55 protein-coding genes (1 of these 55 running past the window's edge) are annotated in these 56,186 nt (G+C 60.4%); 21 read left to right on the forward strand and 34 right to left on the reverse strand.

The genetic code is table 11. From position 1 onward, the window contains the following. Window positions 1-94: 94 nt before the first annotated feature. The 3 genes from ACH107_RS00845 to secA all read right to left on the reverse strand — a co-directional run bounded on the left by ACH107_RS00845 (window position 95) and on the right by secA (window position 5,516). Complete coding sequence (locus ACH107_RS00845; RefSeq protein ID WP_412504226.1) at window positions 95-1,654, reverse strand: substrate-binding domain-containing protein; 1,560 nt, start codon at window positions 1,652-1,654, stop codon at window positions 95-97. Window positions 1,655-1,682: 28 nt separating this feature from the next. After that, window positions 1,683-2,702 (reverse strand): hypothetical protein, encoded by a 1,020-nt coding sequence (locus tag ACH107_RS00850; RefSeq protein WP_412504227.1) that lies wholly within the window; start codon window positions 2,700-2,702, stop codon window positions 1,683-1,685. A 111-nt stretch (window positions 2,703-2,813) separates the two neighbouring features. Continuing rightward, window positions 2,814-5,516 carry a preprotein translocase subunit SecA gene (gene secA / locus ACH107_RS00855; RefSeq protein WP_412504228.1) on the reverse strand — a complete coding sequence of 901 codons (2,703 nt, stop codon included), beginning with the start codon at window positions 5,514-5,516 and terminating at the stop codon, window positions 2,814-2,816. A gap of 188 nt (window positions 5,517-5,704) precedes the next feature. Between secA and ACH107_RS00860 the strand changes: the two genes are divergently transcribed. Genes ACH107_RS00860 through ACH107_RS00870 form a run of 3 tightly spaced genes read left to right on the forward strand, consistent with a single transcriptional unit; the run spans window position 5,705 to window position 8,189 of the window. Then, the gene (locus tag ACH107_RS00860) at window positions 5,705-6,562 is read left to right on the forward strand and encodes a peptidylprolyl isomerase (protein WP_412504229.1); all 858 of its coding nucleotides are present in this window, start codon (window positions 5,705-5,707) and stop codon (window positions 6,560-6,562) included. A gap of 2 nt (window positions 6,563-6,564) precedes the next feature. After that, window positions 6,565-7,794, forward strand: coding sequence for a bifunctional glutamate N-acetyltransferase/amino-acid acetyltransferase ArgJ (gene argJ, locus ACH107_RS00865; RefSeq protein WP_412504230.1), 1,230 nt, complete (start codon window positions 6,565-6,567; stop codon window positions 7,792-7,794). Further along, on the forward strand, window positions 7,791-8,189 hold the full coding sequence (locus ACH107_RS00870) for a (deoxy)nucleoside triphosphate pyrophosphohydrolase (RefSeq protein WP_412504231.1): 399 nt from the start codon (window positions 7,791-7,793) through the stop codon (window positions 8,187-8,189). The genes argJ and ACH107_RS00870 overlap by 4 nt, the downstream gene beginning before the upstream one ends. A gap of 385 nt (window positions 8,190-8,574) precedes the next feature. On the opposite strand, the gene infB is transcribed toward ACH107_RS00870, so the two are convergent. The 5 genes from infB to pip form a co-directional block, all read right to left on the reverse strand. Further along, complete coding sequence (infB, locus tag ACH107_RS00875; RefSeq protein ID WP_412504232.1) at window positions 8,575-11,070, reverse strand: translation initiation factor IF-2; 2,496 nt, start codon at window positions 11,068-11,070, stop codon at window positions 8,575-8,577. Further along, on the reverse strand, window positions 11,067-11,699 hold the full coding sequence (locus ACH107_RS00880; RefSeq protein ID WP_412504233.1) for an RNA-binding protein: 633 nt from the start codon (window positions 11,697-11,699) through the stop codon (window positions 11,067-11,069). The genes infB and ACH107_RS00880 overlap by 4 nt, the downstream gene beginning before the upstream one ends. Window positions 11,700-11,723: 24 nt before the next feature. Further along, complete coding sequence (gene nusA, locus ACH107_RS00885; RefSeq protein ID WP_412504234.1) at window positions 11,724-13,505, reverse strand: transcription termination factor NusA; 1,782 nt, start codon at window positions 13,503-13,505, stop codon at window positions 11,724-11,726. A gap of 3 nt (window positions 13,506-13,508) precedes the next feature. After that, window positions 13,509-14,081 (reverse strand): ribosome maturation factor RimP, encoded by a 573-nt coding sequence (gene rimP / locus ACH107_RS00890; protein ID WP_412504235.1) that lies wholly within the window; start codon window positions 14,079-14,081, stop codon window positions 13,509-13,511. A gap of 266 nt (window positions 14,082-14,347) precedes the next feature. Then, window positions 14,348-15,322, reverse strand: a complete 975-nt coding sequence (gene pip / locus ACH107_RS00895) for a prolyl aminopeptidase (protein WP_412504236.1) — start codon at window positions 15,320-15,322, stop codon at window positions 14,348-14,350. 48 nt (window positions 15,323-15,370) lie between these two features. Here pip and ubiG point away from each other — a divergent pair, with 48 nt between their 5' ends. Further along, window positions 15,371-16,123: a bifunctional 2-polyprenyl-6-hydroxyphenol methylase/3-demethylubiquinol 3-O-methyltransferase UbiG gene (gene ubiG, locus ACH107_RS00900; RefSeq protein WP_412504237.1), complete on the forward strand. Its 753-nt coding sequence runs from the start codon at window positions 15,371-15,373 to the stop codon at window positions 16,121-16,123. Here the strand turns inward: ubiG and ACH107_RS00905 are convergent. The 4 genes from ACH107_RS00905 to ACH107_RS00920 are packed head-to-tail and all read right to left on the reverse strand — an operon-like array spanning window position 16,120 to window position 18,435. Further along, the gene (locus tag ACH107_RS00905; RefSeq protein ID WP_412504238.1) at window positions 16,120-16,566 is read right to left on the reverse strand and encodes a MarR family winged helix-turn-helix transcriptional regulator; all 447 of its coding nucleotides are present in this window, start codon (window positions 16,564-16,566) and stop codon (window positions 16,120-16,122) included. The genes ubiG and ACH107_RS00905 overlap by 4 nt on opposite strands. After that, window positions 16,567-17,397, reverse strand: coding sequence for a carbon-nitrogen hydrolase family protein (locus ACH107_RS00910; RefSeq protein ID WP_412504295.1), 831 nt, complete (start codon window positions 17,395-17,397; stop codon window positions 16,567-16,569). A 5-nt stretch (window positions 17,398-17,402) separates the two neighbouring features. Further along, window positions 17,403-17,660 carry a glutaredoxin 3 gene (gene grxC, locus ACH107_RS00915; protein WP_412504239.1) on the reverse strand — a complete coding sequence of 86 codons (258 nt, stop codon included), beginning with the start codon at window positions 17,658-17,660 and terminating at the stop codon, window positions 17,403-17,405. 31 nt (window positions 17,661-17,691) lie between these two features. Beyond that, complete coding sequence (locus tag ACH107_RS00920; RefSeq protein ID WP_412504296.1) at window positions 17,692-18,435, reverse strand: double zinc ribbon domain-containing protein; 744 nt, start codon at window positions 18,433-18,435, stop codon at window positions 17,692-17,694. Here ACH107_RS00920 and ACH107_RS00925 point away from each other — a divergent pair. Further along, on the forward strand, window positions 18,427-19,254 hold the full coding sequence (locus ACH107_RS00925; protein ID WP_412504240.1) for an SAM-dependent methyltransferase: 828 nt from the start codon (window positions 18,427-18,429) through the stop codon (window positions 19,252-19,254). The genes ACH107_RS00920 and ACH107_RS00925 overlap by 9 nt on opposite strands. A gap of 61 nt (window positions 19,255-19,315) precedes the next feature. After that, on the forward strand, window positions 19,316-20,380 hold the full coding sequence (gene hemH / locus ACH107_RS00930; RefSeq protein WP_412504241.1) for a ferrochelatase: 1,065 nt from the start codon (window positions 19,316-19,318) through the stop codon (window positions 20,378-20,380). Window positions 20,381-20,453: 73 nt separating this feature from the next. On the opposite strand, the gene ACH107_RS00935 is transcribed toward hemH, so the two are convergent. Beyond that, entirely contained in the window at window positions 20,454-21,056 is a 603-nt protein-coding gene (locus ACH107_RS00935) for a L,D-transpeptidase (RefSeq protein ID WP_412504242.1), read from the reverse strand. 159 nt (window positions 21,057-21,215) lie between these two features. Between ACH107_RS00935 and ACH107_RS00940 the strand changes: the two genes are divergently transcribed. Then, window positions 21,216-21,728 carry a CAP domain-containing protein gene (locus ACH107_RS00940; protein WP_412504243.1) on the forward strand — a complete coding sequence of 171 codons (513 nt, stop codon included), beginning with the start codon at window positions 21,216-21,218 and terminating at the stop codon, window positions 21,726-21,728. A 14-nt stretch (window positions 21,729-21,742) separates the two neighbouring features. Here the strand turns inward: ACH107_RS00940 and ACH107_RS00945 are convergent, their stop codons facing one another. The 5 genes from ACH107_RS00945 to ACH107_RS00965 all read right to left on the reverse strand — a co-directional run bounded on the left by ACH107_RS00945 (window position 21,743) and on the right by ACH107_RS00965 (window position 26,274). Further along, complete coding sequence (locus ACH107_RS00945; RefSeq protein ID WP_412504244.1) at window positions 21,743-22,240, reverse strand: L,D-transpeptidase family protein; 498 nt, start codon at window positions 22,238-22,240, stop codon at window positions 21,743-21,745. A gap of 72 nt (window positions 22,241-22,312) precedes the next feature. Then, window positions 22,313-23,539: a class I SAM-dependent RNA methyltransferase gene (locus tag ACH107_RS00950; RefSeq protein ID WP_412504245.1), complete on the reverse strand. Its 1,227-nt coding sequence runs from the start codon at window positions 23,537-23,539 to the stop codon at window positions 22,313-22,315. Beyond that, complete coding sequence (locus ACH107_RS00955; protein WP_412504246.1) at window positions 23,536-24,693, reverse strand: CCA tRNA nucleotidyltransferase; 1,158 nt, start codon at window positions 24,691-24,693, stop codon at window positions 23,536-23,538. Before ACH107_RS00955 ends, ACH107_RS00950 begins: the two co-directional genes overlap by 4 nt. Further along, window positions 24,684-25,280: a CoA pyrophosphatase gene (locus tag ACH107_RS00960; RefSeq protein ID WP_412504247.1), complete on the reverse strand. Its 597-nt coding sequence runs from the start codon at window positions 25,278-25,280 to the stop codon at window positions 24,684-24,686. The genes ACH107_RS00955 and ACH107_RS00960 overlap by 10 nt, the downstream gene beginning before the upstream one ends. Before the next feature lies 1 nt (window position 25,281). Further along, window positions 25,282-26,274, reverse strand: coding sequence for an Hsp33 family molecular chaperone HslO (locus ACH107_RS00965; protein ID WP_412504248.1), 993 nt, complete (start codon window positions 26,272-26,274; stop codon window positions 25,282-25,284). 82 nt (window positions 26,275-26,356) lie between these two features. On the opposite strand from ACH107_RS00965, the gene ACH107_RS00970 reads away from it, so the two are divergent. After that, window positions 26,357-26,800, forward strand: a complete 444-nt coding sequence (locus tag ACH107_RS00970; RefSeq protein ID WP_412504249.1) for an NUDIX domain-containing protein — start codon at window positions 26,357-26,359, stop codon at window positions 26,798-26,800. On the opposite strand, the gene ACH107_RS00975 is transcribed toward ACH107_RS00970, so the two are convergent. Then, the gene (locus ACH107_RS00975) at window positions 26,775-28,055 is read right to left on the reverse strand and encodes a PP2C family protein-serine/threonine phosphatase (RefSeq protein ID WP_412504250.1); all 1,281 of its coding nucleotides are present in this window, start codon (window positions 28,053-28,055) and stop codon (window positions 26,775-26,777) included. The genes ACH107_RS00970 and ACH107_RS00975 overlap by 26 nt on opposite strands. A gap of 146 nt (window positions 28,056-28,201) precedes the next feature. On the opposite strand from ACH107_RS00975, the gene ACH107_RS00980 reads away from it, so the two are divergent. Continuing rightward, entirely contained in the window at window positions 28,202-28,525 is a 324-nt protein-coding gene (locus tag ACH107_RS00980; RefSeq protein WP_412504251.1) for an Hpt domain-containing protein, read from the forward strand. Between the two features lie 8 nt (window positions 28,526-28,533). Here ACH107_RS00980 and ilvA read toward each other — a convergent pair whose 3' ends face one another. Beyond that, on the reverse strand, window positions 28,534-29,772 hold the full coding sequence (gene ilvA, locus ACH107_RS00985) for a threonine ammonia-lyase IlvA (protein WP_412504252.1): 1,239 nt from the start codon (window positions 29,770-29,772) through the stop codon (window positions 28,534-28,536). 124 nt (window positions 29,773-29,896) lie between these two features. Between ilvA and ACH107_RS00990 the strand changes: the two genes are divergently transcribed. After that, window positions 29,897-31,123, forward strand: a complete 1,227-nt coding sequence (locus tag ACH107_RS00990; protein ID WP_412504253.1) for an argininosuccinate synthase — start codon at window positions 29,897-29,899, stop codon at window positions 31,121-31,123. A 56-nt stretch (window positions 31,124-31,179) separates the two neighbouring features. Here ACH107_RS00990 and ACH107_RS00995 read toward each other — a convergent pair whose 3' ends face one another. Then, window positions 31,180-31,893, reverse strand: a complete 714-nt coding sequence (locus ACH107_RS00995) for an HAD family hydrolase (RefSeq protein ID WP_412504254.1) — start codon at window positions 31,891-31,893, stop codon at window positions 31,180-31,182. Window positions 31,894-32,038: 145 nt separating this feature from the next. Here ACH107_RS00995 and tmpT point away from each other — a divergent pair, with 145 nt between their 5' ends. Continuing rightward, window positions 32,039-32,692: a thiopurine S-methyltransferase gene (tmpT, locus tag ACH107_RS01000; protein ID WP_412504255.1), complete on the forward strand. Its 654-nt coding sequence runs from the start codon at window positions 32,039-32,041 to the stop codon at window positions 32,690-32,692. On the opposite strand, the gene ACH107_RS01005 is transcribed toward tmpT, so the two are convergent. After that, window positions 32,674-33,582, reverse strand: a complete 909-nt coding sequence (locus ACH107_RS01005; protein ID WP_412504256.1) for an aminotransferase class IV — start codon at window positions 33,580-33,582, stop codon at window positions 32,674-32,676. The genes tmpT and ACH107_RS01005 overlap by 19 nt on opposite strands. 450 nt (window positions 33,583-34,032) lie before the next feature. Continuing rightward, the gene (locus ACH107_RS01010) at window positions 34,033-36,288 is read right to left on the reverse strand and encodes an NADP-dependent malic enzyme (RefSeq protein WP_412504257.1); all 2,256 of its coding nucleotides are present in this window, start codon (window positions 36,286-36,288) and stop codon (window positions 34,033-34,035) included. Window positions 36,289-36,455: 167 nt separating this feature from the next. Between ACH107_RS01010 and mutS the strand changes: the two genes are divergently transcribed. Continuing rightward, window positions 36,456-39,068, forward strand: a complete 2,613-nt coding sequence (gene mutS / locus ACH107_RS01015; RefSeq protein WP_412504297.1) for a DNA mismatch repair protein MutS — start codon at window positions 36,456-36,458, stop codon at window positions 39,066-39,068. A 17-nt stretch (window positions 39,069-39,085) separates the two neighbouring features. Here mutS and ACH107_RS01020 read toward each other — a convergent pair whose 3' ends face one another. Then, entirely contained in the window at window positions 39,086-39,646 is a 561-nt protein-coding gene (locus tag ACH107_RS01020) for a nucleotide exchange factor GrpE (RefSeq protein WP_412504258.1), read from the reverse strand. A gap of 9 nt (window positions 39,647-39,655) precedes the next feature. After that, entirely contained in the window at window positions 39,656-40,720 is a 1,065-nt protein-coding gene (gene hrcA, locus ACH107_RS01025) for a heat-inducible transcriptional repressor HrcA (protein ID WP_412504259.1), read from the reverse strand. A 119-nt stretch (window positions 40,721-40,839) separates the two neighbouring features. Between hrcA and rph the strand changes: the two genes are divergently transcribed. From rph to hemW, 3 genes are read left to right on the forward strand one after another with little or no spacing between them, the layout of a single operon-like run. Continuing rightward, window positions 40,840-41,556 carry a ribonuclease PH gene (gene rph, locus ACH107_RS01030; RefSeq protein ID WP_412504260.1) on the forward strand — a complete coding sequence of 239 codons (717 nt, stop codon included), beginning with the start codon at window positions 40,840-40,842 and terminating at the stop codon, window positions 41,554-41,556. Further along, window positions 41,549-42,157: an RdgB/HAM1 family non-canonical purine NTP pyrophosphatase gene (gene rdgB / locus ACH107_RS01035; RefSeq protein WP_412504261.1), complete on the forward strand. Its 609-nt coding sequence runs from the start codon at window positions 41,549-41,551 to the stop codon at window positions 42,155-42,157. Before rph ends, rdgB begins: the two co-directional genes overlap by 8 nt. After that, complete coding sequence (hemW, locus tag ACH107_RS01040) at window positions 42,150-43,328, forward strand: radical SAM family heme chaperone HemW (protein WP_412504262.1); 1,179 nt, start codon at window positions 42,150-42,152, stop codon at window positions 43,326-43,328. The genes rdgB and hemW overlap by 8 nt, the downstream gene beginning before the upstream one ends. Before the next feature lie 36 nt (window positions 43,329-43,364). Here hemW and ACH107_RS01045 read toward each other — a convergent pair whose 3' ends face one another. The 7 genes from ACH107_RS01045 to ACH107_RS01075 all read right to left on the reverse strand — a co-directional run bounded on the left by ACH107_RS01045 (window position 43,365) and on the right by ACH107_RS01075 (window position 50,722). Continuing rightward, entirely contained in the window at window positions 43,365-44,267 is a 903-nt protein-coding gene (locus ACH107_RS01045; RefSeq protein WP_412504263.1) for a ParB/RepB/Spo0J family partition protein, read from the reverse strand. Window positions 44,268-44,283: 16 nt separating this feature from the next. Then, window positions 44,284-45,093, reverse strand: a complete 810-nt coding sequence (locus ACH107_RS01050; protein WP_412504264.1) for a ParA family protein — start codon at window positions 45,091-45,093, stop codon at window positions 44,284-44,286. Continuing rightward, complete coding sequence (gene rsmG, locus ACH107_RS01055; RefSeq protein WP_412504265.1) at window positions 45,086-45,697, reverse strand: 16S rRNA (guanine(527)-N(7))-methyltransferase RsmG; 612 nt, start codon at window positions 45,695-45,697, stop codon at window positions 45,086-45,088. Before rsmG ends, ACH107_RS01050 begins: the two co-directional genes overlap by 8 nt. Next, complete coding sequence (gene mnmG / locus ACH107_RS01060) at window positions 45,694-47,565, reverse strand: tRNA uridine-5-carboxymethylaminomethyl(34) synthesis enzyme MnmG (RefSeq protein WP_412504266.1); 1,872 nt, start codon at window positions 47,563-47,565, stop codon at window positions 45,694-45,696. Before mnmG ends, rsmG begins: the two co-directional genes overlap by 4 nt. Window positions 47,566-47,568: 3 nt before the next feature. Then, a complete protein-coding gene (gene mnmE, locus ACH107_RS01065) occupies window positions 47,569-48,855 on the reverse strand; it encodes a tRNA uridine-5-carboxymethylaminomethyl(34) synthesis GTPase MnmE (RefSeq protein ID WP_412504267.1) in 1,287 nt (428 codons plus the stop codon). Between the two features lie 25 nt (window positions 48,856-48,880). Then, window positions 48,881-50,152 carry a transcription termination factor Rho gene (gene rho, locus ACH107_RS01070; RefSeq protein ID WP_412504268.1) on the reverse strand — a complete coding sequence of 424 codons (1,272 nt, stop codon included), beginning with the start codon at window positions 50,150-50,152 and terminating at the stop codon, window positions 48,881-48,883. A 120-nt stretch (window positions 50,153-50,272) separates the two neighbouring features. Continuing rightward, the gene (locus ACH107_RS01075) at window positions 50,273-50,722 is read right to left on the reverse strand and encodes a CopD family protein (RefSeq protein WP_412504269.1); all 450 of its coding nucleotides are present in this window, start codon (window positions 50,720-50,722) and stop codon (window positions 50,273-50,275) included. Window positions 50,723-51,125: 403 nt separating this feature from the next. Here ACH107_RS01075 and ACH107_RS01080 point away from each other — a divergent pair, with 403 nt between their 5' ends. The 4 genes from ACH107_RS01080 to dnaQ are packed head-to-tail and all read left to right on the forward strand — an operon-like array spanning window position 51,126 to window position 53,836. Next, a complete protein-coding gene (locus ACH107_RS01080) occupies window positions 51,126-51,725 on the forward strand; it encodes a Maf family protein (protein WP_412504270.1) in 600 nt (199 codons plus the stop codon). Further along, a complete protein-coding gene (locus ACH107_RS01085) occupies window positions 51,722-52,555 on the forward strand; it encodes a shikimate dehydrogenase (RefSeq protein ID WP_412504271.1) in 834 nt (277 codons plus the stop codon). The genes ACH107_RS01080 and ACH107_RS01085 overlap by 4 nt, the downstream gene beginning before the upstream one ends. Next, window positions 52,552-53,145 (forward strand): dephospho-CoA kinase, encoded by a 594-nt coding sequence (gene coaE / locus ACH107_RS01090; protein ID WP_412504272.1) that lies wholly within the window; start codon window positions 52,552-52,554, stop codon window positions 53,143-53,145. The genes ACH107_RS01085 and coaE overlap by 4 nt, the downstream gene beginning before the upstream one ends. After that, complete coding sequence (gene dnaQ / locus ACH107_RS01095) at window positions 53,138-53,836, forward strand: DNA polymerase III subunit epsilon (RefSeq protein ID WP_412504273.1); 699 nt, start codon at window positions 53,138-53,140, stop codon at window positions 53,834-53,836. The genes coaE and dnaQ overlap by 8 nt, the downstream gene beginning before the upstream one ends. Here the strand turns inward: dnaQ and secB are convergent. Together secB and ACH107_RS01105 are read right to left on the reverse strand one after the other, a co-directional pair. Then, on the reverse strand, window positions 53,829-54,338 hold the full coding sequence (gene secB / locus ACH107_RS01100) for a protein-export chaperone SecB (protein WP_412504274.1): 510 nt from the start codon (window positions 54,336-54,338) through the stop codon (window positions 53,829-53,831). The genes dnaQ and secB overlap by 8 nt on opposite strands. 58 nt (window positions 54,339-54,396) lie before the next feature. Further along, a complete protein-coding gene (locus tag ACH107_RS01105) occupies window positions 54,397-54,909 on the reverse strand; it encodes an FxsA family protein (RefSeq protein WP_412504275.1) in 513 nt (170 codons plus the stop codon). A 109-nt stretch (window positions 54,910-55,018) separates the two neighbouring features. Here ACH107_RS01105 and ACH107_RS01110 point away from each other — a divergent pair, with 109 nt between their 5' ends. Both ACH107_RS01110 and ACH107_RS01115 read left to right on the forward strand, forming a co-directional pair. Next, complete coding sequence (locus tag ACH107_RS01110) at window positions 55,019-55,678, forward strand: Tim44/TimA family putative adaptor protein (protein WP_412504276.1); 660 nt, start codon at window positions 55,019-55,021, stop codon at window positions 55,676-55,678. Further along, on the forward strand, window positions 55,675-56,186 hold the start of the coding sequence (locus ACH107_RS01115) for a murein transglycosylase A (protein WP_412504277.1). The gene runs 526 nt beyond the window's last position; 512 of the gene's 1,038 nt are visible here — the first part of the coding sequence; its start codon is at window positions 55,675-55,677; its stop codon lies beyond the right edge, outside the window. The genes ACH107_RS01110 and ACH107_RS01115 overlap by 4 nt, the downstream gene beginning before the upstream one ends.

Below are 56,186 nucleotides of genomic sequence, written 5' to 3' on the forward strand. Positions count from 1 at the left end.
AGCCATCGGCGAAATCTGTGACCTATACGACCCCGCAGAGTGCTGGAACTACTTCAAGGCTGCCGGATATGTCTCAAACTAATCTCGAAACGCTTTAGCGTACCCACACCTCGACGCGGCGGTTCACCTGACGGCCCCATGCGCTGTCATCGCACGCCATCGGCATCGCCTCGCCAAATGCGGCGATCTCCAGCCCGATGCGCGACAGGTTCGCCGTCCGCGCCGCCCGCGTGACGGCATCACGCACGTTCCGGGCCCGTTTCATCGCGATGTCGCGGTTTGCCGCGGCCGGTCCTTCTCCATCGCTGAAGCCCACGAAAACAAGGCGACGCGTGTCATAGATACCGACTTCCATCGCCCGGGCGAGCTGCAGCACGTTCGACCGCGATTGCGCGTCAAGCCGCGCCGAGCCGGCCTCGAACCGGAAGCTCGTCGTAAGCCGTTTCAATGGCGCCAACCGCGCGACCATGCGCTGCAGCTCGTCAAGGTCCACGTCCGCCCCGGCCCGCGCGATCGCGTTGGCGAACCTGTTGCCCTGCGCGTCTATCGCGATCTCCTCGGGCGCCTGATCCACGAATCCCGCCCGGCGGATCACCAACTGTGCCGACGGGTCCCGCAGATAGGTGAGGAACTCCCGCACCAGCTTGGGAAATCGCCGCGCCGGCATGTACAGAAACAGCGGCTGTGTCAGCGGGTAATCCTCGGTCTTGACGTTGCGACGGGTCGCCCGCAGCCCGAAACCGCACCGCCCGTGCAGCGCCAGTTCCCATGTATCGCCCATTTCCGAACGGGTCGTGACGCCGAAGGCGAACGGGTCAGCGGCCACCGCCTCGGCCAGCGCGGCACCGTCTGCGTGGCGTTCCGCCGCCGGGATCAGCTCCCGTTCCGGCGGGGCCAGCAACCTGTCCCGAATGGCCTGCCCCGGCCCGGTCTGCGCATCCCAAACATGAACGGCAATCGGCGCATCGGGGCCGCCCAAATCCTGCCAGTTGACGATTTCACCCGACAGGATCCGGGCAATCTGCGGCGTGGTGACGGCCTGCACGGGGTTAGAGGGCGCGACGACAGGCACCAGCGCATCCAGCGCCACGACACGACTGCGATTCGTATCGCTCAAGTCGCCCAGCCCCGCCTCGCGGGCCCGGTCGATCTCTGCCGGGCGGACTTCGCGCAGGGTCATCGCGATATCGGCCTCGTCGGCCAGAAGATCGGCCAATCCCTCGTCCGTCCGGCGCATGTGGAACGTGAACTCGCCCGCCGTCTTGCCGCTTTCGCCATCCACCAGCACGTAGCGGATCCGATCCTTGGCAAGGGCCTTGCGCGACAGCGTATAGGATTCGCGGATCGCGAAGGCTTGCACCAGCGCGGGCATCAGGACACGCCCGATGGTCGGCGCACCCGAGAACGTGACCCGGGCCACGTAGTCCTCAAGGTTCGGGCAACCCGGCCCGTCGCAAAGCACGCCGGAACCGTCGACCGTCAACTCCCCGTAGACCGTGTCGACCCTGTAGAATTCACCGTCGAACCCGAGCAAGTCACCCGAAATTTCCACATCGCCATCCCGCGAGGTCAGCGTGACGTCCTGTGCAACCGCGGCGGATACGAGACCAAGAAGAAAAAGTGCGGCGCCCCACGCCGCACGCACCAAAGCCATCGACTGTCCCCCGGGCGATGCGGATTGTTTATTGTCCGGCGATCTTCAGGTCATTGAGCAGGTTTTTCAACACCAGAAAATCACCGGCCGCATCGCATTCCGGCATCGCCAGTTCAAGGTCCTTCACACGGGGCCGCCCGGCGCCGCGAACTTCGATCGTCTGTGCGGCAATGTCTCTTGTGCAATTGTCCTCCGTGACCTCGGCCTCGACACTGACCGCGACGTTCCCGCCACGCCGGGCCGTGCCACTGGGAAAGGTGTAAACCTCGGCAAGCCGCGCCTCGGGCTGGTCAAGCGCGCCAAGCCGCGTGTGGAATCCCCCCTCACCGCGGGCCGCGACACCCATGCTGCGCGCCGCATCGCTCCAGACATGGCCCTCTTCGCCATAGGAGGCACCGAATTCGAGGGCATGAAGCTGCAGGCCAGCCGGCCCCTGCCATTGCAGCACCACCCGGTCGTAATACTCCATCGACGTCACCTCGGCGGTGGCAACGGCGCCCTGCCCCGCGGCGAAGGAAACGATGAAAACGGCCTGCTTGCTCAATGCGGGGACCGTCAACTCGCTCTGGCCGGTCGCGTCGGTGACGCCGGTGATCATCATCCCGTTATGGTGAAGCGTGAAGCGTTCATTGATCATGCATGGCGCGTCGAGCGAAAGCTCGACCATCGCCGCGGCCAAGGTTTCAGCCGTCAGGGTGGTCTCGCATTCAAAGGCCGGTACAGGGGCTTCCTCTGGCAATTCGGCGCGCGTATCGGCATCGAAGGCCGCAGGCTGGATCATGGCCTCGGGCAAGGTCGGCAGCACTGCGGGCTGCGGCACGGGCCCCGGAGGGACGGGAACCGCGGATGTCAAGGTCACGTCCGTAAGGACGACAGCCCCCGACGTATCACCCGCAGCCCCGGATCCGCCCTTTTCGGCGTCTTCGGCCTGTCCGCTCGGCGCGTCCGCGGCGCGGGGCGGCCGCTCCCCGGCTTGCATGAAATAACCGATCCCGAGGGCACAAAGCAGCGTGCCCCCCGCGGTAATGAGACGACGAATTCCGGACATGACATTCTCCCGCACCTGTTACAGGTCTGACGCAGGAGTAGCCCGCGAAGTGGGCTGTCATGTGGCAGCGTTGGGATCTTAATCAGGCCGATCCGTGGCGGGACCGAAGCGTTACGCCACCCGGCCGTGGCAGTGCTTGAACTTCTTGCCCGACCCGCAGGGGCAAGGTGCATTGCGGCCCGGGTTACCCCATGTCTCGGGATCCGATTCAACGAACCCTGACGCGGCGTCCTCGGCAGGCTGGTCCTGCGTGCCGTCCAATGGCTGCGCCGCCGCTTCCATGGCGGCGCGCTGCGCCTCCATTTCCTCCATCATGGCGCTTTGCTCTTCCTCGGTCATGGGCCGGATCTGCGACAGTTTCTGGGTCACGTCCTGCCGCAGGCTTTCGAGCATGGATTCGAACAGTTGGAACGCCTCGGTCTTGTACTCGTTCAGCGGGTCGCGCTGCGCGTAACCGCGGAACCCGACAACACTGCGCAGGTGTTCAAGCGTCAGAAGGTGCTCGCGCCATTTCTGGTCAATGGTCTGAAGCAGGATCTGCTTCTCGATCATGCGCATGTTTTCCGGGCCGAACTGGGCGGCCTTCTGCGCCATCATCTCGTCGGCGGCCTTCTCCAACCGCTCGATGATGTCGTCGTCGTCCACGCCTTCTTCCTCGGCCCAGGCGATGATCGGCAGGTCGAGATTCAGATGCTCGATCACCGCGGCGTAAAGCCCCTCGGTGTTCCACTGGTCCGCGTAGGTCTTGGGCGGCATGTACTGATCGACCAGATCGCCGATCACCTCGGCGCGCATGTCCTTGACGATCTCGCTCAGGTCGTCGGCCTTCATGATGTCGAGACGCTGCTTGAAGATCACCTTGCGCTGCTCGTTCATCACGTCGTCGAACTTCAGCAACTGTTTGCGGATGTCGAAGTTGCGGCCTTCCACCTTGGCCTGCGCGCGCTCAAGGCTCTTGTTGACCCAGGGGTGGATGATCGCCTCGCCTTCCTTCATGCCGAGCGTCGAGAGCACTTTTTCAAGTCGCTCGGAGCCGAAGATGCGCATCAGGTCATCCTCGAGGCTCAGGAAGAAGGCCGACGTGCCGGGATCCCCCTGCCGGCCCGACCGGCCGCGCAGCTGGTTGTCGATGCGACGGCTTTCGTGGCGTTCGGTGGCAAGCACGAACAGCCCCCCGGCATCCTTCACGGCCTGCTCGTCGGCGGCATGTTCCGCCTCGATCCTCTGGCGCACTTCCTCGGGGTCGGCGTCGGGATCGGCAGCGATCGCCTCCATGATCTTGAAATCGACGTTGCCGCCCAGCTTGATGTCCGTTCCCCGCCCGGCCATGTTCGTGGCGATGGTCACCGTGCCCAGCTTGCCGGCATCGGCGACGATCTGCGCCTCCTTCTCGTGCTGGCGCGCGTTGAGGACGTTGTGGGCGATGCCCGCCTCGGTCAGCATCTGGCTCAGCATTTCCGATTTCTCGATCGAGGTCGTCCCCACAAGGATCGGCTGGCCCTTTTCATGCGCACTGCGGATCGCCGCGAGGATGGCGTCGTACTTTTCCTGCACGGTACGATAGACGGCATCGTCCTTGTCTTCGCGGGCGATCGGCATGTTCGTGGGCACCTCGACCACGCCGAGGCCGTAGATTTCCATGAATTCCTCGGCCTCGGTCACCGCGGTACCGGTCATGCCCGACAACTTGTCGTAAAGCCGGAAATAGTTCTGGAACGTCACCTGCGCCAGCGTCACGTTCTCGGGCTGGATGTCGCATCCCTCCTTGGCCTCGATGGCCTGGTGCAGCCCCTCGCTCAGCCGTCGGCCCGCCATCATGCGCCCGGTGAACTCGTCGATCAGCACGACCTGTCCGTCGCGCACGATATAATCCTTGTCCCGCTGGAACAGCTTGTGCGCCCGCAGGCCCTGATTGACGTGATGCACGATGGTCGTGCTTTCCGGATCGTAGAGCGATTGCTCCTCTTCCAGCAGCCCGCGCGCGTGCAGCAATTCCTCGAGGAACTCGTTACCCTCGTCCGTGAAGGTCACGTTGCGGGTTTTCTCGTCAATGCTGTAGTGATCTTCCTGCAGCTCCGGGATCAGGCGGTCGATGCTCACGTACAGGTCGCTGCGGTCCTGCGCGGGGCCCGATATGATGAGCGGGGTGCGCGCCTCGTCGATCAGGATGCTGTCCACCTCGTCCACGATAGCGAAGTTGTGGCCGCGCTGGTTCATCTCTTCGAGAGACGATTTCATGTTGTCCCGCAGGTAATCGAACCCGAGCTCGTTGTTCGTGGCATAGGTGATGTCAGCCGCGTAGGCGGATTTTTTCTCCGCGTCGGGCTGTTGTGGATACACGACACCCGTCGTCAACCCGAGGGCCGCATAAACCTTGCCCATCCACTCGGCGTCCCGCTTTGCCAGGTAATCGTTGACCGTCACGATGTGCACGCCCTCGCCCGTCAGCGCGTTCAGGTAGGCGGGAAAGGTCGCGACGAGCGTCTTGCCCTCGCCCGTCTTCATCTCGGAGATGTTGCCCTGATGCAGAAAAATGCCCCCCATCAGCTGAACGTCGAACGCGCGCAGCCCGAGCGCCCGGCGCGCGGCTTCGCGACAATTCGCAAAGGCATCGGGCAGGATCGCGTCAAGACTTTCGCCACCGGCGATCCGTTCCTTGAACTCGGCGGTTTTCTCGCGCAGGCCCTCGTCGCTCAGCGCCTCGTATTCGGCCTCCAGCGCATTGATCTTGTCGACCAGCGGGCGGGTCGCCTTGATCTTCCGGTCATTCGGTGTCCCGAAGATCTTCTTGGCGACATTTCCGATACCCAGCATGTTCTGTCCGTTCCGGTGTTTGGCTTTCGGGGACGGCAACCGCTTGCCCCCTTTCCATGTCACCCCTACAAGGGGCGCAAGGTGGCAGCATCGCCTTGGTCTCAAGGCGATGTAAGGGGCCTCTGATTGAGTGTCAACGTCGCGTGCCCGCGCGGCAGGATTAACCAGCAGACGTAAAGGAAAACCGAATGTCCGCTTGCTTCAAATCCATTTCCGCGGCGATACTGACGTCGGCCGCGCTTCTGGCCGCGCCGGCCTCGGCGCAGGATGGCCCGTCCGTCGACCGGGTGATCGCCACGGTCAACGGCACCGAGATCACGCTCGGCCACATGCTTGCGCTGCGCTCGGGGCTGCCCGCGCAATACGCGCAGATTCCCGCCGAATCGCTCTTCGACGGATTGCTCGAACAGTTGATCCAGCAGACCCTTCTCATGCAGGATCACGGTGACGAGCTGTCGCAAAGATCGAGGATCTTGCTGGAAAACGAACGCCGCGCGGTCGTGGCGGGTGACGTGATCCAGGACATCTTCGACGAGGCCCTATCGGACGATGCCGTGCAGGCCGCCTACGAGGCGCAATACACGCAGGCCGACGACGAGACGGAATACAACGCGTCGCACATCCTTGTCGAAACCCGCGAAGATGCCGATGCACTCAAGAAGCAATTGGACGACGGCGCGGAATTCGCCGCGCTTGCCAAGGAACATTCCGTCGGGCCGTCGGGGGCCAGCGGCGGCGATCTTGGCTGGTTCGGGCCGGGCGTCATGGTTGAATCCTTTTTCGAATCGGTGGCGGCCCTTGAAATCGGTGAAATCTCCCGGCCCGTGCAGACGCAGTTCGGCTGGCACCTGATCAGGCTCGACGATACCCGCATCAGCGAAGTGCCGCCGCTGGTCGAGGTGCGCGGCGACATCGAGGAATCGCTGCGCCAGCAAGCGCTGGACTCCTACGTGGCCGAGCTTGAGCAGAACGGAACTGTGGACCGCGCCGACACCGGCGATATCGACCCCGCCATCGTAAACCAAACCGAGCTTCTGGAGAACTGACGATGGGCGGCACGCCCCCGCGCTCACCGCTCGCGCCCGCCGGGTTTCCCGACTTGCCGGTTATCGGCGGCGTCACCTTTGGCGCGGTCGAGGCCGGTGTCCACTACCGCGGCCGTGCCGATGTGATGCTGGCCCGCCTCGTGCCCGGGTCAGCGGTGGCCGGCGTGTTCACCCGGTCGGCCACGCGGTCGGCCGCGGTTCTCGATTGCCAGGCCAAACTTGGCGGGAATCAATCCGAGGGCGCGGCGATCATCGTGAATTCGGGCAATGCCAATGCCTTTACCGGCAAGGCCGGGGCGGAATCCGTACACGCCATCACGGGCGCTGTCGCGCGCACGCTCGCGATGCCGCAGTCGCGGGTTTTCTCGTCGTCTACCGGCGTGATCGGTGAAAAGCTGCCGCATGACCGGATCATCAAGACCCTGCCGGACCTTGCCGCGAACCTGCGCCCGGACAGCATTCAGGATGCCGCCCGGGCGATCATGACGACCGACACGTTTCCCAAGGGCGCGGGAACCGAGGTGAAGGTGGGCGGTCAAACGGTGCGCATCGCGGGTATCGCCAAGGGCTCCGGGATGATCGCCCCGGACATGGCCACGATGCTCGTTTACATCTTCACCGACGCCGTGATCGACCAACCCATGCTGCAAAACATGGTGTCCGCGCTCAACCGGTCGACCTTCAACTGCATCACTGTGGACAGCGACACCTCCACCTCCGATACGCTGCTCGCGGCCGCTACCGGCGCCTCGGGCATCCGGGTCACCGAGGACAACGTCGGGTTCATGGAGGCGTTGCGAATGGTGATGACCGACCTGGCGCATCAAGTCGTCCGCGACGGCGAGGGGGCAACGAAATTCGTCGAGGTCTCTGTCACCGGCGCGTCGAGCGACGCCGACGCCCACACCCACGCCATGGCAATCGCGAACTCGCCGCTCGTCAAGACGGCCATCGCGGGCGGAGATCCCAACTGGGGTCGTGTCGTGATGGCCGTGGGCAAATCGGGCGCGCCCGCCGATCGCGATACTCTGTCGATCTGGTTCGGCGACATTCCCGTCGCGAGCAACGGGCAGGTGAGCGCCGAGTATCACGAGACCGACGGCGCGGCCTACATGAAACGGCAGGATATCGTGATTCATGTCGATCTCGGCCTCGGCGGCGGCACTGCCCGCGTGTGGACCTGCGACCTCACGCACGGCTACATATCGATCAACGCGGATTATCGCTCATGAAAACCGTTCTCGTCTCAGCAGTGGCGCTCGTCGATGTGGATGGCCGCGTCTTGTTGGCCCAACGCCCGGAGGGCAAGGCCATGGCCGGCCTCTGGGAATTCCCGGGCGGCAAGGTGGAACCGGGAGAGACGCCGGAAAACGCGCTGATACGCGAACTGAACGAGGAACTGGGAATCGACACGTGGCGCAGTTGCCTCGCGCCCTTGACATTCGCCAGCCACAGTTACCACGACTTCCACCTGCTCATGCCGCTCTTCGCCTGCCGCAAGTGGGAAGGCGTGCCGCGCGCGATGGAAGGGCAGGCGCTCAAATGGGTCTATCCGGCAAAATTGCGGGAAATACCGATGCCGCCGGCCGACCTGCCCCTGGTAGCGATTCTGCGTGACCTGCTGTGACGCTCAACGGCACGATGCTCTATTTTGCGCAGAGTTCTGCAAGGTATTGATAAACCTGAAATAGAAAGCTGTTCGATTTTGCTGACAAAAATTTTTTAATCGCTATTATTGTTTCCACGTTCAGCGCCGGTGCGGCTCTCACCGGCGCGCAACCTGGGGGAAATTTATGCTTCGCACTGTTCAGCTCGGATCGAGCGTCTTGATTCAGGGTGTCTTCGTACGTCTGTTGAAGAACGGCCTCATGCAGGTGCGTGTCGGGAATCGCGTCTATGCGGGCCGGCCTGTACCTCGCAGCGCGTGACCGCACCCGAACGCGCACCCGATAAAAAAGACCCTGCCGATCTGATGACGGCAGGGTCTTTTGTTTTCGATCATCACGACCGTATCAATCCAGCGACCGTTCGACTTCCTCGCGTTCGAAAATCTCGATCACGTCGCCCTGGCGGATATCCTCGTAGTTTTCGAACGCCATCCCGCATTCCTGCCCGGACTGCACTTCGGAAACCTCGTCCTTGAACCGCTTGAGCGTCTTCAACGTGCCCTCGTGGACAACGACGTCGTCACGCAGCAGGCGAACGCCGGCGCTGCGCCGCGCGATACCTTCGGTCACAAGGCAGCCGGCAACCTTGCCGACGCCCGACACCTTGAAGACTTCGCGGATCTCGGCGTAGCCGATGAATTTCTCGCGGATTTCCGCGCCCAACAGGCCGCTTGCGGCGGCTTTGACGTCATCCACAAGGTCATAGATCACACTGTAATAGCGGATCTCGACACCCTTCTGGTTGGCGCTGTTGCGCGCGGGCGCGTTGGCCCGGACGTTGAACCCGAACACGGGCGCCCCGGATGCCTCGGCAAGCCCGATATCCGATTCGGTGATCGCACCGACGCCGGAGTGCAGGATCCGTACCCGAACCTCGTCATTGCCGATCTTCTCCATCGCCTGCACGATCGCTTCGGCCGAGCCCTGAACGTCGGCTTTCACCAATATGGGCAATTCCTTGACGTTCTCGTTCTCCTTGGCCTGCGCCAGCAGCTGTTCCAGCGTAGTGCCCGCTCCCGCTGCCGCCCGTTTCTCCTTGGCCTTTTCCTGACGGTACTCGGCGATCTCGCGCGCCTGCGCCTCGGTTTCGACGACGTTCAGAACGTCGCCGGCCTCGGGCGTCCCGTTGAGGCCGAGCACCTCGACAGGGACTGACGGCCCGGCTGTCTTGACGCGGTCACCACGGTCATTGATCAGCGCCCGCACCTTGCCCCATTGCTCGCCGACAACAAAGATATCACCTTGCTGCAAGGTCCCGCGTTGCACGAGAACGGTCGCGACAGGGCCACGTCCGACGTCAAGCTGGGCCTCGATGACGGCGCCTTCGGCGGCGCGCTTCGGGTTGGCCTTGAGTTCAAGGACCTCGGCCTGGAGCGCGATCGATTCCAGCAGCTCGTCAAGCCCCTGCCCGGTCTGGGCCGAAACCTCGACATCCTGCACGTCACCCGACATGGCCTCGACGACAACCTCGTGCTGCAGAAGGTCCGTGCGCACCTTGTCAGGATTGGCCGCCGGCTTGTCGACCTTGTTGATCGCCACGATCATCGGCACACCCGCCGCCTTGGCGTGGTTGATGGCCTCGATCGTCTGCGGCATCACGGCATCATCCGCGGCCACGACCAGAACGACGATATCCGTCACGTGCGCCCCGCGGGCCCGCATGCTGGTAAAGGCGGCATGGCCCGGCGTGTCGAGGAAGGTCAGCACATCGCCGCCATCCGACGTGACCTGGTAGGCCCCGATATGCTGCGTGATGCCGCCGGCCTCGCCCGATACGACCTTCGCGTTGCGAATCGCGTCCAGCAGGGATGTCTTGCCATGGTCCACGTGGCCCATCACCGTGATGACCGGCGGACGCGCCTGCATGTCCTCGGGCTTGTCATCGACCGTGTCGATCACGTCCTCCACGTCGGCATCGCTGACACGGACGACCTTGTGGCCGAATTCCTCGATGATCAATTCCGCGGTATCGGCGTCGATCGACTGGTTCTGCGTGACCATCATGCCGTTCTGCATCAGCGCCTTGACCACGTCCCCGACACGTTCGGCCATGCGGCCCGCAAGCTCGGAGACGACGATCGTCTCGGGCAGTTGCACCTCACGGACGATCTTTTCACGCTCGTGGCTGCCGCCCATGGCCTTCTGGCGTGCGCGTTCCTGCTTGCGCTTCATCGCGGCAAGCGATTTCTGCCGGCCGCCCTCGCCCCCGGACAGCGCCTGGTTCAATGTCAGCTTGCCGGACCGGCGCCCGCCATCGTCGCGGCCCTTGCCGCGCCCGCCTTTCTGGTCGCGGTCCTTGTCCTGCTTGCGCGGCGGCTGCTTGGCCGGTGCACCGCGGCTCGGCTGCTGCTGAGGCTCGGCAGGCTGCGCGGCCGCCTGTGCTGTCGCCTTGGCGGCATCTTCGGCCTCGCGTTTCTTGCGGTTTTCCTCTTCGGCCTTGGCGCGGGCCTTTTCCTCGGCCTCGCGTTGCTCGCGTTCCTTGGCCTCCGCCTCCTCGCGGCGGCGCTGCCGCTCTTCCTCGCGGGCTTTTTCCTCGGCTTCGCGCTTGGCCTGTTCCTCGGCCTCACGCTCCTTGGCCGCCTGCAACGCCTTCATGCGGCGTTCCATCTCGGCGTCGGAAATCCCGGCCGGGCGCTTGCCGCCCCCTGCCGCCTGCGATGACTTGCCGCCACCCCCGCCGGAGGACGACCCCGCGGAGCCCGGTTTCGGTTTGACGACCCGTTTGCGCTTGGTCTCCACCACGACGTTCTTGGTCCGCCCATGGCTGAAGCTCTGCTTCACGTTCCCCGAGCGGGGACCACCACGCACACCCAAAGTCTTCTTTCCGTCGTTGTCGCTCATCTGGTCTTCTTTCCTTTCCGGCGGATCTGATCGCCGTCCGAAACGCGCAGGCCCTTCAGCCTTGCCGCCTCATGTACAACACGTTGGGCCAAACCGCCAGCACGCAGTGCCGCGTGGATCGAGGTTTGTCGCCCAAAAGCCCGCCCAAGTTCCTGAGCCGTCAACCAACCGATGTACGAGCCGCGATATGGCGTGCTCAACTTCGATTTCCCACGGTCTGACCCATCACTGGCCTGAATCAGCACGCGCGCCTCTTCCTTGGTGAGCCAATCCTTCACCTTTTCATAGCCCGATACGGCATCGCCGCCCTTACGGGCAAGGCTGATCAGGTTTACCACCCGTTGCGCCAGCTGCGCCTCCATCTGGTCGGCCAGTGCATCCGGCACCGCCACCTTCTGGCGCGCGGCACGCGAAAACAGCCCCTTGGCAACCGCCTTGTCGATCGCGGCCCGATCGGCGGTCACCCAGATGCCGCGGCCGGGAAGCTTCCCCGCGATGTCGGGCACCAGCTGCGCATCGGGGCCCGCCACGAACCGGAGAAGCTCCGCTTTCGGCCGCACTTCTCCTGTGACGATGCATTTGCGCTCGGGACCGTTCGAACGATCCTTGGGTTGCCCACCGCGACCCATGAAGCATCCCCGGAGCCTGAAAGATCAGGCCCCGGCCTCCTCTTCTTCGTCGCTGCTGACGGCGGTTTCTTCGTCATCGCCGCTTTCCAACTCCCCGGGATCGACCCATCCCAGCATGACGCGGGCGGTCATGACCATGTTCTGGGCCTCGCCGAGCGACACATCGAAGGGTTCGAGGAGGCCGTCATCCTTGACGCGATTTCCGTCAACGGTCGTCCAGCCGCCTGCAAGCTCCCAATCGGCACAGGTGGCGAAATCCTCCAGCGTCTTGACTCCATCCTCCGCCAGCGCTTTTACCATTTGGGGTGTCAGACCCTCGAAGTCAATGAGACTGTCCTCAACGCCCAGTTCCCGGGCCTTTTCAAGCGCCTCGCGCGCCTGCGCCTCCAGAACATCGCGCGCGCGCGCTTGCAATTCGTTGGCCGTGTCCTCGTCAACGCCGTCGATCACCAGAAGCTCGTCCAGTTCGACATACGCGACCTCGTCGAGATTGGTGAAGCCTTCCGACACCAGAAGCTGGGCGAAGAATTCGTCAAGGTCCAGCGCGTCCATGAACAGCTTGGTCCGCTGCTCGAAATCCTTCTGGCGGCGTTCGCTGTCCTCGGTTTCGGTCATGATGTCGATATCCAGCCCTGTCAGCTGGCTGGCCAGCCGGACGTTCTGGCCCCGCCGGCCGATCGCCAGCGAAAGCTGTTCCTCCGGAACAACGACCTCGATGCGCTCGGCATCCTCGTCAAGGACGACCTTGCTCACCTCGGCGGGCTGAAGCGCGTTCACCAGGAACGTCGGCACATCCTCGTTCCACGGGATGATGTCGATCTTTTCCCCCTGCAGTTCGTTCACGACGGCCTGCACGCGGCTGCCGCGCATCCCCACGCAGGCGCCGACCGGATCGATCGAACCGTCGTATGAAACCACGGCAATCTTCGCCCGGCTGCCCGGGTCGCGGGCGACGGCCTTGATGTCGATGATGCCGTCGTAGATCTCCGGCACTTCCATCTTGAACAATTCCGCCATGAATTCGGGCGCCGTGCGGCTGAGGAAAATCTGCGGGCCGCGCGTTTCACGCCTTACATCCTTGATATAGCAGCGAATACGATCACCGTTGCGATAGCTTTCGCGCCCGATCTTCTCGTTGCGGCGCAGCACGGCCTCGCCACGGCCGACATCGACGATCACGTTGCCATATTCCTCGCGCTTGACGATCCCGTTGATGATCGTGCCGGCGCGATCCTTGAATTCCTCGTACTGGCGTTCGCGCTCGGCCTCGCGCACCTTCTGCAGGATAACCTGCTTGGCGGATTGTGCGGCGATCCGGCCCAGTTCGACGGGCGGCACCTCGTCGGTGATCTCGTCACCCGGTACGGGGGCGGCCTGCTGATCCACACCTTCCATCAGGGCCTTGTCCGCATCGGTGGGCTTGCGAAGGATGAACCGCCGGATGTGGCGCGGCTCGGGCGCTTCACCATCCTCCGTCGGCTCGGGCTGCGAAACCCCCGACAGCACCACGACGTCTGGCCGCGCCTGCGCGATGGCCTGCGCCGCCTGATCGGTCGTGAGTTCGGCCTGGTAGTTTTCCAGCTCGTCATCCTCGGTCACGGTGCGCACCCGCGTGAAGGTGGCCCTGCCGGTTTTCCGGTCGATGCTCACCCGGATATTCATCTCGGCGCCGTACCGGCTCTTGGCGGCCCGGGCGAGGCTTTCCTCCATCGCTTCCACGACGAGACCGGGGTCGATCATCTTCTCGCGGGCCACCGCCTCGGCGGTCTGCAACAGTTCCAGCTGGTTGGCAGAAGTTATCGCCATGTCTCAATCCTCCTCGGACCCGTCGGTCTCGATCTCGTCAAATTCGTCTTGCTTCAGGCTGCCCGATTCCTTGCGCGCCTTGAGCATTTCCTTGATCAACTCGTCGGTCAGAACCAGCTTGGCATCGCTCAGCCAGTCGAATTCCAGCCCCACGGTGCCCGCGTCGATGTTGATCAGCACTTCCGACCCGTCGACACCGGCTAGAACGCCCTTGAACCGCTTGCGCCCGTCGATCAGCTCCGACGTCTCCAGCTTTGCCTCGTAGCCCTCGAAATCCTCGAAGTCCTTGAGCCGCGTCAACGGCCTGTCGATACCGGGCGAGGACACTTCGAGCGTGTAGGCATCCGTGATCGGATCCTCCACGTCCAGCACCGCGCTCACGGCGTTGGAAATCTCGGCACAGTCATTCACCTCGATCCCGCCGTCGGGCTTCTCGGCCATGATCTGCAATGTCGCGGTCTTGCCGCCCATCAGCCGTATTCGCACCAGTTCGAACCCCAGATCCTCGATCACGGGGGTGACGATCTCGGCAAGCCGGCGGTCGATGGCGGTTTTCGCGATCAGGTCGTTGCTCATGATATTTCAAACACAAAAAAACGGGCGCGCGGCCCGTCGCAGTTTCCCGGTGGTGCAAACCGGTGTGGACCCGGCAGCGCCGCTGTTGACGGGGATATACGCCCGATGCGGCGAGTCTGCAAGGGTAAAGGCGAAAGATAAGCGAATCACGCAACGCGCGGTGCCGTCACCTTCTTGACCGCTGTCGCACGGGCGCCCCGGCACGACCGCGATACCGACGCGATGCGTACGCGCCGCCGACCCACGATTTTCGGGAAAACCGGCCGTTAATAGGTCCGCGCGAGTTTTTCCATGACACCCACCAGCTCGGCGCTGATACCGGGCTCCGACAGGGCATGGCCGGCAACCGGTATCATCCGAAGGTCCGCCTTGTCCCAAGCCTGCGCCAGCCGGTACGCCGCGTCCGGCGGACAGATCATGTCATAGCGGCCCTGAACTATCGTTCCCGGAATGCTGTGCAATTTTCCCGCTTTTTCAATGATTTGGCCGTCGGTTTCAAGGAATCCGCGATTGATGAAATAGTGGTTTTCCAGCCTCGCGAATGCCCGCGCGTACTCCGGCGGGCTGTCACCGCCGACCCCGGTCGAATGCACCGTTGCCAATGCGTTTTCCCATGCAGACCACGCTTTCGCGAAACGTATTTCCTCGGTTCGATCCCCTGAAAACAGGCGGCGGTGATAGGCCGCGATCATGTCGTGTCGTTCGTTTTCGGGCACAAGCGACTGAAAACGCTCCCAAGTTTCCGGCCAGAACTTCCCCGCGCCACCGCCGTAGAACCATTCGAGCTCGTTACTGGTCATCGTGAAAACACCACGCAGCACCAGATGTTTGACCGCCGCGGGATGGGTCTGACCATAGACTAATGCCAGCGTCGCGCCCCAGCTGCCCCCGAAGACGAGCCAATCATCAATCGTTAAGGCGTTGCGGATACGTTCGATATCCGCCACCAGATGCCATGTCGTGTTGGCCTCGACACTTGCATGCGGCTTCGATCGACCGCAGCCGCGCTGATCAAACAAGATGATGCGGTATCTGGCCGGGTCGAAATAACGGCGCATCGCGGGGCTGCATCCGCCACCCGGTCCACCGTGCAAAACGATCACGGGCAACCCATTGCGGTTGCCCGACTGTTCCACGTATATCTCGTGGCCGTCGCCAACATCCAGCATGCGCCGGTCAAACGGTTCGACTGGCGGGTAAAGATATTGCACTGCGTTCTTTTGGCCCGAGTATTTGTCCATGACCGTCCTATATCGAGAACTTGAACACATGATCACATGGAGAGCAGAATGCAAGCCGCTCGAGAAACGATCGACCCCGCGGAAATAGCCAAGTTCGAGGCAATGGCCGCCGAATGGTGGGACCCGAACGGCAAGTTCCGGCCCTTGCACATGCTCAACCCCTGCCGCCTCGACTATATCACGACCCAAATCGCCGAGGAATTCGACCGCGACCTTTCGACCGATGCCCCGTTCACGGGGCTGCGCGTGCTCGACATCGGATGCGGCGGCGGACTGCTGAGCGAACCCATGGCGCGACTCGGCGCCGAGGTCGTGGGCGCCGATGCCGCCGAACGCAACATCCCGGTTGCGCAACTTCATGCTGAGCAATCAGGGCTCGACATCGACTACAGGCACACGTCCGCGGAAGCGCTCGCCGCCGCGGGGGAACGGTTCGATGCAGTTCTCAACATGGAGGTTGTCGAACATGTGGCCGATCCGCTGGCATATCTGACAGCCTGCCAGGAGTTGCTGCGCCCGGGGGGGCTGCACATCTGTTCCACGATCAACCGCAATGCCAAGAGTTTTGCGTTGGCCATCGTCGGCGCTGAATACGTGATGCGTTGGCTTCCCAAGGGAACACATGAATGGGGCAAGTTCATCACGCCCGACGAGCTGTATGATCTATTGACCCGAGCCGGTCTCGAGCCGGTGGATCGCAAGGGATTCGTTTTCAATCCGATCAGCTGGAGCTGGTCGATATCCCATCGTGACCTCAGCGTGAACTATGTCACGGCCAGCCGTCAGCCGGACCTGTCCTAGTCCTCCGCCTCGAGCTTCGACCGCAGTTCGCGCAGGACGGGCAGGGCCGACCGAACCTTTTCCTCGCCAAGTTCGCTCACCATTTCGGAAATTATGGGCGTGATTGCCGCCAAAGCGGCCTCTCGCGCCTGCCGGCCCGCCGGGCTTATCGCCACCATCTTCCGGCGTGCGTCATCCCAATCGGGGCGAATGTGAATGTAGCCCGCCCATTCCAGCTTGCTCAGCGTGTTGGTCATTGCCCCGCGCGTGACGTGAAAACTCTTCGCAAGCTGCGCGGGGCTGCGTTCCGACCCGAGGCGCGCAAGATGGTTCAGGACCGAGAAATGCGATATCTCCATGCCACGCGGCAGCACGCGGCTCAGCCTGTTCCGAATAAGCTGTTCGTTTGTCAGTATCTCGCTGAAAAGCGCGACAGCCAGGGAGTTTTTGGTTTTTTCATTCATTCAGGGCCCGGCAAAATCTGAGGTGATTCCGAAAGACGGTATGCGCTCACGCGCATTTTCGGTCGCCGCCATATCCAGATCCACCTCTACTACACCGGCATCGGCTCCGCCATCGGCGAGTATGTCACCCCAGGGCCCGACCGCCAGGCTGTGCCCGTGCGTCTGACGTTGCCGGCCATGACTGGCAGCATGTGTTCCCGTTTGGGCCGGGGCCAGTACGAAGCAGCCCGTTTCGATGGCTCGCGCCCTCAGAAGGCTTTCCCAGTGGGCAGCGCCGGTCACCGGCGAAAAGGCCGACGGAACGGCAAGGATCCGGGCACCCGCCTGCGCAAGAACACGGTAAAGGCCGGGAAACCTGAGATCGTAGCAGATTGTCATGCCGATCGTCGCGAAATCCGTTTCGCCGATGACAGCAAGGGTTCCCGGCCGGTAATTCGCCGACTCGCGGTACGTCTCGGTCTGCGAAACCGCGACATCGAACATGTGGATCTTGTCGTATCGCGCCCTGATCCCGCCATCCGGCGCAATCAGGAAAGACCTGTTGGCAAAACGCCCGTCGTGATCATCGGTGAGCAGGGCCAAGGACCCGATGAGCAGCCAGATACCATGGTCGTATGCGGTTTTCCTGAGGGCGTGCAGGGTCTGGTCGTCTTGCTCATGACGAAGGACGCTTGCCTGCCGTTCCCGGCTGGTTGATACGCAGTTCGTGACTTCGGGCGTGAGCACAAACGTCGAATTCCTGCTAACCGCTTCGGCGATCAGCGCCTTGGTTTCACGCAGGTTGACCGCGGGATCATCGCCGCTGTTAAGTTGTAGCAGCGCCGCCTTGATCACCATCAGGCGGACAACAGCATATCCAGCTTGCCGGCACGGTCAAGCGCGTACAATTCGTCACAACCGCCAACATGTAGTCCACCCACGAAAATCTGGGGTACAGTGTGCCCGCCGTTCGCGCGATCCATCATTTCCGCCTTCCGCGACGGATCACCAAGAATGTTGATCTCGGAAAAAGATACGCCCTTCTTCTTCAGCAATCGCTTGGCCGCATGGCAGAAACCGCACAATGGCGACGAATATATTTCGACGTTTTTCATGTTCTTTGTCCCGTGTTTGCTGCGTCGGCATTTAGGCATCTTTGACGACCCGTGCCAGTGTCAAGACGCATACCTCCCGTGCGCCTGCTCCATAACAAGCCTCAGCGGCGGCCGCGAAAGTGGCGCCGGATGTCATGACATCATCCACAAGAAGAACGCGGCGTTGCGCGACACGCGATGCGCGGCCGGGATGCACCTTGATCGCCTCTTCAAGGGTTCTGAACCTTTCATCGCGCCCCTTGCCGTCCAACGAACTGGTATGACGCACCCGTCGCAGGGCATCGGGACAGCATTCCATCCCCAAGTTTCTAGCGACGGCCTGCGACAAAAGGGCGGACTGGTTGAATCGGCGCCGCAGCAACCGGCGCCAGTGCAAGGGTATGGGAACGATCAGCATGTCCTCGCTCAAAATGGGTCCCGCCGATCGGGCCAGCCACGTGGCGGCCGGCCTGATCACGTCGTGGCGATCCCCATGTTTGAAAGCGAGAACCAACTTGCGCCCGTTTTCCTTGTAAATCATGGCTGCACGACCACGCGACCAAGGGCGCGCAATACGCAAACATTCATCGCAGAGTATCGTCTCGCCCCGATCTTCGCCGGGCAGGGGGGCGCCACAAGCATCACAACACAACCCCGAGATAAAAGGCGTATCCCGCCAGCATGGACCGCACAGACCGAAATCGGACATGACCTGCTGTCCGCAGATTATGCATCTCGGAGGATAGACCAGACGCAATGCGGTTTGTAAGCCTTGTTTCAAAGCACTATGTTTCATTTCATGGCTCATGCTTTGACCGACCCCGATGCGCTGGAACGCAACCGTGAAAAGGCACGGCGATCCGATGCCCTGTTCTTGCATGAATGCGCCGCCGATGACGTTAAGGATCGGCTTCAGTTGGTTAACAAAACCTTTAGCGAAGCTGCCATCGTCAGCGGCTTTCCGGAATTCTGGGGCGGGCGCTTTCCCGACGCGAAAGTCGTCCCGGACGACGCGACGGTTCCGCTTGAACAAGGCCGCCATGACCTTGTCATTCACGCGTTCGGTCTGCATTGGTCTGATGATCCTGTGGGCCAACTGGTTCAATCACGCCTTGCACTCAAGCCGGACGGGCTTTTTCTCGCTGTTTTTCTCGGCGGTCAAACGTTGCACGAATTGCGCGCCAGCCTCGCACAGGCCGAGACAGAGATACGGGGCGGCCTATCCCCGAGAATTGTCCCGATGGGTGAAATACGCGACACTGGCGCATTGCTTCAACGGGCAGGTTTCGCCCTGCCCGTTGCCGACAATCTACCGCTCGAAGTGACCTATCAGTCGACCCTTCACCTGATGCGTGACCTGAGAGCCATGGGTGAAGGAAACGCCCTGGCCGGGCGCAGCCGGAATTTCACCCCGAAATCGGTGATGTTGCGCGCCTGCGAGATATATGAACAGGTCTTCCGGAAATCTGACGGGAGCGTGCCCGCCACGTACGAACTAATATTCCTCACCGGGTGGGCACCGGACGCGAACCAGCCGAAACCGCTGAGGCCCGGATCAGCCAAGGCAAGATTGGCCGACCACCTCGGCACCAGCGAAATAAGTCTGAACGATTGACGATCGGCCCCCATCGGTTATTTCCAGTCACAATCCGAGAAACCAAGGACACCGCCCAGACATGCTCGACGCGACCCAATCGGCCATTCGCCCTCCTCATGCGCCCGACGATCATCCCGCGATCCCGCGGGCCAAGACGGGCGTGCTTATCGCCAATCTCGGAACTCCGGATCATTACAGTTACTGGCCGATGCGGCGGTACCTGAACGAATTCCTCTCGGACCGGCGGGTTATCGATTACAGCCCGTGGAAATGGCAACCCCTGCTGCAGCTCATCATCCTGACGAAGCGGCCCTTCAGCAGCGGAGAGGCCTACAAATCGATCTGGAACGAAGAGAAGGGTGAAAGCCCGTTGATGACCATTACCCGCGAACAAAACCGCAAGCTTTCCGAGCGGATGGCAGAGGTCTACGGCGATCAGGTCATGGTCGACTTCTGCATGAGGTATGGCAATCCATCGACCAAATCCAAGGTTCGCGAGATGGTCAAGGCCGGCTGCACCCGCATCCTGTTCTTTCCCCTTTACCCGCATTACGCAGGTGCCACGTCGGCAACGGCCAATGACCAGTTCTTCCGTGCACTCATGGAGGAGACGTGGCAGCCAACCGCACGGACCGTGGAACCGTATTTCCAGAATTCGCACTACATCGACGCGCTTGCCGCGTCTGTCGAGCGGGCGTATTCCAACCTTGAGAAGCGGCCTGAAATGCTGGTCGTGTCATATCACGGAATGCCGAAGCGGTACCTGATGCAAGGCGACCCGTATCATTGCCAGTGCCAGAAAACGACACGGCTGCTCAAGGAACGGTTGGGCTGGAAAGACACGGAAATCACCACGACGTTCCAGTCTGTTTTCGGACCCGAGGAATGGTTGCGGCCCTACACCGTTGAAGAGGTCGCCAGATTGGCAAAGGAAGACGGGAAAAAGAACATCGCCGTCATAGCGCCGGCATTCTCGTCGGACTGCATAGAAACGCTCGAGGAAATCAACGAGGAGATACGGGAAAGTTTCGAAGAAGCAGGCGGTGAGGAGTTCACCTATATTCCGTGCCTGAACGAGGATGATGAACACATAGATGTTTTCGCGTCCATCCTCCAGGAAAACCTCAAAGGTTGGCTGGACTGAAGCACCGCCAGCTCGGGCGCAAATTAACCCGCTTTGCCGGGTCGACACTCTCGGTCGAGCACGCTCGTATTACTCAGATGAGTAATACTTGCGTGCCAACCTTGGACATCCCGAAAAGCTCGGCAATATGTTCATTGTAAAGGCCTATGCAGCCGTTTGACGACCGTCTTCCTATCTTGCGCGTATCGTGCGTGCCGTGGATCCGGTAGTAGGTCCAGCTCAGGTACAAAGCATGGGTACCAAGGGGGTTTTCCGGCCCCGGCCCGACGTATTTCGGCCAGTCGGGATTTCTTTCAAGCATCGAGGGCGTCGGACGCCAGCTAGGCCCCTCGACCTTGCGAACCACGCGCGTGCGACCACGCCGCGTGAGTTCCTCGGACAGTGGGACACTGGACGGGTACAACTTGTAGACGGTCTCGTCCTCCGACCAGAAGTGCAAGGCTCTCGAATCGATATCGACAAGAATTGCGCCGTTTCGCAGGGTCGAGAAGTACGGTTGCCAGTCGAGGGCTCGGAAACTCGAAATGTTCCGCCTTACTCGTTCCTTGACACTCTTTTCGAATTCAACGGTGTGATCAGCGTCAAGATCCTGGGCGAGCGCCGGCGCTCCGATTGATGCGGCCGTGCCTGCTAGAAAAGACCGCCGGCTCCATGTCATCTTGACGTCTGTAGTCATTCCGCGTCCCCTTACGGGCCCTTTACGTTGAAATATGTTACCGCATTACGTTTGTGCCGTACAACCAGGATGAATGAGCGACGTTGCGCGCATGCGCATTTGAAACATCGGACGACCCCGGATAAAGCATCTGGAATCACTGAGGGAACGGCGAATATCATGACGCGTATCATTGTACTGTTGGTTGGAGTTCTTCTTTCCGTTTCCGCCTGCGCGCCACCGGCTGCAATCCAGGTGGGGCCAGACGGCAAACCATTGCCGCGTGTCTACCGTATCGAGCGCGGCGACAAGGCCGAGATACAATTCCGAATGCTCGATTCGGTCAATTCGCTACGAACCGCGGCAGGCTTGGCCCCGGTGGAGCTCAATGCGCAACTCAACGCCGCCGCCGCGACTCACTCGCGGGACATGTCCATCCAGAATCGCCCTTGGCATTTCGGCTCCGACGGGTCCTCTCCGATCGATCGCGTCAACCGGGTCGGATATGAGGGCGAACTGGTGGGCGAAAACATCTCGGAAACATACGAAACGGAACTGGAAACGCTTGCCGCGTGGATGGATGAACCGAGCACACGCCGCGTGATCCTGTCGCCCAATGCCCAAAAAATGGGGTTTTCATGGCTTCAGGAAAATAACGGCAAGATCTGGTGGACCATGGTGATGGGCACCTGACACTGCCCGATACACTACGGCATCAGCGTGATGGGCGTGCCATTCCGGACCATCGCGTAAATTGTCTCGATCTCACGATTCTTGACCGATATGCACCCCGCCGTCCAGTCAGGACCTTTCCCCCACGCCTCGCGCGATTCGCCGTGGATGAATATGTCGCCTCCGGGGTCGTCTCCTTGCGCTCTGGCGCGCGCGATGTCTGCCGCGTTAGGATAGGATATGCCGAGAGAGAGGTGAAACCTGCTATTCGGGTTCCGCCGATCGATCACGTAATGCCCCTCAGGCGTCCGGCCATCTCCGAATGACTGTTTGTGACCCTCGGGGGCGAAGCCCAGTCCCACACTGTAGGATTTCAGCACCTTGTCATCGGTCAGAAGGTGCAGCCTGCGGTCGCTCTTGTCCACGACAACTCTCGTGACTTCGGGGCCGTCGTAAGATTTGAACTTGGAGCCGCTACAAGCCGTAAGACCGACCAAGGCAGCGCACGCCACCACCAGTTTCAAGATTTTCATGCCCGTGTTTTCCGACTGCTCGATTTTTCGGGCAATTTACTTCAAATTCGGCAGGCTCGGATAGGGCATTTTTCACCGCGTGGAACTGTGTGAAAATCCTGCAACGATTTCTACGTGGGACGACCAACGGAACTGGTCGACGACCCTGACAGCATCCAGAGCATAGCCATTTTGCACAAGGGTATGCGCCTCCCGCGCGAAAGTCGCGGGATCGCAGGACACGTAGGCGATCCTCGGCACACCGGATACCGCCAACTCAGCCACCTGAGCCAAGGCGCCGGCTCGCGGGGGGTCGATCACGACAGCGTCTGCGCATCGCAGTTCGTCCCGCGTCAAAGGGTTCCGAAACAGGTCACGAGTTTCCAAGGTCAGTTTTTTCAAGCCCGGCCTGTGTCGCCAAGCCTTGTCCATCGCTGCAACCATATGCGGATCACACTCGACTGCGTGAACCGGGCCTGAAGCTGCCAGTGGTAACGCGAACGTCCCGCAGCCTGCAAACAGATCAATGATTTTTGAGGCGCTTCCGACAGTGGCCTGAACATCGGCGCGCAGCACTTGCTCACCCTCCTTCGTGGCTTGAAGGAAAGCACCCGGTGGCGGCTCAACCGGGATCGACGCGAAGTCTTGCCATGCCGGTCGTCTTTGCATGATCACTTCCGATTCCAGGCACAGGCGCGCAAGGTCAAAATTCTCCGCCAAGCCAACCAATGCCTCGCGCACCTTTTGGTCCAGCGATTTTCCGCCCTCGACATTCACGTCCAGCCCTTCGGTTGAAGAGGTCACCGTGACGGATATCGGCTGCTTGCGACTCGCCGTCAGTAGCGCCAGTTGCTCTGCCATTGGCAACGCCGCCACAAGCTCGGGGCGAAGCAGCCGGCACTCGGGTATTTCGACGACGGTATCCGACCCCTTGCCGATGAAACCGCTGGTCGCACCTTTTTTCGTGCGGCGCGCCGTCAGCTTCGCGCGCCGCCTCGACATTTCAGGCGAAACATGGGTTTCGAGGAATTCGGCGCCGAGGCCCTTTGCGCGCAGTGCGGATTTCACCACGTCGGTTTTCCAAGCTTTGAGAAAAGGATCAGACGCGTGTTGCAGTTGGCACCCGCCACACCGGCTGAAATGCGGGCAAGCAGGGGCGACCCGATCATCAGAGGGGGTGACGATCCTGATATCCTGCAGACGACCATCCACGTTCGTGCCGGTCACCACGTCACCCGGGAGGGCACCGGGAGCATATACCGGACCGGGCGCAATCCCGTCACCAAGATGGCCGAGCCGCTGCACGTCGTATAAAGTCATGAGACCTGATCCAGAAGTTCCTTACGGGAAAGCGAAAACCCTGAGTCGATCCAAATGTTTTCTAGTTTCCCGAGTTGCGTACCGAGTGCCTGGCCCGCGTATTGAGGCATTAAATCCCTCGCCTCGACAGGAAAGACCGCGGCATCGCCAGCATGCAAGGACTCCTTGAAGTCGGGCAGAGGCGGCACGCCCTGCATCGCGGCCCGGATCAGGATCATGTCACACCCGTCACGGACACCGTAACGATACCCCAGCTCCTCGGGCGTCATCGTGTTCGACGACGCACCAGCAAGCCGTTGAAGGCGGCGTGCCTGTTTTCGACTGAATCGCAAGGCCGTGGACGCCGAATTGCAGCCGAGTACGGCAAGCCTCCGCAACGCGTCCGGGGCAACGCCTGATTCCTGTTCAAGACGGACAAGCGAAGGCAGGGAGCTGTCGGTAGCACCTACAAGAATGGCTGCAAGAACACCAACGGAGCACATCGCGGCGACCGCCTGCGTCGGATCCGGGGCGCCGAGGAGTTTCGTGACCTCATGCCCGATGCGTTCGCGGGACAACCACTCAAGCCCGTCGAGGTTCGAGGCGACGGCAGCCATGCCCGCCGGATCAAGGCCGTCGGCAGGGTCTCCGTACCAAGCGTGGAACCTGAAAAACCGAAGTATCCGCAAGTAGTCCTCGCGGATTCGCCTGCATGGGTCCTCGATGAAGCGGACGTGCCTTTCGCGCAAATCCTCAAGACCGCCGAGAGGGTCGATGACAGACCCATCCGCGCGCGCGTAAAGAGCATTCATCGTGAAATCGCGGCGGCGCGCGTCGTCTTCGATATTGCTTGAAAAGGTGACTGTTGCGTGCCGGCCGTAGGTTTCGACATCGCGCCGGAATGTCGTGACTTCATATGACCTCGAGTCCACGACGATCGTGACCGTGCCATGCTCTATACCCGTGGGCACCGCCTTGAACCCGGGGCGTTCGGCCAGCGACATGACGACTTCGGGCCTCGCGTCCGTCGCGATGTCGACATCGTCAACAGGCTGATGCAGAAGGCTATTACGCACGCATCCGCCGACGAAATACGCCTGAAAGCCGGCCTCGTACAGAAGCCTGCACACGGCTTGCGAACCAGCCGTTTCTATCCAGTCCCCGCTTACTCGCATCGGGTTTCCGATACCTGTGCCATCGAGCGCAGCATACGCGCGGTTGCACCCCAGATGTAGTAGGGTCCGAACGGCACCACGTAATAATGGCGCCATGTACCCCGCCATCTGCGTTTCTGGATACTGTACCGGGCCGAATTCAAAACATGGACCATGGGAATATCGAATACTTCATCCACTTCGCCCGGCTCTGCCATAGGCTGAAAATCGGGGGCGACTGCGGCCAATACCGGCACCACGTGAAACCCGGTAACGGTTTCATGCCTCGGCAACGCGCCGATTATCGTCACATCAGACGGCGCAAGCCCGATTTCCTCCTGCGCCTCACGCATGGCCGTGGCAAACAGGTCCTGGTCACCATCGTCCATCTTCCCCCCCGGAAAAGCGATCTGGCCGGGATGATGCTTGAGCGCGGAGGATCGCTTGGTAAGGATCAACCGGGCCGAGTCTTGCCGGCACTGGACAGGAACAAGGACCGCCGCGGCGCGCAATTCGCGGCCCGGCGCGGGGATAAAATCCGAATTCAGGTCATGGTCCGACGAAGGATCATTCGACCGGTGCACATCATCCAGCAGGGTCTTGAGCACTTCAGGAGTTATCACGGCCCTTCTCTTCCGCCTCGAAGCCGACGCTGGCCGGGTCAAGCCGGTAATGCGCGCCGCAGAACTGGCAATCGGCCGTTACGACCCCCTCGTCGGTTGTCATGTTCTCGATGTCCTTGGCCGAGTAAATCGACAGGCTGTTCCTGACCCGTGCTTCGGAACAAGTGCACCCGAACCTGATCGGTTGCATGTCAAAAACCCTCGGTGCGTCTTCGTGAAAAAGACGGACGAGCAGATCAGCCGGAGAAACCGACGGACCGACAAGTTCTTGGTCCTCGACAGTATCCAACAGCATGTTGGCACGAGTCCAGTTTTCAGCGTCTTCGCCATCCACGATGTCACCCGACGTCAGCAAACCGCCCTCGCCAGAGCCGCCACCTTCCACGGATGGGGATGCTTTGGGCATGTGCTGCAACATGATGCCGCCTGCCCGCCATCCTTTCTTTCCACCCATTTCCCGGGAATTGCCGAAACTCAGAGAAAACCGCGTCGGCAGTTGTTCCGATTGGGCGAAATAGGATTCGGCACAGGAACTCAGGCTTGCGCCGGCAATCGGGGTGATACCCTGGTACGGCTCGGTCCCACGGCCCTGATCTATCATGAACGCGAAGTAGCCATCGCCCAGTTGCCCGAACGGGCTGGCCGTCGTCAAACGTGTTTCATCGAAACTGGCGTAAGCGCGAATATGCGCCGGGTCGCCTTCTTTCTCGGGTGCGAAATAATCGGTCGCGATCATGCGGACAGGGCCGTTCGACTGCACTTGCAGCGACAGCTTCCAGCGAAGCTTGATTGTCTGACCGATCAGCGCGGTAAGCACCGCCATCTCTGCAACGAGGAATTCGACCTGCGGAGGATAGTCTTTTTGGTCGAGAATTCCTTCCAGTACACCGTCCAGCCGGGCAACCCGCCCACGAATGTCCGCGTTGTCCAACTGGAACGGCAGGACGGTATCGTCCCAGGCGATCTTTTTTCCAAGCATAGCGGGGTTTCCTCTCGGGGCAGGGGGTGGCATACCGCGTCAATGTAGTCAGGACAAGCCATAGACCAATGGCACTAAAATCATGATACGACGCTTTGGGCAAAATCCTGTCACCGGGGTCAGGTACCATCATCGCCCCGGTGCCTACGTCATGATACCGCGAAATGGACGGTTGTTGGTGACCTATCAGGAAAACCCGGTGCCGGAGTTGCAGTTACCCGGCGGCGGTATTGATGCGGGCGAGTCCCCGTTGCAGGCCCTGTACCGCGAGGTTCTCGAAGAAACCGGATGGAAGATCGGCCGCCCGCGGCGGGTCGGCGCGTTCCGCAATTTCACGTTCATGCCAGAATACGAAAAATGGGCCGAGAAAGTCTGCTTGATCTACATCGCCGAGCCGGTCCGGCGGCTCGGGGCTCCGGCCGAGAAAGGCCATAGCGCTCACTGGATCAAACAAGCGTCTGCGGCGCGCGACCTAGCAAGCCCCGGTGACCGGTTTTTCGTCAACCGGGTTCTGAGCAAGCTTTGAAATCCAGCAGGATAGCCGATACATCATCTGCCATCTCGTCCGTGCCGGAAAAGCCGACCAGACGTCGGACCAGTTTTTCAAGACAAGCCTCTCCGGTAATGTCTCCGAGGCCCTGCATGATCCCTTCGAGTCCGCTTTCACCCAGCATCTTGCCGGATTGATCAGCACACTCCGAAATGCCATCCGAATAGATCAAAAGCCGATCACCGCTGTGTAACTTCACCTCGAACTGCTCGTAAACCGCGCCGTCTACCAAGCCGACCGGCAACCCCCCGTCACCGACCATACGCAGGCATCCGTCCGCAGTTTGAAGCAGCGGACAAGGGTGCCCAGCCTGTGTCATCGTTACGATCCCGGTTTCAAGATCGACATCCGAGAGAAGCAATGTAAAGTAATGCTCAGTGTCAATTTCCCCGATAATTAGCTCGTTGAGTATTGAAACGGTTTCCGCCGGCGCCCGCGGGACATAACTGCCGTCCGCGGATTTCCTGAGCGCGACATTCTGGTCCGGCGCGGTGGCAGATAGGTAGCCAGCCAGCCGTGCCGTCATCAGGGCCGAGCTCACACCATGACCGGAAACATCAATGGCGTACAGCCCGACCCGGGTTGAGGAAACGGGAAACATGCCGACAAGATCACCACCCACGTGACCACTTGACCGCAAAAGAAAACTCGCCTCCGCGCAACCCAGATCGCGGTAGGTTTCGTTTACAAGAGATTGCTGAAGCTTCTTTGCCTCAAGAAGGTCATTCTCCAAAGCCTGGTAAAGGCCTTGAAGCTCTGTCAACGTGGAGGCCAGCAGGTGGTTCTTTTCTTTCAATGCCCTTTCGCTTCGCAAGATACGGTCGCCGGCTGAGATCCTTGCACGCAGTTCGGCTGCGTTCACGGGCTTGGTGAGAAAATCATCGGCGCCGGAGTCCAGTCCTTTCGCGATATCCTCTTTCTCGCTCTTGGACGTAAGCAAGATGAAGTAGACATAATTTTCACCGCTCATCTTCCGGAATTCCCTGCAAAATTCCGGGCCGGTGACACGCGGCATCATCCAGTCACTCAACACAAGATCAGGAACCCATTCCGCGCACATCGCAAAGGCTGCATCCGCCGACTCGGACTCCCGGACATCGAAACCCCAACCTGTCAACAAAGCGGCCAAGATGCGCCGTTGAGCCGCGCTGTCATCGACCACGAGCACACGGCGCAGACAGCGAATGTCGCCTTCTTTTTCTGCCGAGCAACTGTCCGAAGGTGCACTCAACTGATACTCCGATACCGATCTCGGCTTTTCTAGCCAGCATCATTTTAAGATAGGATGAATCCCGAACAGACCTGAAATCCCGGCTGCCGTTGCCGAAATTTTAAGTATTGCGCGGGAAAATACCCGCAACGCTAGGGGCATGGATCATGTTGATTGACTGGAACAGGGTATCTGAATTGCGGTCGGAAATCGGCGGGAACGATTTTTCGGACGTTGTTGCGCTCTTCATCGAGGAGGTCGAAGACATGCTCGATCAGTTCAATAGCGCGACAGAAGCCAACGATCTCCAGGCTCAGCTTCATTACCTCAAGGGCAGCGCGCTCAACTTGGGTTTCCATGCATTCGCGAACGCATGTCGTTCCGCGGAATCGAAAGTGGCGATCGAAGGCCCTGCCGCGATTGACAAAAAAGAGATCCTCGAAGGTTTTCAACAGTCAAAATCCGAATTCCTGAAATCGGTAGAGATCTGACACTCATGCTAGATCAGGAATTCCGACAGGACCTTGTCGTCTGTGATATCCCGGTAGGCGAAACCGATGGCGTCGAGTTTCACAGACAGGTGTTCGAAATTTTCAGGGGTAGTGGTTTCGATGCCGATCAGCACGGAGCCGAAATTCCGCGCCGACTTCTTGAGGTATTCGAAGCGGGCGATATCGTCGTCCGGGCCAAGGACCCCAAGGAAATCCTTGAGCGCACCCGGTCGCTGAGGCAGGCGGAGAATGAAATACTTCTTCAGACCCGAGAACCGCTGAGCGCGTTCCTTCACCTCGGGCAAACGTTCAAAATCAAAATTTCCGCCGGATGTGACACAGACAACCGTTTTTCCAATGATATCGCCTGCAATGTCTTTGAGCGCATCCACCGAGAGGGCACCTGCCGGCTCCAGAACTATGCCCTCCACGTTCAACATGTCGAGCATGGTTGTGCACAGCCGATCCTCGTCGACCGAGATGACCCTTGACGGCTCCATGCTCCTGAGATGTTCGAATGGTCGATCGCCGATCTGGGCCACCGCAGCCCCATCGGCAAAGTTCTCGACATGCTCCAGCCGAACGGGGTGGCCAGCCCGAAGCGCCGCCGCCAGACACGCCCCGCCTTTCGGCTCAACCAACGTCAAGGGGCACTGGTTTCCGAAATACCGCATCGCCCCCGAGGACAATCCCCCGCCACCGACCGGCATCACCACCGTATCAGGAAGTCCTTCGTGCTGCTGCTCGATTTCGACAGCGACGGATGCCTGACCTTCGACAACGTCCTTGTCATCGAACGGCGACAGGAAATGACCGCCGACCTCCGCGCAATAGGCTTTGGCGGAACCGAGCGTATCATCAAAATAATCCCCGGTCAGCCTGACATGAACCGCGTCCGCGCCGAAGTTCTTGGTCTTGTCAATTTTCTGCCTCGGCGTCGTCACCGGCATGAAGATCGTGCCCTCGACGCCAAGATAGCGGCACATGAACGCAACCCCCTGCGCGTGATTGCCCGCACTTGCACAGACAAAATGCGTCTTTTCAGGTGATTGCGCAAGTACCTTGCGCATCGCGTTGAAGGCGCCACGCAGTTTGTAGGACCGTACCGGTGTCAAATCCTCGCGCTTGAGCAGGATGTTCGCCTTGTATCGTTCCGACAAATGTTCATTGCGTTGAAGCGGGGTGGGTTGGAAAACGGCACGCATCCCGTCTGTGGCGTCCTGGGCGGCTTTGCGAAAATCTGTCATGTAACAGTGCTTGGCCCAACGGGCAGGTCATGACAAGACCCTTTGCCTGATACGCCCTGTACCTTGCCCAGCTGGGCAAAAACCGGTAAGCGCCGCTGCGGCAAAGCTGAAAAGGAAGCAACAGATGTCCGCGCCCAAGAAAGTTGTACTGGCCTATTCCGGTGGGCTCGATACCTCGATCATCCTGAAATGGCTTCAGACGGAATATGGCTGCGAGGTTGTCACCTTCACCGCCGACCTGGGCCAGGGTGAGGAGTTGGAGCCTGCGCGCCAGAAAGCGGAACTACTTGGAATAAAACCGGAAAATATCTTCATCGAGGATATTCGCGAAGAGTTTGTCCGCGACTTTGTCTTTCCGATGTTCCGTGCGAACGCGGTGTACGAGGGGCTTTACCTGTTGGGCACCTCGATCGCGCGCCCGTTGATTTCCAAGCGCTTGGTCGAGATCGCGAAAGCGACCGGGGCGGATGCCGTCGCCCACGGGGCCACCGGTAAAGGCAACGACCAGGTAAGATTTGAACTGGCGGCCTATGCCCTTGACCCGGATATCAAGGTGATCGCGCCGTGGCGGGAATGGGATTTGACGAGCCGGACCAAACTCCTTGATTTTGCAGAGAAAAACCAGATCCCGATCGCCAAGGACAAACGCGGCGAGGCACCTTTCAGCGTAGACGCGAACCTGCTGCACACCTCGAGCGAGGGCAAGGTCCTTGAAGACCCGGCCGAGATGGCGCCCGACTATGTTTACCAACGAACGACCGATCCGGAAAAGGCGCCTGACAAACCCGAGTTCCTGGAAATCGGCTTTGAAAAAGGGGATGCCGTCAGCCTCAACGGTGAGGCCCTGAGCCCTGGCAACCTGTTGACAAAGCTGAATGAATTCGGGGGCAAGCACGGTATCGGCCGGCTTGACCTGGTCGAGGGGCGGTTCGTGGGCATGAAAAGCCGCGGCATTTATGAAACCCCCGGCGGCACGATCCTGCTGGAAGCGCACAGGGGAATCGAGCAGATCACGCTGGACCGCGGCGCCGCGCACCTGAAAGACGAGCTGATGCCGCGCTACGCCGAGATCATCTACAATGGTTTCTGGTACAGCCCGGAACGCGAAATGTTGCAGGCGGCCATTGATCAGTCCCAACATCATGTATCGGGCACCGTCCGGGTGAAACTGTACAAAGGGTCCGTTCACACCGTTGGCCGCTGGTCGGAGAACAGCCTTTATTCCGAGGCGCATGTTACGTTCGAAGACGATGCCGGGGCCTATGACCAGAAGGATGCCGCCGGCTTCATCCAGCTCAACGCGCTGCGGCTGAAACTGCTCGCGGCACGGGATCGGCGGTTGAAAGGCTAGAAACGGGCTTCGGCACCGCGTCGGTATCGCAAGGGTATCGCGTCGGTGCCGGCACGTCAGATCCGGACCTCGGCAAGGCGCTCGTAATGGGGCATCGCCGCCCGTGCCAAGCGGGCCCCACACTCATCCAACCGGGGCAGATCGCCCTCGGCCGGCGCAAAACCCGTGGAGCGATGGACAGCCCCATACCAATGCGCGGCCCAGACACCGTCGGCCGCGTGCCCGCCCGCGGGCCAGGACAGCATCGCCGGGTCCCAATCGAGGCCGAGGGCCTGACACAGACGTTTGAGCATGGTTTCGGGACTGCGCCGGATATCGCCCGAATCGATCACGATCGGATCACCGCCCGCGGCGTTTACCCGATCATAGAGTTCCGCCTGCTGGACAAAGCCGATATCCGACAGCGCCGGGTTGTCGTACTTGGCCGAGAAGCTGGCAGCGACACGGGCGGGATGCCGGATAAGAAAAACGTTCCGCATCTCGGTGATCCAGTCGCGGCGGATGCCGGCGATCATGTGTTGCGACATGTGCTTTTGATAGAAATGCGGTTTGCCGGCCGGAACCGGACCGAGCAATGCGGATATGACCTTTTCCGGGTCCGTGGGTTGCGCGGCAAGAATCATGTCGCGCATCGGATGCCCAAGCCCGGTGCGTGCCAGATAGCTTGCGTAGAACGGTTCATCCACCACCGCGCAATCAGCCCGCGCGCCAAACGAATACATCATCGCTGTAGACAGGTTTCGCGGGCCGGACCACATCGCGATGCGCATGTCACGCCCCCTTCTTGGCGCGGCTGCCATGGTGGTGCGACGCGTCGTCGGCTTGCATTGTACCCGTATCCCTGTTTTGACCGACCCGGTCGGAAGCCGTAGCTGCCCCCGGCGACGGGCGCAATCCTCTTGAAAGGGTCACGAAATGGATGCTGGTTTCTGGCATAGCCGGTGGGAAAACGCACAGATCGGGTTTCACGAAGGGACGGTGAACCGAATGCTGGCGGCGCATGTCGGCAGATTGCCGGTACCCGCCGATGCCCGGGTCTTTCTGCCCCTGTGCGGCAAGACACGCGACATAGCGTGGCTTCTTTCACGCGGCTTCCGGGTTGCCGGGGCGGAGTTGAGCGAAATCGCCGTACGGGACCTCTTTGATGAAATGGGTGTGACCCCCGAGGTCACGAACATGGGAAAGATGAAACGCTACGCGGCGGGGGATGTGGATATTTTCGTCGGCGACATCTTTGACCTAGGCCCCGACGTGCTGGGGCCGGTCGATGCCGTGTTCGACCGTGCGGCACTGGTGGCTTTGCCGGAGGACATGCGCGCACGCTACACCCGCCACTTGGCCGAGATCACCCGGCAGGCACCGCAGATCCTCGTGACTTTCGACTATGATCAGGGCCTGATGGACGGGCCACCATTCGCCGTGCCCGATGGCGAGGTCGAACGGCTCTACGCAGCGCGTTTCGATGCGGTGATCATCGACGATCAAGACGTTGCCGGCGGTCTGAAAGGCCGGTGCCCCGCCCGGGAAAAGGCATGGCTGATCTGGGACCGTCAGGCTGTTTCACGCTGAATGAGAGCCTTGTAGAGCATCTGGATCCGCTTGGTCACGGGGCCGAGCTGCCCGTCACCTATCTGGCGGTGGTCAACGCTGCCCACAGGGGTTTGCGCGCCGAAAGTGCCGGTGAGGAAGGCTTCGTCGGCGCCGTATGTGTCGACGAGTGAATAATTTCGCTCATGAACCGGGATCCCGTTTTCACGGCACAGGTCGATTACCTTCTGACGGGTGATGCCGTTCATGCAGTAATCGCCCGTGCTCGTCCAGATTTCACCCTTGCGGACAATGAAGAAATTGCAGGCGTTGGTGGTATTCACGAAGCCGTGCACATCCAGCATCAACGCCTCGCCGGCGCCGGCCTTTTCGGCGGCAATGCAGGCGAGGATGCAGTTGAGCTTGGAATGTGAATTCAGTTTCGGATCCTGCGACATGGGCAGGCCGCGGATGTGCGGAACGGTTGCAAGACGGATCGGCCGGGCGATTTGCGGTTTCGAATGTTCCATGACGATCGTGATCGTGGGCCCCTGCCGCGACAGGGAGGGGTGCTGGAACGGCCGCGTCTTGGGCCCGCGCGTCACCATGAGCCGGGCATGCGCATCGGTTTCCATGCCGTTGGCCCGTTGCGTGTCTGTTAGTGCCTGAAAGACTTCCTCGCGCGCCATGCCGATGTCGAGGTCGATGGCCTTGGCGGCTTCGAACAGGCGGTCCAGATGCTCTTCTGCGAATGCCCATTTGCCGTTGTAGAGTCGCAATCCCTCCCAGACACCGTCCCCGAGCATGAAACCGCTGTCGAAGACGCTGACCTTGGCATCTTCCTTGGGCACGATATCGCCATTCAGCCAGATCCTGATGTTCTCGTTCCGGACATCCTCGTCGGCTTGGTGCGTGGTCTGATGGTCGGTCATCGCCGTCTCCGTGGTTCCCGCGCCGCCGCGCTGTCCCGGATCCGGCGCGACACCGTAATTGTACCACCCTCAACCGAAAGTCACGAGAGGTTGTCTTGGAGGTGACGACAGGGCGGTGCAGACTGAAGGAACGTAAACAGGAGGAAAATCGACATGATGACGGAGTCACGCTGGTTACGGGCTGTTATGCTTGCCACGCTTGTCGGGTTCGGGGTCTTGATCAAATGGGCGGACGTATTCATGATGGGCATCAACCCTTGAAGGTGTTTGCCGTGTCGATCACCGGAATGGTCTTGGTCACCGCGAGGCGGGCGACCGAACTGGCGAACGCGCCGGCGGCCCGGGGCCGCCGTACGCACGGGCAGCACCGTTAAAGTGATTTCCGTTGGTGGCGCTTGGATAATGTATCATCCCGGGTGGCAGGCCCGTCATCACCGTGCCGATATATGATCAGCCAACCTTGCACGCCGCCAGAACAGCCATATTCAGAATGTCTGTCGCCGTCGAGGTGGACGAACAGATCTGGATGGACTTGTCGACGCCGGACAGGATCGGTCCGATGACCGTGGCGCCCGCCATTTCCTGCATCAGCTTGACCGAGATCGAGGCGGAGTGGCGCGCGGGCACGACAAGGATGTTGGCCGGGCCGCTGAGACGCTGGAAAGGATATGCGTCCTGCGCGGCGGGATTCAGCGCCACGTCCACGGTCATTTCGCCTTCGAACTCGAAATCGACGCCGCGCGCCTCCAACACTTGCGGCGCGCGGTGCATCTTCTCTGCGCGTTCGGAACGCGGATAACCGAAGGTCGAAAAGGAAACGAAGGCGACCCGGGGCTCCAGCCCCAGATGCCGAGCCACGTCAGCCCCGCGCGTGGCGATGTTGGCAAGGTTTTCTTCGTCCGGCCATTCATGCACCAGCGTGTCGGCGATCATCACGATCCGACCCTTGTGCAGCAGCGCCGTGACACCGGCCGCACCATGTTCCGCGTCGGCATCGAACACGTGATTGATCAGCCCCATCACGTGCGCCGATTTCCGTGTCGCGCCGGTCACCAGCCCGTCACCGTGGCCATGCGCCAGCATCAGGGCCGAAAAAACATGCCGGTCCCGCGCGGCAAGGCGATGAATGTCGTGCCTGTCATGGCCGCGGCGCTGAAGGCGGCGATAGAGGAACTCCTTGTAATCCTCCAGCCGATCCGTCCTGGCCGCGTTCGTCACTTCGAGCTCGCGCACGGCGTCCCCGAGGCCGGCGGCTTCGAGTTTCTCGCGCACATCGGTGTCACGGCCGATGACGATCGCCTTGCCGAAGCCCGCCCGCTGGTACTGGACGGCGGCGCGCAGAACGCGGGGATCGTCTCCTTCGGCAAATATCATGCGGGCCTGCGCACGCCGCGCGCGCGCGTTGATCGAACGCATGATGCTGGCCGTCGGATCCATCCGCGCCTTGAGCGAGACCTGATAGGCATCCATATCGACGATCGGCCGCCGCGCCGCGCCTGTATCCATGCAGGCCCGTGCCACCGCGGGCGGGATCGTGTGGATAAGGCGCGGATCGAAGGGCGTGGGAATGATGTAGTCGCGCCCGAAGCTGAGCTTGCGGTTATAGGCCATGGCGACCTCGTCGGGGACATCCGCACGGGCGAGCTTGGCCAATGCCTCGGCGCAGGCGATCTTCATCTCGTCATTGATGGCACGCGCGTGCACGTCGAGCGCCCCCCGGAACAGGTAGGGAAAGCCGAGAACGTTGTTCACCTGGTTGGGGTAGTCCGAGCGACCGGTCGCGACGATGGCGTCGGCACGCACTTCGTGCGCTTCTTCCGGCGTGATTTCCGGATCGGGGTTGGCCATCGCGAAAATCACCGGGTCCTCGGCCATCGAGGCGACCATCTCGGGGGTCACCGCGCCCTTGACAGACACGCCGAGGAAGACGTCAGCGCCCTTCATGGCCTCTTCCAGCGTGCGCAGTTCCGTCTTGATGGCATGGGCGGATTTCCATTGGTTCATGCCATCTGTCCGGCCTTGGTAGATCACGCCCTTCGTATCGCAGGCGATACAGTTCTCGGGCCGGGCTCCCATGGCTTTCAGCAGTTCGATGCAGGCGATCCCGGCCGCCCCCGCGCCGTTGAGGACGATGCGGCAATCCTCGATCTTCTTGCCGGAAATGTGCAGCGCGTTGATCAGGCCGGCGGCACAAATCACCGCCGTACCGTGCTGGTCATCATGGAAGACGGGGATATCCATGATTTCCTTGAGGCGCTGTTCGATGATGAAACATTCGGGCGCCTTGATATCCTCGAGGTTGATCCCGCCGAAGGTCGGCCCCATCAGGCGCACCGCGTCGATGAAGGCGTCCGGATCCTCGGTATCGAGTTCGATGTCGATCGAATTGACGTCGGCAAACCGTTTGAACAGCACGGATTTGCCCTCCATCACCGGCTTGGACCCGAGCGCGCCGAGATTCCCGAGGCCCAGAACGGCCGTGCCGTTGGATATGACCGCCACGAGGTTTCCCTTGTTGGTATAATCATAAGCCAGCCCGGGATTGTTCGCGATCTCCTCGCAGGGGACAGCCACGCCCGGAGAGTACGCAAGGCTGAGGTCGCGCTGCGTGGTCATGGGCACAGTCGCCTGAATCTCGAACTTGCCGGGGCTCGGCTCGTGATGGAAGGCGAGAGCCTCTTCGCGGGTGAACTTGGGTTTGGACATGTCACGGGCCTGATTGGTGTGTCGGTTTCACGACTGCATAGCGGGGGTTCGGCCCGGGCTCAACTGCATCGCGCTTTTGGGTTTCAGACAGGGCCCAGCATTTGTAAGGTCCGGGACGAATGAACGGGGGGCCGGGCGTGACATCCGCGACATCAGCCGCGACGCCGATGATGGCGCAGTATCTGGAAATCAAGGAGCAGTATCCGCAAGCTCTCCTGTTTTACCGGATGGGCGATTTCTACGAGCTTTTCTTCGACGACGCGGTTGCAGCGGCGGAAGCGCTTGATATCGCGCTGACGAAACGCGGCAAGCATATGGGCGAGGATATCGCCATGTGCGGCGTGCCTGTGCACTCGGCCGAGAGCTACCTGCTGACATTGATCCGCAAAGGGTTCCGGGTGGCCGTCTGCGAGCAGATGGAAGACCCGGCCGAAGCCAAGAAGCGCGGGTCAAAGGCGGTGGTCAAGCGCGAGGTCGTGCGGCTGGTCACGCCCGGGACGCTGACCGAGGAAAGCCTGCTCGAAGCGCGTCGCCACAATTTCCTTGCCGCCTATGCCCGCATCCGGGGCGAGGGGGCGCTGGCGTGGGTCGATATTTCGACAGGGGCGTTTCACGTGATGCCGCTGACAGCGGCCCGGCTTGGCCCCGAACTGGCGCGGCTGAGCCCGAGCGAAGTGGTGCTTGCAGAGGGCGACAAATGTGATCTGGGTGATATCGTGACTGACTCGGGCGCCGCGGTTAGTGAACTGGGGCGGGCCGCCTTTGACAGCACCGGGGCGGAAAACCGTCTTTGCGAATTGCTCGGGGTTGGCACGCTGGAGGCGTACGGCCAGTTCACGCGGCCCGAACTGGGCGCCATGGGGGCCATCGTCGAATATCTCGAGCTCACGCAGAAGGGCCAGCTGCCCTTGCTGCTGCCCCCTCAGCGCGAGGCGCGTGCCGGCGGGATGCAGATCGACGCGGCCACGCGGCGGAACCTCGAACTGACCCGATCCATGAACGGCGGGCGCGCGGGATCGCTGCTGGCCGCGATAGACCGGAGCGTGACAGCCGGCGGCGCGCGCCTGTTGGAGCGGCGCCTTTCCAACCCGTCACGGGTGCTGTCAGTGGTGCAGGACAGGCTGGATGCCGTGGAATTCGCCGTGGCCGACGCGACCTTTGCCGAGGATTTGCGCGCGACGCTTCGCAAGGTGCCGGACCTCGACCGGGCCTTGTCGCGCCTTGCGCTCGACCGTGGCGGGCCACGTGACCTCGCGGCGATCCGGAACGGGCTGGCACAGGCCGCCGAGATCGCGGGTATGGCCGCTATGCGCGATATGCCCGGGCTGCTTGCGACGGCGACCGGCGCGCTGTCGGGGCATGACACGCTGCGCGACCTGCTGGATCAGGCGCTCGTGGCCGAACCGCCCCTTCTGGCGCGCGATGGCGGATTCATCGCCCCCGGGCATGACGAGGAACTGGACGAGATGCGCCAGCTGCGTGACGAGGGCCGCAGCGTGATCGCCGGGATGCAGAGCGAGTACCAGCAGCTGACCGGCATCCAGAGCCTGAAGGTCAAGCACAACAATGTTCTGGGATACTTCGTCGAGGTCACGAGCGTTCATGCCGACAAGATGCTGTCGCCGCCCCTGAGCGAGACGTTCAAGCATCGGCAGACGACGGCGAACCAGGTGCGGTTCACGACCGTGTCGCTGAGCGAGATGGAAACGAAGATCCTGAACTCGGGCGGGCGGGCGATCGAAATAGAAAAACGGCTCTATGACATCCTGAAACACGCAATTCTGGAGCGGTCTGCCGAGATTTCACAAGCCGCGCGCGGACTGGCCGAGATGGATATCGCGTTTGGTCTGGCCGACCTTGCCCGCGGCGAGGCATGGTGCCGGCCAAGGGTCGATGAAAGCCGGACTCTGGATATCCGTGGTGGCCGCCACCCCGTGGTCGAGATGTCGTTGCGCAGCTCGGGTGAACCCTTCATCGCGAATGATTGCCAGCTGGGGATCGACAGCGATGTCTGGCTGCTGACCGGGCCGAACATGGCCGGCAAGTCCACGTTCCTGCGGCAGAATGCGCTGATTGCGGTTCTGGCGCAGATGGGCAGCTTCGTGCCGGCGTCGAGCGCACATGTCGGGCTGGTCAGCCAGCTTTTCAGCCGGGTGGGCGCGTCCGATGACCTGGCGCGGGGGCGGTCCACCTTCATGGTGGAAATGGTGGAAACCGCCGCGATCCTCAACCAGGCGGATTCAAGATCACTGGTGATCCTCGACGAGATCGGACGCGGCACGGCGACATATGACGGGCTGTCCATCGCGTGGGCCACGCTGGAGCATCTGCGGGAGGTCAACGGCTGTCGCGGCCTGTTCGCGACGCATTATCACGAGTTGACCACGCTGAGCGAGAAGCTCGACCGGGTCGACAACGCCACCGTGTCGGTCAAGGAACATGAGGGCGAGGTGATCTTCCTCCACGAGGTGCGGCGCGGCGCGGCCGATCGCAGCTACGGGATACAGGTGGCAAAGCTGGCGGGTTTGCCGGACCCCGTCGTCGAGCGCGCCCGGGTGGTGCTGGACGCGCTCGAGAAAGGCGAAAGGGAAGGGGGCAGCGCACAGAAAGCCCTGATCGACGATCTGCCGCTGTTTTCCGCTTCACCCCCCGTCATGACGCCTCCGAAAGCGGATTCCGGCGTGGACAACAGATTGGCCGACATACTGCCGGACGACCTGACACCGCGCGAGGCGCTGGACCTGGTCTATGAACTGAAGGCGATCGCGAAGGGTTCCTAGACAGGCCGCACCCGCGATTATCCTTGATTGGACGAAACGCCCACCTGCGCCGGGCGCAAGATACGGTCATGCAGCATGAATCCTTCGGCGGAGACCTGAATGATCTCGCCGGCGGTCGTGCCGGGCACCGGCGCCTCGAACATCGCCTCGTGCTGTTGGGGGTCGAACTTGTCCCCGACTTCGGGCGAGATCGGCACGATGCCGTGCTTGGAAAACACGCTCAGCAGTTCCCGGAGGGTGAGTTCCACGCCTTCGATGAGCGCGCCGGCGGCTTCCTTCTGCTCGTCGGAGACGGAGCCGAGGGCGCGTGTCATGTTGTCATAGACGGGCAGCATGTCCCGCGCCAGCTTGGATCCGCCGTAATTCTCGGCCTCTGTCCTGTCTTTCTGGGCACGCTTGCGCGCGTTTTCGGCATCGGCGAGGGCACGCATGAACTTATCCTGAAGCGCGTCGCGCTCGGCCCGCAGCGAGTCGAGGTCCGCCTCCTCTTTCGAGATGTGGACTTCGGATTCCGCATTCTCCTCGGCTTCGGCCGCTTCGATATCGTCCAGAAAGTTTTCTTCCTTGGGCTCTGCCATTTGTCACCTCTAGCTTCGGTCCGCGATCAGTTTACCGACCAACTGCGCCGTATAATCGACGATCGGCACGATCCGACCGTAATTCAGGCGGGTAGGGCCGATCACCCCGACCGCGCCAACAATCTTACGATCCGCGTTCATATATGGAGAGACCACCAGAGAGGAACCCGAAAGTGAGAAAAGTTTATTCTCGGAGCCGATAAAAATGCGCACACCCTCGCCTTCGTCTGTCAGTTCAAGAAACTCCGCGATGTCCCGCTTGCGCTCGAGGTCGTCGAACAGGTTCTTTATCCTGTCGAGATCTTCCTGCTCGACTTCCGAATCAATCAGGTTGGCGCGGCCCCTCACGATCAGGCGTTCGTAATTCTCCGCTTCGTCGTCCCATACGGCCAGGCCGCTTTGAACGAGGTCCTGCGCGAGCTTGTCGATTTCCTGCCGCCGATCCTCGATCTGGCGGGCGATGACCGTTTGCAGATCCGATAGGGTCCGGCCCTCGATCAGGGCATTCAGGAAATTCGCCGCCTCGCGCATCGAACTGGGGGTCTGACCCGGTGGCGGCGTGAAAATGCGGTTCTCGACATGACCGTCGCCGAATACCAGCACCACGAGCGCCCGGTCATGGCCCAGTGCCACGAACTCGATATGCTTTATCGGGGCCTCGTGTTTCGGGGCCAGCACCAGCGAGGCGCTGTGTGTGACACCCGACAGCGCGGATCCGACCCTGTCCAGAACGCCGCCAACATCCTGTGAATTGCTGCCCAGTGTCGCGTCGATCATCGCACGGTCGGTATTTTCGAGATCACTGATTTCAAGCAACCCGTCCACGAACATGCGCAGGCCGGTTTCCGTCGGGACGCGCCCCGAACTGACGTGAGGGCTGCCAAGCAGCCCGAGATATTCGAGATCCTGCATGACATTGCGGATGGTGGCCGCGCTGACCTTTTCGGTGAAATCGCGCGTCAACGTCCTCGACCCGACCGGATCACCGGTGGCCAGGTAGGATTCGACCACGCGCCGGAAAACTTCCCGCGAGCGGTCGTTCATTTCGGCGAGTATCCTGCCGGTGTCTTTCATCTCGGGTTTGCCATTGCTCCGTCGAGTCCTAATGACGGCATTACGGGGTGGTCAATCGGGGTTGCTAATCGACTTGTCACGGCTATATGCCGATAGCCGTACAAGAGAGAGGATCAGCCATGCGGCCTTCGGCTAGAGATTTAAGCGAAATGCGGCCGGTTTCAATCGAAACCGATATAACAAAGCACGCCGAAGGGTCCTGCATGATCCGTGTCGGGGATACACACGTGCTTTGCACCGCGACGGCAGAGGACCGGGTGCCGCCCTTCATCAAGGGCTCAGGCCTTGGCTGGGTGACTGCGGAATACGGCATGCTGCCGCGCTCCACCACCAGCCGGATGCGGCGCGAGGCGACAGCCGGCAAACAGGGCGGCCGCACCGTGGAAATCCAGCGGCTGATCGGCCGCTCGCTGAGAGCCGGCGTTGACCGCGTGGCCATGGGCGAACGGCAGATAACCGTGGATTGCGACGTGATCCAGGCCGACGGCGGGACACGCTGCGCCGCGATCACGGGTGGCTGGGTGGCGCTGAAGCTGGCGGTGAACAAGCTGATCAAGGCCGGGGATATCATCACGGACCCGCTGATCGCCCCTGTCGCCGCGGTTTCGTGCGGCATTTATGCCGGGCAGCCCGTTCTTGATCTGGATTATCCGGAGGACAGTGAAGCCGGCGTTGACGGCAACTTCATCATGACGGGCGAAAAACGTCTGATCGAAGTTCAGATGAGTGCCGAGGGCGAAACCTACAGCCGGGACCAGATGAACAAGCTGCTTGATCTTGCCGAACAGGGCGTGGCGGAACTGACCGCTGTCCAGATGGCCGCCGTCGATGCGTAAATTCGAGGGCGATACGCTTCTGGTGGCGACGCACAATGCAGGGAAGCTGGAGGAGATCGACAGCCTTCTCGGACCTTTCGGGGTCACCGTCGTCGGCGCGGCGGAAAAGGGCCTTGGCGAACCCGACGAAACGGAAGCGACTTTCGTCGGCAATGCACGCATCAAGGCGCACGCTGCCGCGCGTGCCACCGGCCTGCCCGCACTGTCCGACGATTCGGGGATCGTGATAGACGCACTGGACGGGGCGCCCGGTGTTTACACGGCGGATTGGGCCGAAACAGAGACTGGTCGCGACTTCGTCATGGCGATGGCCAAGGCGCACGACCAGTTGCTTGAGAGCCGGACACCGAAGCCGTGGACCGCACGGTTCTGCTGTACTCTGGTTCTGGCGTGGCCGGACGGCCATGACGAGGTGTTCCCCGGCACGGTGGAAGGGCAAATCGTATGGCCGATGCGCGGGGCGCAAGGTCATGGATATGACCCGATTTTCCAGCCGGACGGGTACGATGTCACCTTCGGGGAAATGGACCGTTGGCAGAAAAACCGGATAAGTCATCGCGCGGATGCGTTCGCCAGGCTGGTGAAAGGTTGTTTTGACTGAGGATTGGCAAAAAGGCGGTTTCGGTCTCTACGTTCATTGGCCATTCTGCGAAACCAAATGCCCCTATTGTGATTTCAACAGCCATGTCGCGCGCGAGATAGATCATGCGCGATGGCAACACGCCTACTTGGGCGAATTGCGGCGGATCGCGACGCTTGTGCCCGAGCGGACCTTGGGATCGGTTTTCTTTGGCGGGGGTACGCCAAGCCTGATGGACCCGGGCATTGTCGATGCGATCCTGACGGAAGCCCGGCGCTTGTGGCCCACCGCCATCGATCCGGAAATCACGCTGGAGGCCAATCCGGGATCAGTCGAGGCGGGACGATTCAGCGAATTTGCCGCCGCCGGGATAAACCGGGTTTCAATGGGTGTTCAGGCCCTCAACGACACGGACCTGCGCAGGCTGGGGCGGTTGCACAGCGTGGCAGAGGCAAGACAAGCGTTTGTAATCGCCCGAAAATATTTCGATCGTGTGAGTTTCGACATGATCTATTCAAGGCAGGATCAAACCCGCGCGGCATGGCGTGAAGAATTGACAGAAGCACTTGGAATGGCTGTTGATCATCTGTCGGCGTATCAACTCACGATCGAGCCCGGCACCGCGTTCGGGGCGCGCCGTGCCGCCGGCGGTCTACGCGGGCTGCCATCGGATGACAAGGCGGCCGACATGTATATGGATACACAGGAAATCTGTGAAAAGGCCGGGCTGCCCGCTTATGAAATATCCAACCATGCGCGGCCGGGGTCAGAGTCGCGTCATAATATGGTTTACTGGCGGTACGGTGACTATGCCGGGATCGGGCCGGGCGCGCACGGCCGCTTGACCATCTCCGGTGTACGGCATGCGACCGAACAGTGGAGCAACCCGGAACACTGGCTGACGGCGGCCGAGACCGGATCGGCGGATAAAGAGGCCACACCCATCCCTCCAGTGGACCAAGCTAACGAATATCTCATGATGGGCCTTCGGATCCGGGACGGCATTGATCCCACGCGCTATGAAATGCTTGCCGGACACGCGCTGGACACCGAGACGCTTTCATACCTGAGCGACCTCGACATGATTGTTGCGGATGACCGTAACCTCCGTGTGACGGAGCGTGGCCGCCCTCTTTTGAATGCCATCGTTACAGAACTTTTGACAGCGAGTCCTGATACCGAGGCCGTCTAGGCGCTGTCACGGGTCAGCGCCGCATCGCGCCGTGGGTTACGTGGAGGACAGCCTCCGGCACAGCGCATCCAGCTCATCGAAAGAGTCGTAACTGATGGTCACCTGCCCCTTTTCTTGCCCGGGTTTGTGGTTGATCGACACTTTCATGCCCAAATTCGCCGCCAGATCGCCTTCCAACGCCTTGGTATCCGCGTCCTTCTCGACAGCTTGGGGTTTACCGTGACGGTTGGGCTGACCAGTCGTTTCCCCGACTTCAGCTTTGGCAAGTTTTTCCGTTTCACGAACCGTCAGGCCCTGTTTTATGACCTTTCGGGCCAACGCGACCGAATCATCGGCCGTGATCAAGGCGCGGGCATGCCCGGCTGAAAGCTTGTTGTCGGAAAGATAGCCCTTGACCTCGTCGGGAAGGTTCAGAAGACGAACGGCATTCGCTATGTGACTACGGCTCTTGCCGAGAGCTTCCGCCATCTTGTCCTGCGTGTGGCCGAACTTGTCCATCAGTTGTTTGTATCCTGTCGCTTCTTCGACAGGGTTGAGATCGGTGCGCTGGATGTTCTCGATTATCGCGATTTCGAGAACTTCCACGTCGTCGAATTCCCGAATGAGGACCGGGATCTCGTGCAGTTTCGCCATTTGCGCGGCCCGCCAACGACGCTCGCCCGCTACGATCTCGAACTCGGCGCTTGCACCGGGCCGCGGCCTGACGATCAATGGCTGGATGATGCCCTTTTCCATGATCGACGCGGACAGGTCTTCCAGCTGGTCAGCGTCAAACTGGCGCCGGGGCTGTTCGGGATTTGGGAAAATCTTTTCGATCGGGATGATCGTATCGGCGGCTTTCGCGCTTTCTGTGTCAGTCGCTTCGGCGTCGCCCACATCCGCCATCAGGGCAGACAGGCCGCGGCCGAGGCCGCGTTGTTTTGTTGTCTTGTTTGTCATCCTGGACTTTCCGCTGCTACGCGGCGATCTTCACGCCGTTTTCCAGTATTTCCTTGGCCAAGGCCCTGTAGGCCTCGGCACCTTTTGAGCCAGTATCGTAGTTCAGCACGGGCTGAGCGTAGGACGGGGCCTCGCTTACCCGAACATTTCTTGGTATGCGCGTCTTGAAAATCAGGTCACCGAGGTTGTCGCGCGCATCGGCTTCGACCTGGGCCGAGAGGTTGTTGCGGGAATCGAACATGGTCAGCACGATACCTTCGATGCGCAAATCGGGGTTCGCGCTTTGACGGACTTCCCGGATCGTCAGCATGAGTTGCGACAACCCCTCTAGCGCGAAGAATTCGCTTTGCAGCGGTACGAGGACGGAATGGGCGGCGACCATGGCGTTGACTGTCAACAGGTTGAGCGACGGTGGGCAATCTATGAGGATGTAATCCAGCTCGTACTCGTCGATCTTTTTCTGTCGCAACGCGTCATGGAGAAGAAAACTGCGCTTTTCGTTCGAAAACAGTTCGATATCGGCCGAGCTGAGATCGACGGTAGCGGGAATTATCTGTAGGTTGTCCAGCCCCACGGGCTGAATGATCTTGTCGAGCTCGATTTCCTCCAGAAGCAATTCGTAGGTCGTGTAATCACGTCCCTCGGGCTCAATTCCCAACCCGGTTGACGCGTTACCCTGCGGATCAAGATCAACGATGAGAACGCGGCAGCCCTGCTCCGACAGCGCGGCGCCAAGGTTTATGGTGGTCGTCGTTTTCCCGACCCCGCCTTTCTGATTGGCAATAGCTATGATCTTCGGACCACGAGGCCGTATCGGATCAGTCACGTTCCACCCCCTGCACGCTCAGTATGACGGAGTTCTCGTCTGTTCTGCTTGTAGCAACTTGATACGCGAACTTCCACGTCGATCGGGCATTTTCCAGCTCATTTTTCCATGTCCGGCCTTTCGGAAAAAGGCCGGTACCTGTCGGGGCCAAGTGGTTCTCCGTGAATGCAAGCAATTTGGCCAGATCGCTCAGCGCTCTGGCGGACAGGATATCGGCCTTCTGCCTCGGGATCGCCTCGATACGCTCGTTCAGGATATCAACGCTGACGCCGGCTTCGCGTGCGGCAGCCCTTAGAAAGGCACACTTTCGAACGTCGCTTTCCACAAGGGTTATCCTGAGATCCGGGCTCAGCTCCGCCGCGAGGATCGCGACAACCAGCCCGGGGAATCCGCCGCCTGATCCTATATCAACCCAGTGACGCGCATTTTTCGGGGCAAGATCGAATATCTGGAGCGAATCGACGAAATGCCTGTTCCATAAATCACTCATGGATCTTTGGGAAACGAGGTTGATCCGCGCGTTCCATTTCCTGAGAAGCTGGGAAAATACTGATAGCCTTTCAGATGTTTCACGTGAAACATCCGCCAGCGACGACACGGTCATGCGATTCTCGCCTCTGCCTGTCGCCTCAGCCGCGCGAGGATAAGTGTAAGAGCAGCCGGCGTCATACCATCTATCCGCCCTGCCTGCGCCAAGTTTTCAGGCCTGACCTGTGACAGCTTGGATTTCAACTCGTTGGAAAGCCCATCGATCTCGTCGAAGTCGAAATCCCGCGGGATTTTTTGCGACTCGTCTTTTTTGAGCGCCTGAACATCTCTCTCCTGGCGCCTGATGTAATTGACGTAAAGCGCTTCTTTCTCCAACTGGCAGCGTATCGCGCCATCAATGTTCGCGAGGTCGGGACGTATCCCAAGAAGATCGTCAAACCCGATATCCGGGAAAGCCAGCAACTGCATGCCGTCCCGTTTCGACCCGTCGTTATTCACGGCAAAGCCTGCAGAATTCAGCTCGCTTGGTGTCAGCTGCATTTCTTGCAAGCGACCCCGAGCCTTGGAAAGATCGTTGATCTTGCTTTCAAAGGCAGCGCGCCGTGTGTCTGATACGCATCCAAGCTCGATCCCGATCGGCGTTAGACGCTGGTCGGCATTATCCGCCCGCAACGACAAGCGAAATTCGGCGCGTGACGTGAACATGCGGTACGGCTCGGATACGCCGCGCGTGACGAGGTCATCTACCATCACGCCAATATACCCATCTTGGCGGCCAAATATTTTGGGCGGCCTGTCCATGATTTTCAGCGCCGCATTGATACCTGCGACCACCCCTTGTGCCGCGGCCTCTTCGTACCCGGTGGTGCCGTTGATCTGACCCGCGAGAAACAGGCCCGGGATATTCCGGACCGCCAGGGTAGCATCGAGGTTACGGGGATCGACGTAATCATATTCGATCGCGTAGCCGGGCTGCTTGATAACCGCGTTTTCCAGGCCGTGGATCGAATGAACATAACGTTCCTGAACATCCTCGGGCAGGGACGTCGAAATACCGTTCGGATAAACCAGATCATCCGACAGGCTTTCCGGTTCAAGAAAAATCTGGTGAGACGTCTTGTCCTCGAACCGGACGATCTTGTCCTCTATGGACGGACAATACCGGGGGCCGACGCCATCGATGTAACCGCCATACATCGCGGATCGTTCCAGATTTTCCCGGATGATATCATGTGTTTGTTCATTCGTATGCGTGATCGCACACGCGATTTGCAGTGCCGCCGGGGCGCCGGAAAGGAAGGAAAACATGACCGGGTCTTTGTCGCCGGGCTGCTTTTCAAGAATATCCCAATTGATGGTTTTACCATCCAGACGTGGCGGCGTGCCTGTCTTGAGGCGACCAAGGTCAAGCTCGAAGCTGTCAATTCGTTCGGCGAGGCGGACCGAAGGCTTGTCATCGATGCGCCCGCCGGGCCTTGCAACGTCCCCTATGTGAATCACGCCCCTAAGGAATGTGCCAGTGGTCAGGATGCAAGCGCCGCACCTGATTTCGCTCCCGTCAGCCAGGACAACCCCGTTGACCGCACCGTTTTCCATCCGGAAATCCGCGACTTCGCCTTCGACGATAGTCAACCGCTCTTGTGATCGCATCTCGTGCGTCATCGCCTCGCGGTAGATTTTCCGGTCGGCCTGAGCACGCGGCCCCTGAACCGCAGGGCCCTTGCGCCTGTTCAGCAGACGGAACTGTATCCCGGCCTTGTCAGCGACGCGGCCCATGACACCATCAAGCGCATCAATTTCACGGACAAGATGCCCTTTCCCGAGTCCGCCAATGGCCGGATTGCAGGACATGACCCCGATATTGTCCGCCGACAGCGTGATCAGCCCGGTGTTCGCGCCCATCCGCGCGGCAGCATGCGCGGCATCGCATCCGGCATGGCCACCACCAATAACGACAACGTCAAAATGTTTCACGTGAAACATCCTCTACTTTCCAAGACAGAAACTCGCGAAAATTTCATCCAGCAGGTTTTCGACATCCACCCGCCCGACCAGCGATTCGAGCGAACGTATCGCCGCCCGCATCTCATCCGCCGCGATTTCGGCCGCCTCTTCCCCTTGATGTATAAGAGGTATAGCCGATTCGAGATATGCCAAACCGCGCTCCATCGCATCGCGATGTCGATATCTTGTTGCCAAGCCGATATCGGACGTCCTTTCCTTGAGCTTGGAAGTCACGGACGCCACGAGCCCGGCCACCCCGTAGCCGGTCTGGCCTGAAATGCCGTTACCCGGATCATCACGCAAATCCGCCTTGGCATGCAACACGATATCATCCGCCTCGGGCGGCAAATCCGGTTCCGCCCCTTCGGGTAGCAGGAAAACCCTGAGGTCCGCCTGACGCGCACGATCACGCGTCCGGCCAACGCCGATGGATTCCACGGGATCGTCCGTTTTACGCAGGCCCGCGGTATCAAGCAGCGTGACGGGCAACCCGTCGAGATCCATGCGAACCTCGATCACGTCCCGGGTCGTGCCCGCGATCTCGGATGTGATCGCGGCATCCCTGCCAGCGAGATAATTGAGCAGCGTCGATTTTCCCGCGTTTGGCGGCCCAACGATCGCGACCTCGAACCCGGACCTGACCCGTTCCGCGATACCTACGCCATCAATCTCGGACTTCAGCCCGTTGCGAACATCCTCAACGAGTTCCAGAACCTCGGGGGACACGTCAACCGGCACGTCCTCGTCCGCGAAGTCAATGGTTGCCTCGATCAATGCCGCTGCGCGCACGACTTTAGCCCGCCAAGCGTCCGCCTTGGTGCGAAGATCTCCGGACAATACGCGAAGCGCCTGCTGTCGCTGTGCCTCGGTCTCGGACTCCAGCAAATCCGCCAGTCCTTCGACCTGCGACAGGTCCAGTCGTCCGTTTTCGAGCGCGCGGCGCGTGAATTCACCCTCGACCGCCGGGCGACACCCCTCGAACCGCGACAGCGATCCCATGAGCGCCGCAACGACGGCAGGGCTACCATGAACATGGAACTCGGCGCTGTATTCGCCTGTAAAGCTCTTGTCCTTGTCAAAGGTCAGAACCAAGGCTTCGTCTATCCTGTCACCATCGGTAGTCGAAACAATGCGCAGACTTGCCTGCCGAAACGGCGGCACATCGCCACACAACTCGCGTACGACGGTCAACGAGTTTTCCCCGGAGACGCGAACGATCGCCACCCCGGATTTCCCCGGGGGCGTGGAAAGTGCGAAAATCGTATCCATCACGGGTCGGGCCGTCTTCTCCGGGTCAGGTGTTCATGGAGTCGAAGAATTCCGCGTTGGTCTTTGTCTGCTTGAGCTTGGACAGCAGGAATTCGATCGCGTCCGTCGTGCCCATCGGGTTGAGAATACGGCGAAGGACGAATGTCTTTTGCAGGTCTGCCTTGTCTATCAGCAGGTCTTCCTTGCGGGTGCCAGATTTCAAGATGTCGATGGCCGGGAAAACCCGTTTGTCGGCGATCTTGCGATCCAGGATGATCTCGCTGTTGCCGGTGCCCTTGAATTCTTCGAAAATCACCTCGTCCATCCGGCTGCCGGTGTCGATGAGAGCAGTCGAGATGATGGTAAGCGATCCACCTTCCTCGATGTTCCGGGCCGCGCCAAAGAACCTTTTGGGGCGCTGAAGCGCATTGGCATCGACACCGCCCGTCAGAACTTTGCCGGAGGACGGAACGACCGTATTGAAAGCCCGTCCAAGCCGCGTGATGGAATCGAGAAGGATCACCACGTCTCGTTTGTGTTCAACCAAACGCTTGGCTTTGTCGATGACCATCTCGGATACCGCGACGTGCCGCGCCGCCGGTTCATCGAATGTCGAACTGATGACCTCGCCCTTGACGGAACGCTGCATGTCGGTGACCTCCTCGGGTCGCTCGTCGATGAGGAGAACGATGAGGTAGCATTCGGGATGGTTCTTTTCGATGCTCGACGCGATGTTCTGCAGCAGCACCGTTTTCCCCGTCCGCGGCGGTGCGACGATCAATGACCGCTGGCCTTTCCCGATCGGCGCCACGAGGTCGATCACCCGTGCCGACCTGTCCTTGGTCGTCGGGTCGTCGATCTCCATCGTCAACCGTTCGTCGGGGTAAAGCGGCGTCAGGTTATCGAAAGCGATCTTGTGACGCGCGCGCTCGGGGTCTTCGAAATTGATCTGCGACACCGAGGTAAGCGCGAAATATCTTTCATTTTCCTCGGGTTGCTTGATCTCACCTTCGATGCTGTCGCCCGTCCGCAGGGAATAACGCTTGATCGTTTCCGGGGAGACGTAGATATCGTCAGGGCCGGGCAGGTAATTCGCCTCGGGCGAGCGCAGGAAACCGAAACCGTCCTGCAGAACCTCGAGCACGCCATCGCCGAAGACCGTCCATCCTTCCTCGGCACGTTCCTTGAGGATCGAGAACATCATCTCGCCTTTGCGCATGGTCGAGGCATTCTCGATTTCGAGTTCCTCGGCCATCGCCAAGAGATCCTTGGCAGTTTGCGCCTTGAGATCGGACAGGTTCAGTCGGTCATCGGACATGGGATAAGCCTTTGTTCCGGCATCAGGCCGGCATCGTCGTATCGGTATACAGGAAACAGGCGTCCCGGACGGGCGCCACGTAGGTTCATAACCGCCGGGTTATTCCGAGTCAATCACGCTTCAGAACTTGATCACCACAGACAGCACGATCACGACCATCAGGAGGGTCGGCACCTCGTTCATCATCCGGTATTGGCGGCCCGACAGCTCATTCTCACCATCAACGAAGGAGAGCCGGCGCTTGTCCAGCCACAGGTGAAACCACGTCATGCCGAGGATGCCCGCGAGTTTCGTGTAAGGCCAGATCGCGAGCCAGTTGATTATGCCGGGCGTGAGCACGAGGAGACCGCCGAAAAACCATGTCGCGATCATGGACGGTTTCATGATGAAACGGAAAAGCTTGAATTCCATGACCTGGAACACCGGGTCGAGCGAATCGCCCGGTACCGAGCGTTCAACGTGATAGACGTAGAGCCGTGGAAGATAGAACAAGCCAGCCATCCACGCGATGACCGACATGATATGTAGCGCTTTCACCCACGGATAGGATGCGATCAGGATATCAATCATGGTTTTTCCCAAGCTGTCTCTGTCCACCCATATTTATAAATAATGATAAAAGGAAAGATGATGTGTTGGATGTGGTGCTATGATCGGTGGATTATTTAGCCATACAGCGCTTGTCCACAGGTTGAAGAACTTGGGGATAAACACGAGGACAATATTTCAGCCGCCATAAATGATCGAAAAAACAATGGACTATACTGATTCTATCGACAGGTCATGTGGACAGACGTGTCACACTGACCCCTTTGCGCGACTTTTCCGCCATGTCATTTTTTTCCATGTTCACACAGGAAAAACCGCTGGTGTTCGGGGTAGTTTCCAAGGAATTTCTGGCCAGCCGTACATTTGTCGGGATAACACGGCATCGATGACCGATTTCTTATGACTTTATCCAAGGGAAATACACATGGGCGCCGGTATTGTTCTGGCTTCGGGATCCGATATCCGGAAACAGCTTTTGCTGAATGCAGGGCTGGAATTCGATATTTCACCCGCGCGGATCGACGAGGAGTCGATCAAGCAGGCATTGATCGCCGAATCCGCCAAACCGCGGGACATCGCCGACGCTCTGGCAGAGTTCAAGGCGCGCAAGATCAGCGAAAAGAATGCGCATGGCCTGGTGATCGGCTGCGACCAGGTCCTGAGTTTCGATGGTGATCTTCTGTCAAAGCCGGAAACGCCCGAACATGCCCGGGACCAGCTCCGCAGGCTCAGGGACACCACGCATCATTTGCATACCGCCGTCGTCATTTACGAGGACAGCCAGCCCGTGTGGCGCAAGGTCGCGACCGTCCGGTTGCGGATGCGGGACTTTTCCGATGACTACCTGGACGATTATATCGCGCGGAACTGGCAGAGCATCCGACATTCCGTCGGCGGGTACAAATTAGAGGAGGAGGGCGTGCGTCTTTTTTCATCGGTGGAAGGCGATTACTTCGCCGTGCTTGGGCTACCCCTGCTCGACGTGTTGAACTACCTCACGCTACGCGGAGCATTGCAGACATGAGTGAAAACCGGATTCCCCTTGCCGGCGTGATCGGCTCACCCATCGCGCATTCGAAGTCACCGCAGCTTCACGGGCACTGGCTGAAAGTCCACGGTATCCAAGGCTATTATATCCCGATGGACATCAAGGAATCGGACCTCGAGACGGCGTTGAACGCCTTGCCGAAACTGGGGTTCGTCGGCGTCAACGTGACCGTCCCCCACAAGGAGACCGTGATGCAATTCGCCGATCAGGTTACCGACAGGGCCACGTTGATCGGCGCCGTCAATACGCTCATCTTCCGCAAGGACGGCGCGATCCACGCTGACAATACGGACGGTTATGGCTTTATCCAGAACCTGAAGCAGAACGCTCCCTCGTGGGTGCCATCCGCGGGGCCGGCCGCCGTTCTGGGCGCCGGGGGCGCGGCACGCGCTGTTATCGCGGCGCTTCTCGATGCCGGGGTTCCCCAGATCCTGATATCGAACCGCACCCGTGTTCGGGCCGAGGCGTTGCAACAGCATTTCGGCAAGCGTGTGACGGTGGTTGATTGGGTTCAGGCAGGCAACATGCTTGAAGACGCGGTGACGGTCGTCAATACCACGTCGTTGGGCATGTTGGGCAAACCGCCATTGCGTGTGCCGTTGGACGGGCTGCGCAAGGATGCGGTGGTGACCGATCTGGTGTATGCGCCCCTGACCACGCCATTGCTCGCGGCAGCGGAGGAGCACGGGTGCATCACGGTGGATGGGCTTGGCATGTTGCTTCATCAGGCGGTGCCGGCATTCGAACGATGGTTCGGTGTCCGTCCTGACGTTGACAGCGCGACCCGTGCGGCGGCGTTGCGATGACGTTCAAGTTGGGATTGACCGGGTCGATCGGGATGGGAAAATCCACGACAGCGCGATTGTTCAAGGAAGAAGGATGCGCTGTTTGGGATGCCGATGCCGCGGTGCACCGTCTTTATGCCAAGGGTGGTGCCGCCGTTGATCCGATTGCCCGGATCTGGCCCGATGTTGTGCAGGATGCCGCCGTATCACGTGAAAACCTGAAGAGCCGCATCGCCGAGGCGCCCTCAGCCCTCGGAAAACTGGAAAATATCGTGCATCCTCTGGTCCGACGTGATCGGCATGAATTTCTGGCGCGGACAGATGCCGATATCGCGGTTTTCGACATACCGCTTCTTTTTGAAACGGGAACGGAACGCAGCATGGATGCCGTCGTCACCGTTACAGCCAGCCCGGAGGAGCAGAAACGCCGGGTTCTGGCACGTGGCACCATGACGGAAGCCGAAGTCGATGCGATGATTGCAAAGCAGATGTCGGACGCCGACAAACGTGCGCGTGCGGATTATGTCATAATGACAGACACGCTCGATCATGCGCGCGAGCAGGTCCGCAGTGTCCTTGCTGATGTCCGAAGGAAAATGGAAAATGCGTGAAATAGTGCTTGATACCGAGACGACGGGGTTCGAACCGGAACTAGGCGACCGGATCGTCGAGATCGGCGCGGTCGAGCTGTACAACCATTTGCCGACAGGGAACACGTTTCACGAATACATAAATCCTGAACGGTCCATGCCGGAAGATGCGTTCAAGGTGCACGGGCTGGGCGATGAGTTCCTCAGGGACAAACCGGTTTTTTCACAGGTCGGTCAGAAATTCCTCGATTTCGTTCAGGATGCCCGCCTGATCATTCACAACGCGGCCTTTGACATGAAATTCCTCAACGCCGAGCTGAAATGGTGCCGGCTGCCCGGATTGCCATGGGAACAGGCCTTTGACACCCTGACCGTCGCTCGAAAGAAGTTTCCCGGATCGCCGGCGTCGCTCGACGCGCTTTGCCGGCGTTTCGCGATCGACAATTCCTCGCGCAGTCTGCACGGTGCGCTGCTGGATTCCGAGATCCTTGCCGATGTTTACCTCGAACTGATCGGAGGCCGGCAGCCCGATTTCGCGCTGACCGTCGGGCAAACCGCGTCAAAGGTTGATGACGATGCCGCCGAAAGCACGTGGCGCCCGGGTGCCCGGCCTTCGCCGTTGCCGGCCAGACTGACGGATGCTGAGATGGCGGCGCACAGCGCGTTCATCGCGGCGATCGGCGATGACGCGCTGTGGAAAAAGTTCAGTTAGTCGTGCTTTCGCTCGCTTCCTTTTCCTTTTCCGCCTCCGCCTGACGGCGGGCGATCTCGCGGCGGTAAAGCTGCACGAAGTCGATGTTTTCAAGGTTCAGCGGCGGGAACCCGCCGTCGCGCGTCACGTCGCTGACGATACGGCGGACGAACGGGAACATCATCCGCGGGCATTCGATCAGCAGGAACGGGTGCAACTGGTCCTGCTGAACACCCTCGACGTGGAAAACCCCGGCATATTCGAGCTCCAGAAGAAAGAGCGGCTCCTCGCTGCCCTTGTTCTTGGAATTGATCGTGAGCTTCATGATCACTTCGTACTGGTGCTCGGTCGAGCGTTTCTTGGCGTCCAGGTTGACCTGTACAGACACGTCAGGTTGTACTTCCCCGCCGCTGCCTTTCTGGGCCAGGATGTTCTCGAAGGACAGATCCCTGATGAACTGCGTCAGCGTGTTCATCTTGACCTGTGATTGCTGATCGGTTGCTGCGTTTTCCTCGTCGGCCATGACAATTCTCCAAAGGCAGTAATTACTTCAAGTCGATTAGCAGGAACCTGCGGCCGCCTCAATGCCTTGTCCAGCCGGAAGGCCGATGCGTGGGCCTTTTTGACGGCGGAATGTCCGAGCCGTGTATCTCGTGGTACTCGCCCTCGACGATGTCGCTGTCATCTGGCTGCGCCGGCCCGCGTTGCCTCCGCGCGTATTCGTCAGACCCCATTTCGAAAGTCTGCACGTTGACACGTCGGCGGAGAAACCCGAAGGTTGCTTGCCGGACCGGCGGCATCAACAGCGCGAACCCGACACCGTCTGTAAAGAAGCCGGGTGTGAGCAGCATCGCACCTGCGACCAGTATCATCGCCGCGTGCGCAAGCGGCTCTGTCGGGTCGTCGAGTTCGGAAAAGGAACGCCGCAGATTTCCCATGGCCAGCCGGCCTTGCGCACGGACCAACCAAGTACCGATGATTGCCGTGATGACGACGATCGCCAGCGTCGGGAAAAGCCCGATCAACCCGCCGACCTGAATGAACAGGGCGATTTCAAGCAGGGGCACCGCGAGAAACGCCAGAAACAACCACATTATGCAACCTCCTTGGTTTTGGCGGCTGGATGGTGGACTTGGCCGCCGGTGTCACCTAGATAGGACCTCAGACGGTTTCTTACCATGGTTCGCGCGAAATGAGGTGCCCATGAACTCGCCCATTATCCAGCTTCTGGTCCTTGCCGGGATCGCGGTTTTCCTGATCCTACGGCTCAAGAACGTTTTGGGATCGCGCGACGGGTACGAAGGGCCACCGCGATCGCAGCAGGGCGCGGCAAGTCAGCGGCGGGAGGGCTTCGAGGTGATAGAGGGCGGGCCCGATCGCGACATCACGGACAACGTCTCGGAGGACTCCGCCGCCGCGTCAGCATTGGCCGACATGAAACGGGCGGAGCCGTCATTTGGCGTTACCGACTTCCTGCAAGGTGCCCGTAGTGCCTATGAGATGATCATCATGGCGTTCGAGCGTGGCAACATGGAGGAAATAACCCCGCTCTTGTCCGAAGATGTTTTCGAGACCTTTTCGCAGGTCGTGGACGCGCGGCAGGAACAGGGGCTCAGGATAGATGCCGAATTCTACGGCGTGCGGGAGACCACGCTGCTTGATGCCACTTTCGATGAAAATGAAAACCGTGCGGAAATCGTCGTGCGGTTTGTCGGCGAACTCACATCGGTTGTCCGCGACAGTGACGGCAATATCGTGGAAGGTACGCCCAACCAGCCCAAGAAACAGAAAGACACCTGGACGTTCGAACGAATCATGGGGTCGGACGATCCGAACTGGCGGCTTGTTGCCACGGGCGAATGACACGTGCGTTTTCCGCATTCCTGATTGCCCTGCTCGGTTTCGCGGGGGTCTCGTCAGCGGAAGACGTCAGGCACAGGATACTGTCGTTCGATCGGTTGCAGGGATGGGAGCAGGATGACCACGCACAGGCGTTGGGTGTCTTCCTGGAGACCTGCCCCGACATGAAAGGCCCCGACTGGCGCGCGCTCTGCGCGTTGGCCCAGCAAAAGCCCGAAGCGAAATCCTTTTTCGAGCTGTTCTTCCGGCCGGTTCTGATCGCCAACGACAAGGCGGCGCTGTTTACCGGGTATTTCGAGCCCGAGATCGCGGGATCGCTGGAACGGACCGAGCGGTATCGGTACCCGTTGTATCGTGAACCGGAAATCGCGCGCAGGAACAATCCGTGGATCACGCGCCGCGAGATCGTCACAGGCCCCGCGATGAAGGGCAAGGGTCTGGAAATTGCATGGGTGGACGATCCGACCGAACTTTTCTTCCTGCAGATACAGGGGTCGGGGCGTATCACGTT

It is taken from the genome of Roseovarius halophilus (ex Wu et al. 2025) (genome assembly GCF_047086965.1).

Coding starts and splice junctions, on each gene's coding strand:
- ACH107_RS00845 (WP_412504226.1), bottom strand. CDS start 1,654: ATGGCTTTGGTGCGTGCGGCGTGGGGCGCCGCACTTTTTCTTCTTGGT.
- ACH107_RS00850 (WP_412504227.1), bottom strand. CDS start 2,702: ATGTCCGGAATTCGTCGTCTCATTACCGCGGGGGGCACGCTGCTTTGT.
- secA (WP_412504228.1), bottom strand. CDS start 5,516: ATGCTGGGTATCGGAAATGTCGCCAAGAAGATCTTCGGGACACCGAAT.
- ACH107_RS00860 (WP_412504229.1), top strand. CDS start 5,705: ATGTCCGCTTGCTTCAAATCCATTTCCGCGGCGATACTGACGTCGGCC.
- argJ (WP_412504230.1), top strand. CDS start 6,565: ATGGGCGGCACGCCCCCGCGCTCACCGCTCGCGCCCGCCGGGTTTCCC.
- ACH107_RS00870 (WP_412504231.1), top strand. CDS start 7,791: ATGAAAACCGTTCTCGTCTCAGCAGTGGCGCTCGTCGATGTGGATGGC.
- infB (WP_412504232.1), bottom strand. CDS start 11,070: ATGAGCGACAACGACGGAAAGAAGACTTTGGGTGTGCGTGGTGGTCCC.
- ACH107_RS00880 (WP_412504233.1), bottom strand. CDS start 11,699: ATGGGTCGCGGTGGGCAACCCAAGGATCGTTCGAACGGTCCCGAGCGC.
- nusA (WP_412504234.1), bottom strand. CDS start 13,505: ATGGCGATAACTTCTGCCAACCAGCTGGAACTGTTGCAGACCGCCGAG.
- rimP (WP_412504235.1), bottom strand. CDS start 14,081: ATGAGCAACGACCTGATCGCGAAAACCGCCATCGACCGCCGGCTTGCC.
- pip (WP_412504236.1), bottom strand. CDS start 15,322: ATGGACAAATACTCGGGCCAAAAGAACGCAGTGCAATATCTTTACCCG.
- ubiG (WP_412504237.1), top strand. CDS start 15,371: ATGCAAGCCGCTCGAGAAACGATCGACCCCGCGGAAATAGCCAAGTTC.
- ACH107_RS00905 (WP_412504238.1), bottom strand. CDS start 16,566: ATGAATGAAAAAACCAAAAACTCCCTGGCTGTCGCGCTTTTCAGCGAG.
- grxC (WP_412504239.1), bottom strand. CDS start 17,660: ATGAAAAACGTCGAAATATATTCGTCGCCATTGTGCGGTTTCTGCCAT.
- ACH107_RS00925 (WP_412504240.1), top strand. CDS start 18,427: ATGTTTCATTTCATGGCTCATGCTTTGACCGACCCCGATGCGCTGGAA.
- ACH107_RS00920 (WP_412504296.1), bottom strand. CDS start 18,435: ATGAAACATAGTGCTTTGAAACAAGGCTTACAAACCGCATTGCGTCTG.
- hemH (WP_412504241.1), top strand. CDS start 19,316: ATGCTCGACGCGACCCAATCGGCCATTCGCCCTCCTCATGCGCCCGAC.
- ACH107_RS00935 (WP_412504242.1), bottom strand. CDS start 21,056: ATGACTACAGACGTCAAGATGACATGGAGCCGGCGGTCTTTTCTAGCA.
- ACH107_RS00940 (WP_412504243.1), top strand. CDS start 21,216: ATGACGCGTATCATTGTACTGTTGGTTGGAGTTCTTCTTTCCGTTTCC.
- ACH107_RS00945 (WP_412504244.1), bottom strand. CDS start 22,240: ATGAAAATCTTGAAACTGGTGGTGGCGTGCGCTGCCTTGGTCGGTCTT.
- ACH107_RS00950 (WP_412504245.1), bottom strand. CDS start 23,539: ATGACTTTATACGACGTGCAGCGGCTCGGCCATCTTGGTGACGGGATT.
- ACH107_RS00955 (WP_412504246.1), bottom strand. CDS start 24,693: ATGCGAGTAAGCGGGGACTGGATAGAAACGGCTGGTTCGCAAGCCGTG.
- ACH107_RS00965 (WP_412504248.1), bottom strand. CDS start 26,274: ATGCTTGGAAAAAAGATCGCCTGGGACGATACCGTCCTGCCGTTCCAG.
- ACH107_RS00970 (WP_412504249.1), top strand. CDS start 26,357: ATGATACGACGCTTTGGGCAAAATCCTGTCACCGGGGTCAGGTACCAT.
- ACH107_RS00980 (WP_412504251.1), top strand. CDS start 28,202: ATGTTGATTGACTGGAACAGGGTATCTGAATTGCGGTCGGAAATCGGC.
- ilvA (WP_412504252.1), bottom strand. CDS start 29,772: ATGACAGATTTTCGCAAAGCCGCCCAGGACGCCACAGACGGGATGCGT.
- ACH107_RS00990 (WP_412504253.1), top strand. CDS start 29,897: ATGTCCGCGCCCAAGAAAGTTGTACTGGCCTATTCCGGTGGGCTCGAT.
- ACH107_RS00995 (WP_412504254.1), bottom strand. CDS start 31,893: ATGCGCATCGCGATGTGGTCCGGCCCGCGAAACCTGTCTACAGCGATG.
- tmpT (WP_412504255.1), top strand. CDS start 32,039: ATGGATGCTGGTTTCTGGCATAGCCGGTGGGAAAACGCACAGATCGGG.
- ACH107_RS01005 (WP_412504256.1), bottom strand. CDS start 33,582: ATGACCGACCATCAGACCACGCACCAAGCCGACGAGGATGTCCGGAAC.
- ACH107_RS01010 (WP_412504257.1), bottom strand. CDS start 36,288: ATGTCCAAACCCAAGTTCACCCGCGAAGAGGCTCTCGCCTTCCATCAC.
- mutS (WP_412504297.1), top strand. CDS start 36,456: ATGATGGCGCAGTATCTGGAAATCAAGGAGCAGTATCCGCAAGCTCTC.
- ACH107_RS01020 (WP_412504258.1), bottom strand. CDS start 39,646: ATGGCAGAGCCCAAGGAAGAAAACTTTCTGGACGATATCGAAGCGGCC.
- hrcA (WP_412504259.1), bottom strand. CDS start 40,720: ATGAAAGACACCGGCAGGATACTCGCCGAAATGAACGACCGCTCGCGG.
- rph (WP_412504260.1), top strand. CDS start 40,840: ATGCGGCCTTCGGCTAGAGATTTAAGCGAAATGCGGCCGGTTTCAATC.
- rdgB (WP_412504261.1), top strand. CDS start 41,549: ATGCGTAAATTCGAGGGCGATACGCTTCTGGTGGCGACGCACAATGCA.
- ACH107_RS01045 (WP_412504263.1), bottom strand. CDS start 44,267: ATGACAAACAAGACAACAAAACAACGCGGCCTCGGCCGCGGCCTGTCT.
- rsmG (WP_412504265.1), bottom strand. CDS start 45,697: ATGACCGTGTCGTCGCTGGCGGATGTTTCACGTGAAACATCTGAAAGG.
- mnmG (WP_412504266.1), bottom strand. CDS start 47,565: ATGTTTCACGTGAAACATTTTGACGTTGTCGTTATTGGTGGTGGCCAT.
- mnmE (WP_412504267.1), bottom strand. CDS start 48,855: ATGGATACGATTTTCGCACTTTCCACGCCCCCGGGGAAATCCGGGGTG.
- rho (WP_412504268.1), bottom strand. CDS start 50,152: ATGTCCGATGACCGACTGAACCTGTCCGATCTCAAGGCGCAAACTGCC.
- ACH107_RS01075 (WP_412504269.1), bottom strand. CDS start 50,722: ATGATTGATATCCTGATCGCATCCTATCCGTGGGTGAAAGCGCTACAT.
- ACH107_RS01080 (WP_412504270.1), top strand. CDS start 51,126: ATGGGCGCCGGTATTGTTCTGGCTTCGGGATCCGATATCCGGAAACAG.
- ACH107_RS01085 (WP_412504271.1), top strand. CDS start 51,722: ATGAGTGAAAACCGGATTCCCCTTGCCGGCGTGATCGGCTCACCCATC.
- coaE (WP_412504272.1), top strand. CDS start 52,552: ATGACGTTCAAGTTGGGATTGACCGGGTCGATCGGGATGGGAAAATCC.
- dnaQ (WP_412504273.1), top strand. CDS start 53,138: ATGCGTGAAATAGTGCTTGATACCGAGACGACGGGGTTCGAACCGGAA.
- secB (WP_412504274.1), bottom strand. CDS start 54,338: ATGGCCGACGAGGAAAACGCAGCAACCGATCAGCAATCACAGGTCAAG.
- ACH107_RS01105 (WP_412504275.1), bottom strand. CDS start 54,909: ATGTGGTTGTTTCTGGCGTTTCTCGCGGTGCCCCTGCTTGAAATCGCC.
- ACH107_RS01110 (WP_412504276.1), top strand. CDS start 55,019: ATGAACTCGCCCATTATCCAGCTTCTGGTCCTTGCCGGGATCGCGGTT.